General features: G+C 72.1%; 40 protein-coding genes and 1 pseudogene. 21 read left to right on the top strand and 20 right to left on the bottom strand.

Translation table 11 applies throughout. From position 1 onward, the window contains the following. The 6 genes from EAO73_RS09415 to mce form a co-directional block, all read right to left on the bottom strand. On the bottom strand, nucleotides 1-1,097 hold a 1,097-nt coding region (locus EAO73_RS09415; RefSeq protein WP_147971481.1), incomplete at its 3' end, for an ABC transporter ATP-binding protein. Between the two features lie 147 nt (nucleotides 1,098-1,244). Continuing rightward, nucleotides 1,245-2,024 carry an ABC transporter permease subunit gene (locus EAO73_RS09420; RefSeq protein WP_147970929.1) on the bottom strand — a complete coding sequence of 260 codons (780 nt, stop codon included), beginning with the start codon at nucleotides 2,022-2,024 and terminating at the stop codon, nucleotides 1,245-1,247. A 2-nt stretch (nucleotides 2,025-2,026) separates the two neighbouring features. After that, nucleotides 2,027-3,016, bottom strand: a complete 990-nt coding sequence (locus EAO73_RS09425) for an ATP-binding cassette domain-containing protein (RefSeq protein WP_147970930.1) — start codon at nucleotides 3,014-3,016, stop codon at nucleotides 2,027-2,029. A 76-nt stretch (nucleotides 3,017-3,092) separates the two neighbouring features. Next, the gene (locus EAO73_RS09430; protein ID WP_147970931.1) at nucleotides 3,093-4,031 is read right to left on the bottom strand and encodes a cellulose-binding protein; all 939 of its coding nucleotides are present in this window, start codon (nucleotides 4,029-4,031) and stop codon (nucleotides 3,093-3,095) included. A gap of 185 nt (nucleotides 4,032-4,216) precedes the next feature. Beyond that, nucleotides 4,217-8,014, bottom strand: a complete 3,798-nt coding sequence (gene scy / locus EAO73_RS09435) for a polarized growth protein Scy (RefSeq protein ID WP_147970932.1) — start codon at nucleotides 8,012-8,014, stop codon at nucleotides 4,217-4,219. 132 nt (nucleotides 8,015-8,146) lie between these two features. After that, the gene (mce, locus tag EAO73_RS09440; protein ID WP_018550068.1) at nucleotides 8,147-8,575 is read right to left on the bottom strand and encodes a methylmalonyl-CoA epimerase; all 429 of its coding nucleotides are present in this window, start codon (nucleotides 8,573-8,575) and stop codon (nucleotides 8,147-8,149) included. 134 nt (nucleotides 8,576-8,709) lie between these two features. Between mce and EAO73_RS09445 the strand changes: the two genes are divergently transcribed. From EAO73_RS09445 to EAO73_RS09455, 3 genes and pseudogenes are all read left to right on the top strand, one after another. Then, entirely contained in the window at nucleotides 8,710-9,912 is a 1,203-nt protein-coding gene (locus EAO73_RS09445) for an acetyl-CoA C-acetyltransferase (protein ID WP_147970933.1), read from the top strand. Nucleotides 9,913-9,951: 39 nt separating this feature from the next. Beyond that, a complete protein-coding gene (gene meaB, locus EAO73_RS09450) occupies nucleotides 9,952-10,911 on the top strand; it encodes a methylmalonyl Co-A mutase-associated GTPase MeaB (RefSeq protein WP_147970934.1) in 960 nt (319 codons plus the stop codon). 266 nt (nucleotides 10,912-11,177) lie between these two features. Beyond that, nucleotides 11,178-11,837, top strand: a pseudogene (locus EAO73_RS09455) (serine/threonine-protein kinase); the annotation flags it as partial. 367 nt (nucleotides 11,838-12,204) lie between these two features. Here the strand turns inward: EAO73_RS09455 and EAO73_RS09460 are convergent. Then, entirely contained in the window at nucleotides 12,205-12,732 is a 528-nt protein-coding gene (locus EAO73_RS09460; RefSeq protein WP_147970935.1) for a PepSY domain-containing protein, read from the bottom strand. A 120-nt stretch (nucleotides 12,733-12,852) separates the two neighbouring features. Here EAO73_RS09460 and EAO73_RS09465 point away from each other — a divergent pair, with 120 nt between their 5' ends. Both EAO73_RS09465 and EAO73_RS09470 read left to right on the top strand, forming a co-directional pair. Continuing rightward, a complete protein-coding gene (locus tag EAO73_RS09465) occupies nucleotides 12,853-13,512 on the top strand; it encodes a response regulator transcription factor (RefSeq protein ID WP_147970936.1) in 660 nt (219 codons plus the stop codon). Further along, nucleotides 13,509-14,939: a sensor histidine kinase gene (locus tag EAO73_RS09470; RefSeq protein WP_147970937.1), complete on the top strand. Its 1,431-nt coding sequence runs from the start codon at nucleotides 13,509-13,511 to the stop codon at nucleotides 14,937-14,939. The genes EAO73_RS09465 and EAO73_RS09470 overlap by 4 nt, the downstream gene beginning before the upstream one ends. 187 nt (nucleotides 14,940-15,126) lie before the next feature. Here the strand turns inward: EAO73_RS09470 and EAO73_RS09475 are convergent, their stop codons facing one another. The 4 genes from EAO73_RS09475 to EAO73_RS09490 all read right to left on the bottom strand — a co-directional run bounded on the left by EAO73_RS09475 (nucleotide 15,127) and on the right by EAO73_RS09490 (nucleotide 17,749). Next, on the bottom strand, nucleotides 15,127-15,597 hold the full coding sequence (locus tag EAO73_RS09475; RefSeq protein WP_147970938.1) for a MarR family winged helix-turn-helix transcriptional regulator: 471 nt from the start codon (nucleotides 15,595-15,597) through the stop codon (nucleotides 15,127-15,129). A 111-nt stretch (nucleotides 15,598-15,708) separates the two neighbouring features. After that, entirely contained in the window at nucleotides 15,709-16,443 is a 735-nt protein-coding gene (locus tag EAO73_RS09480; RefSeq protein ID WP_376555522.1) for an AIM24 family protein, read from the bottom strand. Nucleotides 16,444-16,466: 23 nt separating this feature from the next. Beyond that, complete coding sequence (locus EAO73_RS09485; protein WP_147970940.1) at nucleotides 16,467-17,117, bottom strand: AIM24 family protein; 651 nt, start codon at nucleotides 17,115-17,117, stop codon at nucleotides 16,467-16,469. Next, nucleotides 17,117-17,749, bottom strand: a complete 633-nt coding sequence (locus EAO73_RS09490) for an AIM24 family protein (RefSeq protein WP_147971482.1) — start codon at nucleotides 17,747-17,749, stop codon at nucleotides 17,117-17,119. The genes EAO73_RS09485 and EAO73_RS09490 overlap by 1 nt, the downstream gene beginning before the upstream one ends. Nucleotides 17,750-18,005: 256 nt before the next feature. On the opposite strand from EAO73_RS09490, the gene EAO73_RS09495 reads away from it, so the two are divergent. Further along, nucleotides 18,006-18,356 (top strand): DUF3817 domain-containing protein, encoded by a 351-nt coding sequence (locus EAO73_RS09495; protein WP_018102592.1) that lies wholly within the window; start codon nucleotides 18,006-18,008, stop codon nucleotides 18,354-18,356. Then, nucleotides 18,353-18,646, top strand: a complete 294-nt coding sequence (locus EAO73_RS09500) for an MTH1187 family thiamine-binding protein (protein ID WP_030971479.1) — start codon at nucleotides 18,353-18,355, stop codon at nucleotides 18,644-18,646. Before EAO73_RS09495 ends, EAO73_RS09500 begins: the two co-directional genes overlap by 4 nt. 49 nt (nucleotides 18,647-18,695) lie before the next feature. Here the strand turns inward: EAO73_RS09500 and EAO73_RS09505 are convergent, their stop codons facing one another. Further along, nucleotides 18,696-19,679 carry an ArsR/SmtB family transcription factor gene (locus tag EAO73_RS09505; protein WP_147970941.1) on the bottom strand — a complete coding sequence of 328 codons (984 nt, stop codon included), beginning with the start codon at nucleotides 19,677-19,679 and terminating at the stop codon, nucleotides 18,696-18,698. 73 nt (nucleotides 19,680-19,752) lie between these two features. On the opposite strand from EAO73_RS09505, the gene EAO73_RS09510 reads away from it, so the two are divergent. The 4 genes from EAO73_RS09510 (at nucleotide 19,753) to EAO73_RS09525 (ending at nucleotide 23,769) form a co-directional block, all read left to right on the top strand. Further along, entirely contained in the window at nucleotides 19,753-21,069 is a 1,317-nt protein-coding gene (locus EAO73_RS09510) for an MFS transporter (protein ID WP_147970942.1), read from the top strand. 10 nt (nucleotides 21,070-21,079) lie between these two features. Then, nucleotides 21,080-21,589, top strand: coding sequence for a MarR family winged helix-turn-helix transcriptional regulator (locus tag EAO73_RS09515; protein ID WP_147971483.1), 510 nt, complete (start codon nucleotides 21,080-21,082; stop codon nucleotides 21,587-21,589). Between the two features lie 65 nt (nucleotides 21,590-21,654). After that, complete coding sequence (locus EAO73_RS09520) at nucleotides 21,655-21,990, top strand: DUF3817 domain-containing protein (RefSeq protein ID WP_147970943.1); 336 nt, start codon at nucleotides 21,655-21,657, stop codon at nucleotides 21,988-21,990. Nucleotides 21,991-22,068: 78 nt separating this feature from the next. After that, nucleotides 22,069-23,769: a methylmalonyl-CoA mutase gene (locus EAO73_RS09525; protein ID WP_147970944.1), complete on the top strand. Its 1,701-nt coding sequence runs from the start codon at nucleotides 22,069-22,071 to the stop codon at nucleotides 23,767-23,769. Nucleotides 23,770-23,786: 17 nt separating this feature from the next. Here EAO73_RS09525 and EAO73_RS09530 read toward each other — a convergent pair whose 3' ends face one another. Next, nucleotides 23,787-24,416, bottom strand: a complete 630-nt coding sequence (locus tag EAO73_RS09530; RefSeq protein ID WP_147970945.1) for a TetR/AcrR family transcriptional regulator — start codon at nucleotides 24,414-24,416, stop codon at nucleotides 23,787-23,789. Between the two features lie 318 nt (nucleotides 24,417-24,734). On the opposite strand from EAO73_RS09530, the gene EAO73_RS09535 reads away from it, so the two are divergent. The 6 genes from EAO73_RS09535 to EAO73_RS09565 all read left to right on the top strand — a co-directional run bounded on the left by EAO73_RS09535 (nucleotide 24,735) and on the right by EAO73_RS09565 (nucleotide 30,834). After that, nucleotides 24,735-25,706, top strand: a complete 972-nt coding sequence (locus tag EAO73_RS09535) for a tetratricopeptide repeat protein (protein ID WP_147970946.1) — start codon at nucleotides 24,735-24,737, stop codon at nucleotides 25,704-25,706. Between the two features lie 679 nt (nucleotides 25,707-26,385). Then, nucleotides 26,386-27,003, top strand: coding sequence for a DUF6230 family protein (locus EAO73_RS09545; protein ID WP_224756220.1), 618 nt, complete (start codon nucleotides 26,386-26,388; stop codon nucleotides 27,001-27,003). A gap of 93 nt (nucleotides 27,004-27,096) precedes the next feature. Beyond that, the gene (locus tag EAO73_RS09550) at nucleotides 27,097-27,669 is read left to right on the top strand and encodes a DUF6114 domain-containing protein (RefSeq protein ID WP_147970948.1); all 573 of its coding nucleotides are present in this window, start codon (nucleotides 27,097-27,099) and stop codon (nucleotides 27,667-27,669) included. Then, a complete protein-coding gene (locus EAO73_RS09555) occupies nucleotides 27,659-28,984 on the top strand; it encodes a hypothetical protein (RefSeq protein WP_147970949.1) in 1,326 nt (441 codons plus the stop codon). Before EAO73_RS09550 ends, EAO73_RS09555 begins: the two co-directional genes overlap by 11 nt. 160 nt (nucleotides 28,985-29,144) lie before the next feature. After that, on the top strand, nucleotides 29,145-30,086 hold the full coding sequence (locus EAO73_RS09560) for a hypothetical protein (protein ID WP_147971484.1): 942 nt from the start codon (nucleotides 29,145-29,147) through the stop codon (nucleotides 30,084-30,086). Beyond that, complete coding sequence (locus EAO73_RS09565) at nucleotides 30,070-30,834, top strand: hypothetical protein (protein ID WP_147970950.1); 765 nt, start codon at nucleotides 30,070-30,072, stop codon at nucleotides 30,832-30,834. Before EAO73_RS09560 ends, EAO73_RS09565 begins: the two co-directional genes overlap by 17 nt. 54 nt (nucleotides 30,835-30,888) lie before the next feature. On the opposite strand, the gene pyk is transcribed toward EAO73_RS09565, so the two are convergent. From pyk to pta, 3 genes are all read right to left on the bottom strand, one after another. Further along, nucleotides 30,889-32,319 (bottom strand): pyruvate kinase, encoded by a 1,431-nt coding sequence (pyk, locus tag EAO73_RS09570; RefSeq protein ID WP_147970951.1) that lies wholly within the window; start codon nucleotides 32,317-32,319, stop codon nucleotides 30,889-30,891. Between the two features lie 74 nt (nucleotides 32,320-32,393). Further along, a complete protein-coding gene (locus EAO73_RS09575; protein ID WP_147970952.1) occupies nucleotides 32,394-33,635 on the bottom strand; it encodes an acetate kinase in 1,242 nt (413 codons plus the stop codon). Between the two features lie 5 nt (nucleotides 33,636-33,640). Next, nucleotides 33,641-35,713, bottom strand: a complete 2,073-nt coding sequence (pta, locus tag EAO73_RS09580; protein ID WP_147970953.1) for a phosphate acetyltransferase — start codon at nucleotides 35,711-35,713, stop codon at nucleotides 33,641-33,643. 263 nt (nucleotides 35,714-35,976) lie between these two features. On the opposite strand from pta, the gene EAO73_RS09585 reads away from it, so the two are divergent. Next, nucleotides 35,977-37,002 (top strand): ATP-dependent 6-phosphofructokinase, encoded by a 1,026-nt coding sequence (locus EAO73_RS09585; protein WP_018521207.1) that lies wholly within the window; start codon nucleotides 35,977-35,979, stop codon nucleotides 37,000-37,002. Nucleotides 37,003-37,073: 71 nt separating this feature from the next. Here the strand turns inward: EAO73_RS09585 and EAO73_RS09590 are convergent, their stop codons facing one another. From EAO73_RS09590 to EAO73_RS09600, 3 genes are all read right to left on the bottom strand, one after another. Then, complete coding sequence (locus EAO73_RS09590) at nucleotides 37,074-37,703, bottom strand: helix-turn-helix domain-containing protein (protein ID WP_147971485.1); 630 nt, start codon at nucleotides 37,701-37,703, stop codon at nucleotides 37,074-37,076. Nucleotides 37,704-37,878: 175 nt separating this feature from the next. Continuing rightward, a complete protein-coding gene (locus EAO73_RS09595) occupies nucleotides 37,879-38,553 on the bottom strand; it encodes a response regulator (RefSeq protein WP_147970954.1) in 675 nt (224 codons plus the stop codon). Next, entirely contained in the window at nucleotides 38,550-40,211 is a 1,662-nt protein-coding gene (locus EAO73_RS09600; protein WP_147970955.1) for an ATP-binding protein, read from the bottom strand. Before EAO73_RS09600 ends, EAO73_RS09595 begins: the two co-directional genes overlap by 4 nt. Nucleotides 40,212-40,346: 135 nt before the next feature. On the opposite strand from EAO73_RS09600, the gene EAO73_RS09605 reads away from it, so the two are divergent. The 3 genes from EAO73_RS09605 to trxA are packed head-to-tail and all read left to right on the top strand — an operon-like array spanning nucleotide 40,347 to nucleotide 42,504. Beyond that, complete coding sequence (locus EAO73_RS09605; RefSeq protein WP_147971486.1) at nucleotides 40,347-41,720, top strand: cation:dicarboxylate symporter family transporter; 1,374 nt, start codon at nucleotides 40,347-40,349, stop codon at nucleotides 41,718-41,720. Between the two features lie 43 nt (nucleotides 41,721-41,763). After that, entirely contained in the window at nucleotides 41,764-42,168 is a 405-nt protein-coding gene (locus EAO73_RS09610) for a MerR family transcriptional regulator (protein ID WP_147970956.1), read from the top strand. Between the two features lie 3 nt (nucleotides 42,169-42,171). Beyond that, nucleotides 42,172-42,504, top strand: a complete 333-nt coding sequence (gene trxA, locus EAO73_RS09615) for a thioredoxin (RefSeq protein ID WP_147970957.1) — start codon at nucleotides 42,172-42,174, stop codon at nucleotides 42,502-42,504. A 46-nt stretch (nucleotides 42,505-42,550) separates the two neighbouring features. Here trxA and glgB read toward each other — a convergent pair whose 3' ends face one another. Continuing rightward, nucleotides 42,551-44,950, bottom strand: a complete 2,400-nt coding sequence (gene glgB, locus EAO73_RS09620) for a 1,4-alpha-glucan branching enzyme (protein WP_147971487.1) — start codon at nucleotides 44,948-44,950, stop codon at nucleotides 42,551-42,553. Nucleotides 44,951-44,961 lie beyond the last annotated feature (11 nt).

Below are 44,961 nucleotides of genomic sequence, written 5' to 3' on the forward strand. Positions count from 1 at the left end.
GCCTGCGCCGGGGCGGTGGGCGCCGGGGCGGCCGCGTACGGGTTCTGTCCGGGCGGCGGCGGGGCGTACCAGCCCTGCTGCGGCACATCGGGGGCGGGCTGCTGCGGCGGCGGGGTGTATCCGGGCGGCTGCCCGTAGCCCGCGTACGGCGGCTGCTGCTGGAGGTGGGCCTTCTGGTCGACCGTCGAGCGGTAGTCCACGGCGCCCTGCGTCATCCGCATGTACGCCTCCTCCAGCGACGCCTGGTGCGGCGACAGCTCCCACAGCCGGACGTCCGACTCGTGGGCGAGGTCGCTGATCCGGGGGAGGGCGAGGCCGGTGACCCGCAGGGCGCCGTCCGGCTCGGACATGACCTGTCCGCCCGCCTCGGTCAGCGTGGTGGTGAGCTTCTCCCGCTGCTCGGGCGTCTCGTCCGGGACACGGACCCGGGCGAAGTCGGCGGAGTTGGCCGAGATGAAGTCGGTGACGCTCATGTCGGCCATCAGCTGGCCGCGGCCGATCACGATCAGGTGGTCGGCGGTGAGGGCCATCTCGCTCATGAGGTGGCTGGAGACGAAGACCGTGCGGCCCTCGGACGCCAGCATCTTCATCAGATTGCGGACCCAGAGGATGCCCTCGGGGTCGAGGCCGTTGACCGGTTCGTCGAAGAGCAGCACCTGCGGGTCGCCCAGGAGCGCGGCCGCGATGCCCAGGCGCTGCCCCATGCCCAGCGAGAAGCCCTTGGAGCGCTTGCGGGCCACCTCCTGGAGCCCCACGACACCCAGCACCTCGTCGACCCGGGCCTCCGGGATGCCGGCCAGCTGGGCGAGCGAGAGGAGGTGGTTGCGGGCGCTGCGGCCGCCGTGCACCGCCTTCGCGTCGAGCAGGGCGCCCACCTGGCGGGGCGCGTTCGGCAGGGTGCGGAACTCGTGGCCGCCGATGGTCACCCGGCCGGCCGTCGGACGGTCCAGGCCGAGGATCATCCGCATCGTCGTCGACTTGCCGGACCCGTTGGGACCGAGGAATCCGGTGACGGCACCCGGCCGCACCTGGAAGGAAAGGTTGTACACGGCCGTCTTCGCGCCATAGCGCTTGGTCAGGCCGACTGCCTCGATCATGCTCCAGCCCCATCGACTTATCTGTCGTCGGGGCACACGCCGTCCGGCCGTACGCCCCCGTAAGAGTTAGGAGGATATCCGCGCCTTGACGGTTCCGGCCAAGTCGTTACCGGGGCGAGTCCCGCCCGGTCCGGGACCGTGTCCGGGTCAGGCGTCCCGCTTCTTCAGGACGAGGAAGCCGCCGATCACCGCGGCCGCCACCCAGCCCACCATGATCAGCAGACCGGCCCACGGCCCGTACGGCGCCGGATCGCTGTTCATCGCGTCCGGCACCACCTGCATGATCTTGGAGCCCGCCTGGTCCGGGAAGTACTGGGCGACCTTCTTGGCGCCCGGCACCGCCGACAGGATCTGCGAGACCAGGAAGAAGAACGGCATCAGGATGCCCAGCGACAGCATGGAGCTGCGCAGCATCGCCGCCACCCCCATGGAGAAGAGCGCGATCAGCCCCATGTAGAGACCGCCGCCCACCACGGCCCGCAGCACGTTGTCCGCGCCGATGTCCGTACCGTGGTCGCCCAGCAGCGCCTGGCCCAGGAAGAACGTGACGAAGCTCGTCAGCAGCCCGACCACCAGGGCCAGCACCCCGGCCACCAGCATCTTGCTGAAGAGGAAGGTCGCCCGCTGCGGCACGGCCGCCAGTGAGGTGCGGATCATGCCGGAGCTGTACTCCGTACCGACGACGAGCACCCCGAACACGACCATCGCCAGCTGGCCGAGAATCATCCCGGAGAAGCTGATGAACGTCGGGTCGAAGGTCAGCCGCTCCGCCTCCTTGAGGTCGTCGAACTGGGCGTTCATCACCGCGCACAGGGCCGCGCCCATCGCGACGGTGACCAGGAACGCCGAGATCAGCGTCCAGGTGGTGGAGGAGACCGTCCGGATCTTGGTCCATTCGGAGGTCAGGACCGCGGGGACCGAAGCCATCGTCACGCCTCCTTGCCGTTGCCGGGCTGCTGGTTCCAGGCCCCGCCCCACTGCGGGCCCTCGGGCGCAGGTGCGCCGCCGCCGGGCTCCGAGTGGGCGTGGTACTCGACCGAGCCCGCCGTCATCTGCATGAACGCCTCCTCCAGCGACGCCCGCTGGGCGCTCAGCTCGTGCAGCACGATCGAGTGCCGGGCAGCCAGCTCGCCCAGGTCCTCGGTGCTCGCCCCGTCCACCTCCAGCGTGCCGCCCGCCGTCTCGACCGCCACGACGCCCTCCTGGTGGAGCACGTCGCGCAGCCGCTCCTGCTGCGGGGAGCGCAGCCGGACGTAACTGCGGGAGTTCTCGTGGATGAAGTCGGCCATCGAGGTGTCGGCGAGCAGCCGGCCCTGACCGATCACGATCAGATGGTCGGCGGTCAGCGCCATCTCGCTCATCAGATGCGAGGAGACGAAGATCGTCCGGCCCTGCGAGGCGAGCGTCTTCATCAGGTTCCGGATCCAGTGGATGCCCTCCGGGTCCAGACCGTTGACCGGCTCGTCGAACATCAGGATCTCGGGATCACCGAGCAGCGCCGACGCGATGCCGAGGCGCTGGCCCATACCGAGCGAGAAGCCCTTGGACTTCTTCCGCGCGACCGCCGTCAGACCGACGGTGTCCAGCACCTCCGCCACCCGGCGCTCGGGGATGCGGTTGCTCTGGGCCAGACAGAGCAGGTTGTTGTACGCGCTGCGCCCGCCGTGCATCGCCTTGGCGTCCAGCAGCGCCCCGATGTACTTCAGGGGCTCCGCGAGTTCGCGGTAGTGCTTGCCGTCGATGCGCACGGAACCACTGGTGGGGTTGTCGAGATCGAGCATCATCCGCATCGTGGTGGACTTGCCCGCCCCGTTGGGTCCCAGAAAACCCGTCACCATTCCCGGTCTGATCACGCACGACAACTGGTCGACGGCGACCTTGTTCCCGAAGCGCTTCGTGAGGCCATCGAGCTCGATCATGCGTTCACGCTAGAACGACCGCGTGCCCGGCGCCACCACAAGGGCGGAACCGGGCACGCGGGTACGACAACCGGAATCAGCGGGTCTGCTGGGCCGGGACGCCTCGGGAGGCGGGCTCCTCGTCGGCGGGGGTGCCGGCGGCGGCCACCGCGGCACCGGTCAGCGTCGCCAGCATCTCGCGGACGTTGGTCAGCTGGGCGTTGATCGAGTCGCGGCGGTTCGTGAGCGCCGCCAGCTCGCGCTCCGACTCGCTGCGGATGCGGTCGGCCTTCGCGTTGGCGTCGGCCACGATGTCCTCGGACTGGCGCTGCGCGGTCTCCACCGTCTGACGGGCCCGGCGCTCGGCGTCCGTGCGGAGCTTCTCGGCCTCCAGGCGGAGCTGCTCGGCGCGGTGCTCGATCTCGGCGAGACGCTTCTCGGCCTTGGCCTGACGGGACGCGAGGTCGCGCTCCGACTGGTCGCGGCGCTTGGCGAGGTTGGTCTCGAAGTCCGCGGCGGCCTGGGCGGCCTTGGCGCGGGTCTCCTCGAAGAGGGCGTCGGCCTCCTCGCGCTTCTGCGCCGCGTCCTTCTGCGCGTCGGAGCGCAGCGCGGTGGCCTCACCCTTGGCCTTGTCGACGATGCGGACGCCGTCGTCCTCGGCCTTGGCCTTGCGCTCGGCGGCGAACGTCTCGGCGTCGTTGCGCACCTGCTGGGCGGCGGACTCGGCGAGCTCACGGTGCTGCTCGGCGGCGCGACGGGCCTCCTCACGGAGGTCCTTCGCCTCCTCCTCGGCCAGGCGCAGGATCTTCTCCACACGCGCGCCGAGACCCGCGTACGACGGCTCCGCGTCGTTCACCTGGGCCTGGGCGTTCTGCGTTTCGAGGTGCAGCTCCTCGATGCGCTTCTCCAGCGAGGTGATGCGGGACAGAGCACTATCACGGTCGGCGACGAGCTTGGTAATGCGGTCATCCACCTGACCGCGGTCGTAACCACGCCGCACGAGTTCGAAGCCGAAGGGGGAGGAAGGGTCACTCATGGGGTTCCTGTCGAAGTGAGACCGGTGAGGTGATAGAGGGAATCCTAGGGGCCTGAGCGGCGTGTCATCGAGCAGATGCCGGTTTGATCTGGAGAATGACACCCCTTTTGAGTGGCTGACCCCCGTAACCCTTGCCACTCGGACGAATGACGGTCCATGCGGAACCATGGACGAAGGCCCGGCGGCTACCCATCTGACGGCTTGCCACTCGATCGAGTGCCCGACGAGGCTCCGGCCTTGACGCCGGCGGCCGGTGCGGCGCCCCCGCCCTTACCGCCCGCCCCCGGGGTCTCGAAAGACTCCAACGCCTCCAGCACGTCCTGGACACGGGAGATCTCCGTGTTGATGTCCGCGCGCCGGCGCACCAGGACCTCCAGCTCGTGCCGGCCCTCGTCCACCACCCGCTTCGCCTCGGTCTCGGCGTCCGCCCGCAGCTTCTCGGCCTCGCGCACCAGGCTGGCCTTCTTCTGCTCGGCCTCCTTCAGCAGCGACTCGGCCCGCTTCACGGCGGCGATCCGGACCTTGCTCGCCTCGGCGTTCGCGTCGGACAGCAGCTCCTTGGCCTTGGCCGCGGCCTCCTCGCGCTGCTCGGTGGCCGCCTTCATCAGCTTGTCCACGCGCTCGCCGACCGTCTTGACCTGCTCGGCCGTCTCCCGCCGCGCCCGGTCGTGCAGCTCCTGGACCTCGGTGTCCGCCCGGACCCGCAGCTCCTCGGCCCGCTCCCGGATCTGGGTGGCGTCCCGGCGCGCGCCGACCAGCAGCTCGTCCGCGTCCGTCCGGGCCCGCTCCACCAGCGAGTTGCCCTCGACCGTCGCCTCCGAGGTGATCCGCACGGCCTCCTTGCGTGCCGCGCCGACCATCGTGTCGGCCTGCTCCTCGGCCTCCGTGGCGACGCGCAGCGCCTCCTCCCGGGCCTTGTCGATGAGCTGGTCCGCCTGCCCGGCCGCGTCCGCCCGGCGCTTCGCCGCCGCCTCGCGCGCCTCGTCGAGCAGCCGGTCCGCCTCCTGGCGCGCCTCCGCCCGCATCTGCTCGGCCGCCGCCTCGGCGTCGGCCCGCAGCCGCTCCGACTCCTCCCGCGTACGCGCCGCGTGCTCCTGCGCGGAACCCACGGTGGCCGCGGCCTCCGCACGCATCCGCTCCGCTTCGCCCGCCGCCTCGTCGCCGACCCGGGCCGCCTGCCGCTCCGCGTCCGTGCGCAGCCGCTCCGCCTCGGAGGTCGCCTCGGTCACCAGCAGGTCCGCCTGCGCCGCCGCCTCGGTGCGCATCCGGTTGGCGTCCTCGCGGGCCTCCGCCCGGCTGCGCGCGGCGTCCTGCTCGGCCGACGCGAGCGCGTCCGACGCCTCGGTACGCATCCGCTGGCTGTACTCGGCCGTTTCGGCGCGCAGCCGCTCGGACTCCGCGATCGCGTCGGAGACCGTACGCTCCGCCATCGCCTTCGCGGCGTCCGTCTCCTCCTTGGCCACCTGGCGGATCCGGGAGGCGTCCTCGCCCGCCCGCTCGCGCTCCGCGTGCGCGTCGGCCCGCAGCCGGTCGGCCTCCTCCTGGGCCTCGGACTTGGTCCGCTCCGCGACGTGCTCCGCCGTGGAGCGCAGCCCGGCGATCTCCGCCTCGGCCTGCTCCTGGAGCCCGCCGACCGAGTCCCGGACCTGCTGGGCGGTCTGCTCGGCCGCCGCGACCAGCTCGGCCGCCCGGGTCTCCGCCTCGCCGGTCAGCCGCTGCGCCTCGGCCTGCGCCTCCTCGACCCGCTTGCGCGCGGAGGCCAGCAGCTCCTCGCTCTGCTCGCGGGCCCGCTCGCGCTCCTGGTTCGCCTCGGTGCGGGCCGCGTCCAGCGTCTCCTCGGCCTCGCGCCGGCGCCGGTTCGCCTCCTCCTGGGCGGCGGCCAGCGCCTCGGCGGCCTCCGTGCCCACCCGCTCGGCGGCCGCGGCGGCCTCCGAGCGCACCCGGTCGGCGCTCTCCTGCGCCTCGGTCCGCAGCCGCTCCGCCTCGGTGGCGGCCTCGGTCCGCAGCCGTACGGCGAGGGCCTCGCCCTCGGCACGGGACTGCGAGGCGTCCGCCGCGGCCTCGTCGCGCAGCCGCAGGGCCTCGGCCTCCGCCTGCTCCTGGAGCGTCCGCAGCCGCTCGGCCGCCTCCGCGCGCAGTCGCTCGGACTCCTCGTTCGTCTCGCGCCGGAGGCGCTCCGCCTCCGTACGCGCCTCGCCGAGCGCCTGCTCGGCGGCGGAGACCCGGGTCTGCGCATCCTCCTTCAGACGGGTCAGCTCACCGGCCGCCTCCGCCTGCCGGGCCGCGACCGCGCGCTCCGTCTCCTCGCGCAGGGCGGACGCCGCCTCCTCGGCCGCGGTCCTCGACGCCTCGGCCTGCTCCTCGGCCTCCGTGCGCAGCTGCCCGGCCTCGGCGCGGGCCCGGTCGAGCGCCTCCTCGGCCTGCTTGCGCAGGGCGGCCGACCGGTCGGCCGCCTCGCTCCTGACCCGCTCGCTCTCGGTGGTCGCGGCGCCGCGCAGCTCCTCCGCGTCGGCCTTGGCCTTCGCGAGCAGCTCCTCGGCGGTCTTCGCGCCCTCCTCGATCTGCTGGAGGGCCTCGCGGCGTGCCTCGCCCCGGATGCGCTCGCCCTCGGCGACCGCCTCGGCCCGCAACTGCTCGGCCTCGCCGCGCAGCCTGCGCGCCTCCTCCTGCAGCTCGACCGTCTTGGCCCGGTACTCCTTGGTGTCGTCCTTGGCCGCGCCCTTGAGCTGGTCGGCCTGCTCGGCGGCCTCGCCGCGCAGCCGGTCCGCCTCGGCCTCCGCCTCGCGGCGGATGCGCTCGGCCTCCTCGCCGGCCGCCCGGGTGGCCGTCTTCGCGTCCTCCGAGGCCTTGGTCAGGATCTCCTCGGCGGACCGGGCCGCCTTCGCGAGCTGGGCCGCGGCGTCCTCGGCGGCGGCGGTGCGCGCGGCCTCGGCCGCCTCGGCACGCAGCCGCTCGGCCTCGCCGCGGGCGTCGGCGAGCGCCTGCTCGGCCTCCGCCTTGAGGGTCTCGGACTCCTTGGTGGCCTCGCCGACGAGCCGGGCGATCTCCGCCTTCGCCGTACGGGTGCGCTGCTCGTTCTGCGACTCCGCGCCGGCCAGCCGCTTGACCGCGGCCTCCTTGGCCTCGGCGAGGACCTTCTCGGCCTCCAGCCGGGCCTCGCGCAGCCGGGTCTCGGCCTCCTGCATGCGCTGCTCGGCGGCCCGGTTCAGCTCGGTGGTCTGCTGCCGGGTCTGCTCGGTCTCGGCGGTCGTCGACAGCCGCAGCTGCTCGGCGTGGCTGGTGGCCTCCTGGGCCTGGCCCGCGGCGGCGCCGAGCATCCGCTCGGCGTCCTTGCGGGCCCGCGTCAGGATGGACTCCGCCTCGGCGCGGGCGGACTCCGCCTCCGAACCGATCCGCTGACGCGTCTCCTCGGACAGCCGGGTGGCCTCGGCCCGTGCGGCGGCGAGCGCCTGCTCGGCCTCGGCCCGGGACTCCTCCATCAGGCGGCGGGCCTGCGACTCGGTCCTCGCCCGCAGCTGCTCGGCCCAGGCGACGTTCTCGTTGACGTGGGACTCGACGGTCTGGCGGCGCTCCGCCAGTTCCTGGTCGAGGCGCTGGCGGCGCTGCACGGCCTCGTTGTGCAGTTCGGCCTGGAGCCGGGCCTGGTGCTCCGCGTGCTCCTGGAGGATCCGCTGGGTCTGGGCGCGGGCGTCGCGCAGCTCGCGCTCGGCGTCGCTGCGCAGCTGTTCCGCCTGGACCTGGGCGTTACGGAGCAACTGCTCCGCCTGGTAGCCGATGTCCGCGCTGTCGTAGGCAGGACGCATCGCCAGACTGCGCCGGGCCTCGTGCAGCTTGGCACGCAAGACCTCGACCTGGTAGCCGAGGTCCTCGGCGTGCTGGACAGCCTTCTCCCGGTCGGTCCTGAGCCGGTCCATCTCGGCCTCGAACCGCGAGAGATGGTCGTCTTCAGCTCGGTGGCTCTCCTGGCGTTCGTAGCCCCGCACTGCGCGGTCCCATCCTTCCCCGAGCTCTCAACGTTCGGGGAATGGTGACAGATCAACGGCTGGGGACGCGGCGCGCCCCCGACCCGGCCCCGGCCCGGAACCGCCCACTCTACCGGGCCGGGTATGGCTGGGTCAGTGCTCCGTCTTCGCCGTGACCAGTTCGGTGAGGACCCCGTGGCAGTCCTTGGGGTGGAGGAAGGTGATCCTGGACCCCATCGAACCCGTCCTGGGCTCGTCGTACAGCACCCTGACGCCCTTCTCGCGGATGTCCGCGGCGTCGGCGTCCACGTCGGCCGTACCGAAGGCGATGTGGTGCACGCCCTCCCCGTTCTTGGCCAGCCATTTGCCCACGGCGGAGTCCTCGCGGGTGGGCTCCAGGAGCTGGAGGTACGAGGCGCCGCCGTCGGACGTATCGTTGATCTTGAGCATGGCCTCCCGCACGCCCTGCTCCTCGTTGACCTCGGAGTGGAAGACCTCGAACCCGTAGGTCGAGCGGTAGAACTCGACGGTCTTGTCGAGGTCGAAACAGGCGATCCCGATGTGGTCGATTCGCGTCAGCATGGGACCAGTGCAGCGCGCTGCGGATGGTTACGCAACGTGCGCGCGATCACACTCGCGGGCGGATGACGGGGCGGGTACCGCTCAGTACATTCAAGTAAACCCTCGTTCACATCTATCCCAAGGGGCTGTGCCTCATGTCAGGAACGACCGGTACCACCTCCGTGATCGTCGCGGGCGCGCGGACGCCCATGGGCCGGCTCCTCGGCTCCCTGAAGACCTTCTCCGGCGCGGACCTCGGCTCCATCGCCATCAAGGCGGCACTGGACCGGGCCGGCATCGGCGGCGACCAGGTCCAGTACGTGATCATGGGCCAGGTGCTCCAGGCCGGCGCGGGCCAGATCCCGGCCCGCCAGGCGGCGGTCAAGGCCGGCATCCCCATGAACGTCCCCGCGCTCACCGTCAACAAGGTGTGTCTCTCCGGGCTCGACGCCATCGCCCTGGCCGACCAGCTCATCCGCGCCGGTGAGTTCGACGTCGTCGTGGCCGGCGGCCAGGAGTCCATGACGAACGCCCCGCACCTGCTCCCGAAGTCCCGCGAGGGCCACAAGTACGGCGCGATCGAGATGCTCGACTCCATGGCGTACGACGGTCTGACCGACGCCTACGAGAACATCCCGATGGGCGAGTCCACCGAGAAGCACAACACCCGCCTCGGCCTCGGCCGCGCCGCGCAGGACGAGATCGGCGCCCTGTCCCACCAGCGCGCCGCCGCCGCGCAGAAGAACGGCCTGTTCGAGGCCGAGATCACCCCGGTCGAGATCCCGCAGCGCAAGGGCGACCCGGTCCTCTTCTCCAAGGACGAGGGCATCCGCCCCGAGACCACCGCGGAGTCCCTGGGCAAGCTGCGCCCGGCCTTCGCCAAGGACGGCACGATCACCGCGGGCACCTCCTCGCAGATCTCCGACGGCGCCGCCGCGGTCGTCGTCATGAGCAAGGCCAAGGCCGAGGAACTGGGCCTGGAGTGGATCGCCGAGATCGGCGCCCACGGCAACGTGGCGGGCCCGGACAACTCGCTCCAGTCGCAGCCCTCCAACGCCATCCGGCACGCCGTGAAGAAGGAGGGCATCGCCGTCGAGGACCTCGACCTCATCGAGATCAACGAGGCGTTCGCGGCCGTCGCCGTCCAGTCCATGAAGGACCTCGGCGTCACCACGGACAAGGTCAACGTCAACGGCGGCGCCATCGCGCTCGGCCACCCCATCGGCATGTCCGGCGCCCGTGTGGTGCTGCACCTCGCGCTGGAGCTCAAGCGGCGCGGCGGCGGCGTCGGCGCGGCGGCCCTGTGCGGCGGCGGCGGCCAGGGCGACGCGCTGATCCTGCGCGTTCCGGGCAAGTAACGCGGTACGAGAACACGCAGCGAGCGGAACGGAGCGGTGATGGTGGACGTCCCCACCCTGGTGGAGCAGGCCCGCGCGGGCGGACCGCGGGCGGTGGCCCGGCTCATCTCCCTGGTGGAGGGGGCATCGCCGCACCTGCGCGAGGTGATGGCGGCCCTGGCGCCGCTGGCGGGCAACGCCTACGTCGTCGGACTGACCGGTTCGCCGGGCGTCGGCAAGTCCACGTCGACGTCGGCGCTCGTCTCCGCGTACCGGAAGCAGGGCAAGCGGGTCGCGGTGCTCGCCGTGGACCCGTCCTCGCCGTTCTCCGGCGGCGCGCTGCTCGGTGACCGGGTGCGGATGTCGGACCACGCGTCGGACCCGGGCGTCTACATCCGCTCCATGGCGACCCGCGGCCACCTCGGCGGCCTCGCCTGGGCGGCCCCGCAGGCGATCCGGGTGCTGGACGCGTCGGGCTTCGACGTGGTCCTGGTGGAGACCGTGGGCGTCGGCCAGTCCGAGGTGGAGATCGCCTCCCAGGCCGACACCTCGATCGTCCTCCTCGCCCCCGGCATGGGCGACGGCATCCAGGCGGCCAAGGCCGGGATCCTGGAGATCGGCGATGTGTACGTCGTGAACAAGGCCGACCGCGACGGCGCCGACGCCACCGCCCGCGAGCTCAACCACATGCTGGGCCTCGGGGAGTCCCGGGGCCCCGGCGACTGGCGGCCGCCGATCGTGAAGACGGTCGCCGCCCGGGGCGAGGGCGTCGACGAGGTGGTCGAGGCCCTGGAGAAGCACCGGGCGTGGATGGAGGAGCGCGGGGTCCTGGGCGAACGCCGCGCGGCCCGCGCCGCCCGCGAGGTCGAGACGATCGCGGTCACCCGCCTCCGCGAGCGCATCGGCAGCCTGCACGGCGACCGCCGCCTCGACGCCCTGGCCGAACGCATCGTGGCGGGCCGCCTGGACCCGTACGCGGCGGCGGACGAACTGGTGGCGGGGCTCACGGGCGAGGGCTGAGAGCCCGGTCGGCCTCGGGGCCCTTCCCGGGCGCGGCGTGCGGGCCGCGGCCGAGAAGGGCCCCCTCTTGGTGACGCAGCGTCAGCACCGCACGGGTGCGGAGGCGTTCACGCACCTGCCCCCCTCCACCGCATCCGCTCCATGACAGGATTGCCGCCTGTCATGCGCACCCAGGGGGGAAGTGCCACATGCTCGGTCCGCTCAGGGACGACTCACCCCGGACGATCGGCCCGTACACGATCCGGGCCCGGCTGGGCGCGGGCGGCATGGGCGAGGTCTTCCTCGGCGACCGGGGCGACGGAACCGCGCCCGCCGCCGTGAAGACCGTCCGACGGGACGTGGCGCAGGACCCCGGCTTCCGCGGCCGCTTCCGCCGCGAGATCACCCTCGCCCGGTCCGTCACCGGCACCCACCTCGCCCCGCTGCTCGACGGGGACGCCGACGCCGAGGTCCCCTGGCTCTCCACCGCGTACGTGGCCGGGCCGACGCTCTCCGCGGCCGTGCGCGGGGCGGGCGCCATGGACGAGGCCGAGGTACGGATGCTGGGCGCCGGGATCGCCCGCGCCCTGGCAGCCGTGCACGCGGCGGGGATCGTCCACCGCGACGTGAAGCCGGGCAACGTCATGCTCGCGGCGGACGGCCCGCGCCTCATCGACTTCGGGATCGCCCGGGACGCGGGCGCCACCCCGCTCACCACCACCGGCCGGATGGTCGGCAGCCCCGCCTTCATGTCCCCGGAGCACGTCGCGGGCAGCGGACGCGTCGTCCCGGCCTCCGACGTGTTCTGCCTCGCCTCGGTGCTCTGCTTCGCCGCCACCGGGCGCGACCCGTTCGGCGACGGGCCCGTCGCCGCCGTCCTCTACCGCGTCAAGTACGTCGAGGCCGATCTCGCGGACGTGCCGGACGGCCTGCGCGCGGTCCTGGAGGACTGCCTCGCCGCCGAGCCGGACGCCCGCCCCACCGCCGCCGGCCTCGCCGAACGGCTGGCGCCCGGCGCGGCCTCCCGATGGCCGGCCCCGGTCGGCGGGCAGATCGCGGAGTACGAACGGGAGCTGGCCCGGGTCTGCGCGCTGAACGGGCCGCTGCTGCCGGGCTACACGCCCACGCAGGGGGCCACCGGCAGCCTCTCCGCGCCCGCCCGACCGGGGCCGGCCATCGGGAGGCCGCGCCGGGCGCCAGCCGTTCGGCGAGGCCGGCGGCGGTGGGGCGGGCGTCCGGCTCGGCGGCGAGGCAGTCCTCCAGGACGCCCCTCCGGCGATCGAGGAGCGGGGGTACGGGGCCAACGGCCCCCACTCATGGGGCGTACGCCGACACCACCACCCCGTTCCCGAAGCTCGCGAGCACCGTGTCGCCCTGGGCCAGGAACGACACCGATCCCGGGTCCGACTTCAGCGCGGCCCTCACCGCCTCCTCCAGCGAGACGGAGGCCGACCGGGGCGCGCCCCGGTCCTCGTCGCGGTCCACCCGCTTGTCCAGCACCTTGCCGCTGCCCGCGTCCACCGTCACGTCGTGCCAGGACCGGTCGGAGCCGTACACATCCAGCTCCCAGACGAGCCCGCCGTCCTCCTCGTCGAGCTCCGCCTCGGTCACCGTGCCGGGAACGGCCGCCAGGCCGGCCGCGACCGCGTCACCGACGGTGACCCGGGCAGCGGCGGGAGCGGCTGCAGGGGCGGCGGCCGGGGCGTCGGAGTCACCGGCGGCGCCCGCCGCGGTGCTCCGGCCGCCGCCGCCCTCCTCGCCGCCCGTGAGGGCGACCGCGCCGGCCCCGCCTCCGACGAGCACGGCCGCGGTGACGACGGCGATGACGATCTTGCGCTTCATGAGGATTCCTCCCGTATCGGATGCCTTCGGTACGACACAACCCACCCTGCCGGGCCGATGCTGAACGCAGCCTGAAGCCACCTGAAGCCGTCTTCAGCTTCGGTTTGGGACGCTGGGCGCATGCGCCTGTTGATCGTGGAGGACGAGAAGCGGCTGGCGATCTCCCTGGCCAGGGGGCTCACCGCCGAGGGATTCGCCGTGGACGTCGTGCACGACGGGACCGAGGGCCTGCACCGGGCGCGGGACGGCGCGTACGACCTGGTGATCCTCGACATCATGCTGCCCGGGACGAACGGCTACCGCGTCTGCGCCGCCCTGCGCGCCGAGGGCCACGAGGTGCCGGTGCTGATGCTGACCGCGAAGGACGGCGAGTACGACGAGGCGGAGGGCCTGGACACGGGTGCCGACGACTACCTGACCAAGCCGTTCAGCTACGTGGTGCTGGTCGCCCGGGTCCGCGCCCTGCTGCGCCGCCGGGGCGGCTCCGGGTCGCCGGTGGTCACCGTGGGGGCCCTGCGCATGGACACCGCCGCCCGCCGTCTGCACCTCGACGGCGACGAGATCGCCCTGACCGCCAAGGAGTTCGCCGTCCTCGAACAGCTCGCCCTGCGCGCCGGGCAGGTGGTCAGCAAGGCGGAGATCCTGGAGCACGTCTGGGACTTCGCCTACGACGGCGACCCCAACATCGTCGAGGTGTATGTCAGCACCCTGCGCCGCAAGCTCGGTGCCGACGCCATCCGCACGGTGCGCGGCGCCGGTTACCGGCTGGAGGCGCGATGAGGTCCGTACGGGCCAGGGCCGCGCTCGGCGCCACCGTGGTCGTCGCCCTCGCCCTGGGCGCCGCCGGGCTCGCCGTGCTCCTCGTGCTGCGCGCGAACCTCACCGACCAGGCGGGCCTCCAGGCCGAGGTGGCCGCCCGGGAGGTCGCCGGGCAGCTGGCCCTCGGTGTGCCGTACGCCGACCTGGACACGGGTGACGAGGAGGAGCACCCGGTCCAGGTCACCGACGAGGACGGGCGCGTGGTGGCCGTCTCCAAGGACCTGGAGGCGATCTCCGGCACCGGCACGGACCGGGTCGCCGCGCCGGGGACGGCCGGGGCGGGCGACGACGACCACGACGACGACGATCCGGGCCGCGGCGAGGTCTCCACGGACGAACCGGACTTCGCCAACGGCACCGCCACCGTGGACGGCGACCGCGCCGACTACCGGTTCGCCGCGGTCGAGGCTACGGATCCGGCGGGACGCACCCTGACCGTCCACGCGGGCGCCCCGCTCGCCGCCGAGCGGCGGGCCGTGGACAGCGTGCGCTCGGCGATGCTGGCCGGGCTGCCCGTGGTGCTCCTGGTCGTCGCCGGGGTGACCTGGCTGGTGACCCGGCGGGCCCTGCGCCCGGTGGAGGGCATCCGGCGCGAGATGGCGGCGATCACCGCGTCCGAGGACCTGGCCCGGCGGGTGCCGGAACCGGGCTCCCGTGACGAGGTCGCGAGGCTGGCCCGTACGACCAACGAGACCCTCGCCGCGCTGGAGGAGTCCGTCGGCCGGCAGCGGCGCTTCGTGGCCGACGCCTCGCACGAGCTGCGCAGCCCGATCGCCTCGCTGCGCACCCAGCTGGAGGTGGGCGCCGCGCACCCGGAGCTGCTGGACGTGCCGGGCGCGGTCGCCGACACCGTACGCCTCCAGGCACTCGCCGCGGACCTGCTGCTCCTGGCCCGGCTGGACGCGGGGGAGCGGGCGGGGCGGACGCGGGTCGACCTGGGGGCGCTGGTCCGCGAGGAGGTCTCGCAGCGGGTGGGCGACCGCATCCCGGTCACGGTGTCCGTACGGGACGGCGGCCTCGAAGTGGCGGGTTCGCGCGGCCAGTTGGCCCGGGTCCTGGGCAACCTGCTGGACAACGCCGAGCGGCACGCGGTGCGTTCGGTGTCCGTGACGGTGGGGCGGTCCGCCGACGGGGTGCTCGTCACGGTCACGGACGACGGGGCCGGGGTGCCGGAGGCGGAACGCGAGCGCGTCTTCGAACGCTTCGTCCGCCTGGACGAGGCGCGTGCCCGCGACGACGGCGGGGCGGGCCTGGGCCTGGCGATCGCCCGCGATGTGGCTGCGCGCCACGGGGGCCGCCTGACGGTGGGGTCCGCCCCGGAAGGCGGCGCCCGCTTCGACCTGAGCCTCCCCTCGCCCCCTCGCTCCTCAATCGCCGGAGAGGCTTGAGCGGCCGAACGTACACCCGGGGCTCCGCCCCGAACCCCGCTGCTCAAACGCCGCAGGGGCTCACAGGTAGCCCCTCCGGCGTTCGATGCGCGGGGTCCGGGGCGGAGCCCCGGGTTCGGGAAGGGGCGGGTAGGGGAACAGGCCCGCCGCAGGCGCACCCGCCGCAACGCGCAACGCGCGCCGCCTCTTACCCCCGCTGCCCCCGCAAATGCTCCGCCACCGGTGTCAACGCCGCATGCAGCTCCGCCAGCGCCTCCGGCGACAACAGGTCCATGAAGTGCTTGCGGACCGACGCCACATGGTGCGGCGCCACCTTCCGCATCGTCTCCGCGCCCTCCTCGGTCAGCACCGCGTACAGCCCCCGGCGGTCCGACTCGCAGTTCTCCCGCCGCACCAGCCCCGCGCTCTCCATGCGCGTGATCTGGTGGGAGAGGCGGCTCTTGGACTGGAGGGTGGCGCCCGCGAGGTCGCTCATCCGCATCCGGCGGTCCTCCGACTCCGAGAGGTTGACCAGGATCTCGTAGTCGTTGTTGGTCAGCCCGAACGGCTGGAGGTCCTTCTCCAGCTGGTGCATCAGCAGCCTGCTGACGTCCAGGTGGGTGCGCCAGGCGCACTGCTCGGCGTCGCTCAGCCAGCGGGTGGCCGTCTCGGTCTCCATGTATGGATTCTACCTAAGAAGTTGAAAGCCGGACGAATGAGGAGCGTGTGACGCCCCGCACGCGCCAGGGCGGGGCGCAGGCGTTCGACGTCACACTCCGCAGACTACCGTTCACAAACCGAAGCGACGCTGGAGGTCCCCCAGCTGACCGGGCGCCCGGGGCGCGGCGCCCGGACGGCCGCCGCCCGGCACCCCCGCCTGCTGCGGCACCGCCCCCGTCGGCTGCTCGGGCATCAGCGCCTCGGACGACTGGATCAGCACCGTACCGGCCCCCACGAACTCGAACTGGTGCTCCTCGCCCGACGCCCCGCCGATCCCGGTGAGCGCGCGCAGGCCGCCCATCACCCCGGTCATGTAGCCGTGGTCGTAGTGGTGGCAGGGGGAGGGGCAGTCCGCCCAGCCCACCAGGGCCTGCGGGTCGACCCGCAGCGGCGGCTCCATGAAGACCACCGGCCCGTTGGACGCGGCGACGAACTTGCCCGTGCCGATCAGCGTCAGGAACCCGGGCACGATCGACTGCTTCAGCGCCAGCGAGGGCTGGTAGGCGAGCAGGTTGCCGGAGCGGATCGTCAGGTTGCCGTCGTCCAGGTCGTAGGAGTTCACGTCGAACGCCCGGTCGGCGAGCAGCATCTTGCCGCTGCCCTCGGCCACCACCCAGTCGCTCGCGTGCAGCGGCGAGTGGAAGCTCGCCCGGACCAGCCGGTCGAACCGGCCGTGCCCGATGCCGTCGAAGCCGATCTGCCCGTAGTAGGCGATCATCTTGCCCTTCTGCAGGAACCACTGGCTCCCCTTGAGCTCCACGCAGAAGGTGTACGGGTTGACGTTGTCGTCCGACGGCAGCGTCATCGGGTCGAAGATCACGGGGGCGTTCACAGCTTCTCCTCGGACGCCTGGACGTACACCGCACCACTGCCGCTCAGCTCCAGCTGGAAGCCCTCGCCCGAGCCGCGGCCCACCATCTCGCGCCAGCCGAGCGCGGTGGAGAGCTTGTTGCGTACGTCGCCGTGGTGGGCGACATACGCCTGGGGGTCGACGTGCACGTCGCGGCCCGGGGCGATCGGCAGCTCGATGACCCCGCCGTGCGCCATCACCGCCACCGCGCCGTGGCCGGTGAGCGTCGTCGTGAACAGGCCCTGACCGGTCACCTGGCCGCGCACCATGCCCATCACGCCGCCCTGCGAGCCCATGAACATCGTGCCCTGCTGGAGCGACCCGTCGAAGGCGAGGAGGCGGTCCGCCTCCACGTAGAGGGTGTCCCCGGTGAGGTTGATCACCTGGATGTGGTGGCCGCCGTGGCCGAACATCACCGTGCCGTTGCCCTCGACCGTCATCAGCGGCGTCGCCTCGTTCGCCAGCCGGCGGCCGAGCATCGACATCACGCCGCCCTGGCCGCCCTGGATGTTCGGCGTGAACGCGACCTCGCCCCGGTAGGCGAGCATCGCCCCGCGCTGGCTGAACATCTTCTGGCCGGGGACCACCGTCGCCTCGACCATCTTCGAGTTGATCTCGCGGAAGGGCATCAGAGGTTCCCCCCGATCGTGTTCCGCTCGCTGGGCTGCACGTAGACCAGTCCCTCGCCCTCGAAACGGATCTGGAAGGACTCGCCCGAGCCCTCGCCGATCAGCGTCCGGAAGTTCACCCCGGACTGGAAGTTCTGCTGCAGGTTGCCCTGGTGGGCGATGTACGCGCCCGGGTCGACGAACAGCGGGTACTGCGCGGAGACCCGCAGCACCACGGCCGTGCCGTCCGACATGATCGCCGCCTGGCCGGTCCCCTCCACGGTGGTGGTGAACAGGCCGTTGCCCGTCGCACCGCCGCGCAGCCCGGTGAACGTGGTGCCCGTGCGCAGCCCCGCGTCGGTGCAGAGCAGGTTGCTCGCCTCCACGTACAGCTTGTCGCCGTGCAGCGAGACGAGGTTGATCTCGCTCGCGCGGTCGGCGAAGTAGCAGGTGCCCTGCCCGGTGACCTGCATCACCGCCATCGACTCACCGGTCAGCCTGCGGGTCACCATCCCGCGCAGTCCCTCACCGCCACCCGTCATCTTCTTGAACGTCATCTGGCCCTCGTACGCGACCATGGAGCCGTTCTTCGCCTTGACGGCATCGCCGGCCAGATCGACGGCGAGCGTCTTGCTTCCCTCAAGTCGGAACATTGCCACCCGGCGAAAATAGCGGCAGCCACCGCCGCGGGAACAGGGGCAGCCGCGCGATCGGGCGCCCCGGAGCGCCCCTGATACGCATCCGGTACGGGACCCGGACGCAATCGGGACGTACTTCTTGCGGAACGGGCGGGCGCGGCCCGCTCCCCCCGGGACCCGCCGCCGGGCGGGCCGGGCGGCGATGTCACAATGGGTGCCGCTTGTGCGTGCGTTCACAAGCTGTCACGACCCTCCCACCGAAGGTGCCCCCGTGGACATCAAGACCGCCACCGCCCTGCACCGGCTGCGCCTCATCTCGATTCCCGAGGCGCTGTCCTTCCCCGCGCTGATCCTCTTCGGCTCGGTCCTGAGCCGGGTCTCCGACATCGACTTCCTGATGATGCCGCTCGGCATGCTGCACGGCGTGCTCTTCGTGATCTACGTCGTCCTGCTGCTGGACGTGTGGGCGAAGACCAAGTGGCCGCTGAAGCGCGTCGCGTTCTTCTTCCTGCTGTGCGTGCTGCCGTTCGGCGGTCTGTACGGGGACAAGGTGCTCAAGCGCTACGAGGCGGACAGCGTCATCGCCGCGCGGGCCCGCCGCGAAGGCACGGTCAGCGCATGATCGTCGCCTTCTCCGTCAGCCCGCTCGGGGTCGGCGAGGACGTCGGGGAGTACGTCGCCGACGCCGTCCGGGTCGTCCGCGAGTCCGGGCTGCCCAACCGCACGGACGCGATGTTCACCTCCATCGAAGGGGAGTGGGACGAGGTCATGGACGTCGTCAAGCGCGCCGTGGCCGCCGTCGAGGCGCGCGCCGGGCGGGTCTCCCTCGTGCTCAAGGCCGACATCCGGCCCGGGGTCACCGACGGACTGACCTCCAAGGTCGAGACGGTCGAGCGGTACCTCGCGGACTGACGCCCGGTCCGCCCACAGTGAGCCCCCGCCCCTCCGGCGGGGGCTCCCGTCATTCCGGGACCGCCAGCGCGATCCCCAGCGGCGTCCGCTCGTACAGCACCTGGTGGCCGTAGCGGCGCGAGGTCAGCAGCCCGGCCGCCCGCAGCACCGACAGATGCGCCGACACCGACGACGGGGCGAGCCGCAGCCGGTGCGCGAGCGCGCTGGTGCCGGCCGGCTCGTCCAGCGCGCACAGGACATCGGCCCGTGCCCGGCCGAGCAGCCGTGCCAGGGCCTCGGGGGTACTCGCGCCCGGCTCCGTCCACAGGCCCCCGATCCCGCGCGCCGGGTAGATCACGGCGGGCGGCCAGGGCGGCTCGTATCCGCTGACCACGTCCGGCCACGCGAAGACGCTCGGGATCAGCACGAGGCCCTGCCCGCCGAGCACCCGGGAGTGCCGGCCCCGCATCCCCACCAGGGTCAGGGTGGAGTCCGTCCACGTCAGCTGCGGGCTCAACTCCCCGAGAAGGCGTGCGAATCCCACCTCGGCCAGCCGTCGCGAGTGGTACGCGATATCGGCCTCCAGCAGGGCGCGCAGCCTCGCCCAGTCCGGCTCGATCAGCGTCCGCCACGCCTCTTCGAGCAGATCGGCCAGCTCCCGCAGGGCCCGCGCCGGGTCGGCGAGCAGCGCCCGGCCGGCGGGGGAGTCCAGGGCGCCCGGCCGGTCGGCCAGCGTCAGCGCCAGATCCTGGGCGACCAGCTCCGGGGCGGTGGCGCGTACGGCCGCGATCTCGTCCTCGAACGCGACGTACGGCCCCGTGGGAGGCGGGCAGAGGAAGTCCGGATTGTGCCCGCCGTCGGTCATCAGCGACCAGAGCGGCCGCAGATCGAGCCCCGAGGCCGCGTCCTTGATGCGCCGCAGCCACGGCTGGTGGTACCCGTGCCGCCGGGGGCGCAGCAGCGTCCGCACGGCGGCCTGGGTCTCCCAGAGCGGGGAGAGCGCGAACCGGCAGCGCAACAGGTCGTTCTCGTCGAGATGCAGATGGAACGGCATGGGCGGCCTCGCGAAGATTCGGTGTCAGCCGAAAGTCTACGGAGCGGGGCGCCCGCTCCTCCAAGCTGCCGCCATGCCGAGCAACAGCACCCACCCACAGGGCACCGCCCACGACACGGCGGACGCTCCGTCCGTCCCCCGGGGATACCGCGCCGTCTTCGCCGTACGCGAGTTCCGGGCGGTGTTCGCCGCGCATCTGCTCTCGCTGCTCGGCGTCGTCGTCAGCGAACTCGCGCTCACCGTCCTGGTCTACGACCTCACCTCCTCGCCCCTGCTCAGCGCGCTCACCTTCGCGCTCGGCATGCTCCCGTACCTCGTCGGCGGCACCCTCTTCGCCGGGATCGCGGACCGCTACCCCGCCCGCCGGGTGCTGGTCACCTGCGACCTCGTCTGCGCGGCCTGCGTCGCCGTGATGATCCTTCCGGGCACGCCGGTCGCGGGGCTCCTGGGGCTGCGCTGCCTGGTCGCCGCCGTCTCTCCGGTCTTCACCGGGACGAGGATGGCCGCGCTCACCGACATCCTGGGCGAGGGCGAACTGTTCGTCCTGGGCCGCTCGCTGCTGCGGATCGTCTCGCAGAGCGCGCTGCTCGCCGGGTTCGGCGTCGGCGGGCTGCTCCTCGCCGTGATCTCCCCGCGCGGCGCGATCGCGATCACGGTGGTCACCTTCCTCTGCTCGGCGACGCTGCTGCGCTTCGGCACCCGCGACCGGCCCGCCCGCGCGGCGCAGGGCGGCGGCGGCTCCACCCTGCTGCGGGAGTCGCTGTCCGGCGCCCGGCTGGTCCTCGGCCACCGCCGCGTCCGCGCCCTGATGCTGCTGTTCTGGCTGCCTCCGCTGTTCGTCGTGGCGCCGGAGGCGGTCGCGGCGCCGTACGCCGACGAGATCGGGGCCGGCCCGACGGCGCTCGGGCTGCTGATGTGCGCCATGCCCGTCGGCCACATCGCCTCCGAGCTGTACGCGGGCTCCGTGCTGCGCCCCCGTACCCGCGAGCGGATCGTGCTGCCGCTGGCCGCCGCCGGGCTGCTGCCCCTCGCGGTGTACGGGCTGACCCCGGGGGTCGCGACGGCCGCCGTCGCGCTGGTGGTGGCCGGTGCCTCGGCCGCGTACGGCATCGGCCTCGACCAGTGGTTCGTCGCCGCCGTCCCCGAGGAGCTGCGCGGCCGGGCCATGACCCTGCTCACCGCGGGACTCATGACGCTCCAGGGCGTCGGCATGGCGCTCACGGGGCTCGCGGCCGAGTTCTTCCCCGTCCACCAGGTGGTCGCCGGGGCGGGTGTCCTCGGCACGCTGTGCCTGCTCCCGCTGGTCGCCGAGGTCCGCAGAACCGCACCCACGGCCCAGGGCCGGACCGAAGTTCGAGACGGGGAGGACCGACAAGTTCCCCATGGGTAAGGTCGTGGCCGTGCCGAAGCCGCTCAGCCTTCCCTTCGATCCCATCGCCCGCGCCGACGAGCTCTGGCAGCAGCGCTGGGGCCCGGTCCCGTCCATGGGGGCGATCACCTCGATCATGCGGGCGCAGCAGATCCTGCTCGCCGAGGTCGACGCCGTCGTCAAGCCGTACGGACTGACCTTCGCGCGGTACGAGGCGCTGGTGCTGCTCACCTTCTCCAAGGCGGGCGAGCTGCCGATGTCCAAGATCGGCGAGCGGCTGATGGTCCACCCGACGTCCGTGACGAACACGGTGGACCGGCTGGTGCGCTCCGGCCTGGTGGACAAGCGCCCGAACCCCAACGACGGGCGGGGCACGCTGGCCTCCATCACGGACAAGGGCCGCGAGGTCGTGGAATCGGCGACCCGGGACCTGGTCGCGATGGAGTTCGGACTCGGGGTGTACGACGCCGAGGAGTGCGCCGAGATCTTCGCGCTGCTGCGGCCCCTGCGGATCGCCGCGCAGGACTTCGAGGAGGTCTGAGAGACGCCGTTCCGGGGCCCGGCCCGCTGCAAGATCGCCCCGGACGTCCGGTTACGCTCGATGCCATGAAACGCAGTGTGCTGACCCGATACCGGGTGATGGCTTACGTCACCGCCGTCATGTTGCTGATCCTCTGCGTGTGCATGATCTTCAAATACGGCTTCGACAAGGGTGAGGGCCTGACGCTCGTCGTCTCCCAGATCCACGGCGTGCTGTACATCATCTACCTGATCTTCGCCTTCGACCTGGGCTCCAAGGCGAAGTGGCCGATGGGCAAGCTGCTCTGGGTGCTGATCTCGGGCACGATCCCGACGGCCGCGTTCTTCGTGGAGCGCAAGGTCGTCCGCGAGGTCGAGCCGCTGGTCGCCGACACGACGCCGACGGCCCCCGCGAACGTCTGACCTCACCGAACCGCCCCGCGCGAAGCGCCGGGCGGTTTGTCATCGACATTTACTAGGACGTCCTAGTAAATTGGAGGCATGGACGCTGACGCGATCGAGGAAGGCCGCCGCCGCTGGCAGGCCCGTTACGACAAGGCCCGCAAGCGTGACGCGGACTTCACCACGCTCTCCGGCGACCCGGTCGAGCCCGTCTACGGCCCCCGCCCCGGGGACGCGTACGAGGGCTTCGAGCGGATCGGCTGGCCCGGCGAGTACCCCTTCACCCGGGGGCTCCACCCGACCGGCTACCGGGGCCGCACCTGGACCATCCGCCAGTTCGCCGGCTTCGGCAACGCCGAGCAGACCAACGAGCGCTACAAGATGATCCTGGCCGCCGGCGGCGGCGGGCTGAGCGTGGCCTTCGACATGCCGACGCTGATGGGCCGCGACTCCGACGACCCGCGCGCGCTCGGCGAGGTCGGGCACTGCGGCGTCGCCATCGACTCCGCCGCCGACATGGAGGTCCTGTTCAAGGACATCCCGCTCGGTGACGTCACGACGTCGATGACGATCAGCGGCCCGGCCGTCCCGGTCTTCTGCATGTACCTGGTCGCCGCCGAGCGCCAGGGCGTCGACCCCGCCGTCCTCAACGGCACGCTCCAGACGGACATCTTCAAGGAGTACATCGCGCAGAAGGAGTGGCTCTTCCAGCCCGAGCCCCATCTGCGCCTCATCGGGGACCTGATGGAGCACTGCGCGAGCTCCATCCCCGCGTACAAGCCGCTCTCCGTCTCCGGCTACCACATCCGCGAGGCCGGGGCGACGGCCGCGCAGGAGCTGGCGTACACCCTCGCCGACGGCTTCGGCTACGTGGAGCTCGGCCTCTCGCGCGGGCTCGACGTCGACACCTTCGCGCCCGGCCTGTCCTTCTTCTTCGACGCGCACCTCGACTTCTTCGAGGAGATCGCCAAGTTCCGCGCCGCCCGCCGGATCTGGGCCCGCTGGATGAAGGAGACGTACGGCGCGAAGACCGACAAGGCCCAGTGGCTGCGCTTCCACACCCAGACCGCCGGCGTCTCGCTCACCGCGCAGCAGCCGTACAACAACGTCGTACGCACCGCGGTCGAGGCCCTGTCCGCCGTCCTCGGCGGCACCAACTCGCTGCACACCAACGCCCTCGACGAGACCCTCGCGCTCCCCTCCGAGCAGGCCGCCGAGATCGCGCTGCGCACCCAGCAGGTGCTGATGGAGGAGACCGGCGTCGCCAACGTGGCCGACCCGCTGGGCGGTTCCTGGTACGTGGAGCAGCTCACCGACCGCATCGAGGCCGACGCCGAGAAGATCTTCGAGCAGATCAAGGAGCGCGGCACCCGCGCCCACCCCGACGGGCAGCACCCGGTCGGCCCGATCACCTCCGGCATCCTGCGCGGCATCGAGGACGGCTGGTTCACCGGCGAGATCGCCGAATCCGCCTTCCGGTACCAGCAGTCGCTGGAGAAGGGCGACAAGCGCGTCGTCGGCGTCAACGTCGCGCACGGCTCGGTCACCGGCGACCTGGAGATCCTGCGGGTCAGCCACGAGGTCGAGCGCGAGCAGGTCCGCGTGCTCGCCGGCCGCAAGGAGGGCCGCGACGACGCCCGGGTCAAGTCCGCCCTGGACGCGATGCTGGCCGCCGCCCGCGACGGCTCCAACATGATCGCCCCGATGCTCGACGCGGTCCGCGCGGAGGCGACCCTCGGCGAGATCTGCGGCGTCCTTCGCGACGAGTGGGGCGTCTACACGGAGCCGGCCGGCTTCTGACGTACGTACGGCCGCCGCTAACCGGCGGCGGCCGCACCCAGCCCCGCCAGCAGCAGCAGCGTGAAGCGCCGGGCCCAGTCGGCATCGACGGGCTCGGCGCTCACCAGTGTCCGGTGCACCACCGCGCCGGCGATCACATCGAAGATCAGGTCCGCCGTCAGCGCCGCCGTCGCCTCGTCCGGCTCGACGGGCAGCTCGCCGCGCTCCTGCGCCCGCCGCCGCCCCTGGAGCACGAGGCGCTTCTGCCGGTTGACGATCGAGTCGCGGATACGGGCCCGCAGCGCCTCGTCCCGCGTCGACTCCGCGACCACCGCCATCAGCGCGGTCCGGGTCTCCGGCCGGTCCAGCAGCGCGGCGAACTGCAGCACCACCGCCTCCACGTCGGCGGCCAGGCTGCCCAGGTCCGGCAGCTCCAGTTCGTCGAAGAGCACCGCGACCGCGTCCACGACCAGTTCGTTCTTGCCCGCCCAGCGCCGGTAGAGGGTCGTCTTGGCGACCCCGGCCCGCGTCGCCACGTCACCCATCGTCAGCTTCGACCAGCCGAGGTCCACGAGGGAGGCTCTGGTCGCCTCCAGGATCGCCTCGTCGGCCTCGGCGCTGCGCGGGCGTCCCGATCGTGCGGGTTTGGGGTGGCTGCGGCTGAGCATGCGGCGACCATACCCGTCAGTAGGTAAATCCGACCGGTCCCGATACCCGTGAGACAGATCACCGAACACTCTTGTGCACGAGGGGTCGTGGCCAGTTACGCTACGGGTCGTAGCGTAAGGCGTCGGCCCCGGCCGGCGTGAGCGCCACGAACGATCGACAGCCACAGGCGCCGGGTGGGGACCGGGCGCCGAACCGGGTCTTTCAGGGGCCCCGCGGCCGTGTCTGTCCGTCCACCTCGCACACCGGCGAGAGGTGCGGACGGGCGCGGTTCACGTATCGCTTTCCGGAACAGCGCACCGAGGGGGGAGGATGTACGCATGCAGCCCAGAAACATGTCCATGAGCGGCGTCGTCGACCTCGCCGCGGTGAAGGCGGCCGGAGAGGCCAAGGCGAAGGCGGAGCAGACCCGCGCCGAGTCCGCCCGGCAGGGCGGCCCCGCGGCCGTCCCCGCGTCCTCCCTCGTGATCGACGTCAACGAGGCGGGCTTCGAGAACGACGTCCTCCAGCGCTCCGCCGAAGTGCCCGTCGTCATCGACTTCTGGGCCGAGTGGTGCGAGCCGTGCAAGCAGCTGGGTCCGCTCCTGGAGCGCCTGGCCCACGAGTACAACGGCCGCTTCCTGCTGGCCAAGGTCGACGTCGACGCCAACCAGATGCTGATGCAGCAGTTCGGCATCCAGGGCATCCCGGCCGTCTTCGCCGTCGTCGCCGGACAGGCGCTGCCCCTCTTCCAGGGCGCGGCCCCCGAGGCCCAGATCCGCCAGACCCTGGACCAGCTGATCCAGGTCGGCGAGGAGCGCTTCGGCCTCACCGGTATCGCGGTCGACCCGGCGGGCGCCCCGGAGGCCCAGGCGGCGGCTCCGGCTCCCCCCGGCCCCTACGACGCCCTCCTGGAGGCGGCGGCGCAGGCGCTGGACGCCAATGACTTCCCGGGTGCCGTCCAGGCGTACAAGAACGTCCTGTCCGACGACCCGGCCAACACGGAGGCCAGGCTCGGTCTCGCCCAGGCGGAACTGCTGGCCCGCGTGCAGCGGACGGATCCGCAGAAGGTGCGTCAGGAGGCCGCCGAGAAGCAGGCCGACGTGGACGCGCAGCTGGCGGCGGCCGACCTCGACCTCGTCGGAGGCCACGTGGAGGACGCCTTCGGGCGGCTCGTGGAGACGGTGCGCCGCACGTTCGGCGACGACCGCGACCGGGTCCGGCTGCGGCTGCTCGACCTCTTCGAGGTGATCGGCCCGGAGGACCCGCGGGTCGCTGCCGCGCGTACCGCGCTGGCGCGCGTCCTGTTCTGATCCGATTGGTCCGGCGCGATTGTGCCGAACTGACAACACGGCCGCGGCAGCCTCCGGGCGCCGCGGCCGTTTTCGCGATCAGGCGATAAGAGTAGGCCCTGCTTTACCAAATCTTGATAAAAGCACGGCCTGTTACTCGCAGTAAATCGATCTTTGGGATCTGTCCCGTTTCGCTCGCCCTTCCTCCTTTTCGTCCGCCACTCCGGGGCAACCCTGTGTGGCCGCTCGGTGCCAGCAGGTCGTGGCCTGGTTATGAGGGCGTTACCAGCGAGTAACGAACCCCCTTGTGTCACGGCCGGGAATGGACCACGATCGGCCACGCTCGGTCCAATAACGCCAGTCCGGCTGCCAGTCGGGAGCGGCGGCTCCGTTGGGTCCCCACCGAGCGGGTCGGCGGCAGTGGCGCCGGCTCCGGACAGGGGGGTTCCTGCCGGTCGGCAGGGCCTGTCCGATCAGGTCACGCACACGCGTGACCCGTGGTTGTCGCTCGGGGGTGATCGCCGGTGATGCGGACGCGGTACATGCCTCCGTACGCGGGCGCTCTCCTTTCCGAGGACGTAGCACTTCTCCCATCCCAGGTCGGGCAGGATGCCGGACCGGAGATGTACGTCCGAGAAGGAGGAAAAATATGAGTTCCCAGGTTCGCGGTGGCACGAGATGGAAGCGTTTCGCTGTCGTCATGGTGCCGAGCGTCATAGCCACCGCCGCCGTCGGCGTCGGTCTGGCCCAGGGCGCGCTCGCCGCGTCCTTCAGCGTTTCGGGCCAGGAGTTCAAGGTCAAGGCCGGTGAACTCGAGGGCTACGACTTCGTGCAGTACGGCAGCGTGGCCACCGAGCAGGGTGCCGACCCCAAGGTGGCTGACGGCAAGGGCCACGCCGTGGCCGTGTCGGGCTTCAGCAAGGCCTACATCACGAACATGTGCCAGTCGGTCGTGACGCCCAACCTGCCGTTCGGTCTCGGCGACATCACCCTGCGGCTGGAGGCCGGTGGCGACGGGCACGACCGTGTCTACGCCAAGGACCTCTACCTCGATGTGTCGGAACTCGACGGCGACGCCAAGTTCAGCAACATCGACATCGGCGTGGCCGCCGGTTCGCTGAAGAAGGACAAGCCGGGCAGCATCGGCATCCAGCCCGGTACGCAGGCCAACCCCAACGGGTTCGCCCAGCGTGCCGAGAAGGCCGTGCTGACCGACGTCCACCAGAAGGCGTGGGCCACGACGGCCGGCACCTTCAACCTCAGTGGACTGAAGCTGCGCCTGCACAAGGGCTCCGGCGCCGGCAAGGAGTGCTACTAAGCACTCGCCGGGCGGCCGGGGGCGCTTCGCGTGTCCCCGGCCGCCCACCCTTCTCCTTCTCACAGCAGTACCGGTTCCAGGGAGCTGTTTTCCATGAGCCCCGAATCCCAAGGGCAGAACGAGCACTACCTCTCCATCGCCTGGCGAGGCTTCCGCACCTGGCGGGGTGACCGGCCGTTCTGGGCCGGACTGTTCACCATGCTGGGCGGCTTGCCCATCATGTACTTCCCGTACGCGAACATGCACCTCGGCAACATGACGCTGGCGATGTCCACCACCGCCGGCGCCGGTTCGCTGATCATCGGTGTCCTGCTCGTCACGCTGGGCCTGACGATGTGGTTCCACAGCATCGTCCGCGTGTTCGCCGGTGTCGCGGCGATTCTGCTGGCTCTGATCTCCATACCCGTCGCCAACATCGGCGGCTTCGTGATCGGCTTCGTCTTCGCCCTGATCGGCGGCGCGCTCTCCGTGTCGTGGGTCCCGGGCGAGGCACCGGCTGAGGGCGAGCCCGCGCCGGCCGCTCCCTCCGAGGAGGCCCCGGAGACCGTCTCGTTCGCGAAGGACGAGCCGCTTCCCGAGGGCGTGCTCCACGGGGCGGGCATCCCCGAGCAGCAGACGTACGACACGACCGTCGAGACCGAGGGCGGGAGGCATCGTGCGGGGTGACGACAAGCAGGTGAACCGCGCGGACGAGAGCGGGTTCCAGGAACGCAGAGGACCCCGCCACGCCGCCCCCAGGAAGTCGCTGCTGACGAAGCTCCACATGCCCTCGGGCAAGAAGGCGTTCGCGCTCGCCGCGATGCCGACGGCGGTCTTCGTCGGGATGGGGCTCACGCCGAAGCTGGCGATGGCCGACGACTCGACGGACATCCCCTATGCGCCCGGCCCCTGTGTGACCCGCTCCGACGAGCCGAGCGAGTCGGCCGACCCGACGCCCTCCGCGTCGAAGACGCCGTCCCCGTCGGCGAGCACGAGCAGCAAGCCGGCCCCGGAGACGAGCGACAAGGCGACTCCGAAGCCCACGGCCACCGGCTCGGCGGCCGACAAGGGCAGCGAGGCCGGCGACACCGCCGACACCGCGAAGCAGAAGAGCACCGACGCCGCACCGGCCGAGACCCCGGCCGCCACGCCGTCGCCCACCAAGTCGAAGAACCCTCTCGACCCGCTGGGCCTCGGCGACGCGCTCAAGGACCTCTTCGACGGACCGGACAAGGAGACGGCGAGCCCGTCCCCGACACCCACCACCGCGAGCCCGAAGCCCTCGGACTCCGCCACCGCGGACACCAAGGACAAGGCCGAGGACAAGCCGGCCGAGAAGACCGTCGAGAAGGCCACCGGCGCGGCGAAGGACACGGTCGACAAGACCACCGACGCCATCCGCGAGGCGGCCGGCAAGGCGGGCAAGACGGTCGAGGAGCTCGACGAGGACGTCAAGGGCACCGACGCCAAGAAGGACGAGGACATCCCGGACGGCGCCAAGGAGCCGTTCCCGTGTCCGACCGCCGACCCGGAGGCCCTGGCCAACGCGAAGGCGGAGCCCGGCATCCCCATGCTGCCCAGCGACCCGTGGATCCTGGAGAGCTCGCTGCTCACCCTGAACGGGCTCGACTACAAGGGCATCGTCGAGGTGCAGAAGGCCGACGGCACCACCAAGAAGGTGCTGAAGTTCACCGCGTCCTCGATCGACATCAAGGACCTGCACCAGCTGACGACCGGTCCGCAGTCGGGCGTCACCGGCCATGTGCAGGCGAGCAAGGGCTCGACCTCCACCATCAGGAACGGCACGGTGACGATGTACACGGAGGAGCTGAAGGGCAACCTCTTCGGCCTCATCCCGATCACCTTCAGCCCGGAGACCCCGCCCCCGTTGAACGTCCCGTTCGCCTTCTTCACCAAGGTGAAGGTCACCCAGGCCGGCCAGTTCGGCGGCACGCTGACCGTCCCGGGACTGCACAACTATTTCACCAAGGACGGCGCCTGACGCCTCTCGGTAGCATGGCAAAGGCCCGCCGCCTCTCGGGGTGCGGGCCTTTGCCATGCTCATCAACGTCTGCGGGGGACAAGTGAGTTCGACGTACGTCACAGAACCGGGCGAAGCCCGCATCGAGCCGGTGCGGGGCACGGCCGACACCACCCGGCCCGTGGCCGATCCCGGCCGGGTGCCCGTCCGGGTCCATGACGCCGGGGTCTACTACCGCCGGTTCTTCGCGCCCGACGAGGACCACTTCGGGCGCATCCGTGCCGAGCACGCGTTCCAGTCGCTGACCGAGTCCACCAAGGCCGGCACCGCCCACCGCACCGGGATCTACCTCACGCCTGTCACCCGGGACGGGGACGAGCTGCACTTCCGGCTGCTGCGGTGCTCCACGAACCTCTCGGGTCCGACCGAGAACTTCGGCCCGGCCGACACGGAGATCGTCGACGCGCTGAACCGTGAGGCCGCCACGGTCTTCCGGGACCACGCGCCGCTGAACCATGTCCTCGCGCAGACGTACCACAACACCCCTGCCACGACCGGGCGCAAGCAGTCCAAGGCCAGGATCTCGTCCCACGCCGACAAGACGAAGGACATGCCCCGCAACGGCGTCATGGCCTTCTGCACCTTCTACGACCGGCTCGACGGGCTGAGCCCCATGGCCGACGACCCCTACGACTACGGTGTCGGGCGCGCGAGCGCACTCACCCGGCTCCGCTTCCGCCTCAAGGACCCGGCGGACGAACGCGAGGGCCGGCCCGAGCAGTTCACGCTGACGCTCCACCCCGGCTCGGTCTTCCTCATGCCGCTGTCCACCAACCGCCTGTACACGCACGAGGTCCGGCCCTCCACGCTGAACGCCGAGTACCTGCCGACCCGTCTGGGATACGTGGTGCGCTGTTCGAGCGCCGAGGCCGTGCACCGGGACGGCCGTACGTTTCTCAAGGGCGCGGCGGGCCCGGTGGAGCTGGAGGAGCCCACGGAGGCGGGCATGGAGGAGCTGCGCGCGCTGTACGCCGAGGAGAACCGGACCACGGCGTTCATCGACTACGGCGACCGGTTCCGCTTCAGCATGAACGCGGGGGACTACCGTGCTCCCCGGCTCTGAGGACATCGTCCGGTGCTCGCTGCCCGCCGGGCCGGACCTCTTCGCGGAGCTGTGCGCGGCGACGCCCATGGAGGACGTCGGGAAGGGCCGCAAGGGCGCGGTGCTGACCCGGGCCGACGCGGACGGCGGGGTGCCGCTCGTACGGACGACGACGCGGTACGCGCGCCCCGCGCTGCGTTTCCGGGACGTACACGAGCGGCTGGCGGGGGAGATACGCGAGCGCGCGGGGCTCCCGGCCGTCCTCGACAACGCGCTCGCCGAGCGCTACACGAGCGCGTACACGACGATGGGCCGGCACTCCGACCAGGCGCTCGACCTGGCCGACGACGGGTACATCGCCGTCCTCTCCTGCTACCGGGAGCCGGAGGCGGACCCGCGGCGGCTGCTGATCTTCGAGTCGAAGGAGGAGCCCGGCGCCGGGACGCTGGAGATCCCGCTCGTCCACCACGGTGTCGTCGTCTTCTCCGTGGCGGCCAACCGGCGGCTCAGGCACCGGATCGTCGTGGATCCCGCCGGAGGGCCGGGGGACAACGAGTGGCTGGGCCTCACGTTCCGGACGTCGAAGACCGTACTGCGCTTCCGCGACGGGCAGCCGTACCTCCCGCAGGGCGTACCGCTCACGCTGGCGGACGAGGAGCGGAGCCGTACGTTCTACGGGCTGCGGCGCCGCGAGAACAACGAGACGGACTTCGTTTACCCGGAGCTGGACTGCACCGTCAGCACGAGCGACTTGGTGCCGCCGGTCTGAACAGGCCGGTGCCCCCGGTTGCGGGAACCGGGGGCACCGTTGTCGTGCGGGGCGTCAGCCCTGGTCCTGGCCGCCCACGTGGTGGACGCGGACCATGTTGGTGGTGCCGGGGACACCGGGGGGCGAGCCGGCCGTGATGACCATCGTGTCGCCCGTGTTGTAGCGGCCGAGCTTCAGCAGCTCCGAGTCGACCAGGTCCACCATCGCGTCCGTGTTGTCCACGTGCGGGACGACGTGGGCCTCGACACCCCAGCTGAGGGCCAGCTGGTTGCGGGTGGCCTCGTCCGTGGTGAAGGCCAGGATCGGCTGGGCCGCGCGGTAGCGGGACAGCCGGCGGGCGGTGTCACCGGACTTGGTGAAGGCGACCAGGGCCTCACCGCCCAGGAAGTCCGCGATCTCGCAGGCCGCGCGGGCGACCGAACCGCCCTGGGTACGGGGCTTCTTGCCCGGCACCAGCGGCTGGAGGCCCTTGGAGAGCAGCTCCTGCTCGGCGGCGACCACGATCTTCGACATGGTCTTGACGGTCTCGATCGGGTACGCGCCGACCGAGGACTCCGCGGAGAGCATGACCGCGTCCGCGCCGTCCAGGATGGCGTTGGCGACGTCGGACGCCTCGGCGCGGGTCGGACGGGAGTTGGTGATCATCGACTCCATCATCTGGGTCGCCACGATCACCGGCTTGGCGTTGCGCCGGCACAGCTCCACCAGGCGCTTCTGCACCATCGGGACCTTCTCCAGCGGGTATTCGACGGCGAGGTCGCCGCGGGCGACCATCACACCGTCGAACGCCATGACGACGCCCTCCATGTGCTCGACGGCCTGCGGCTTCTCCACCTTGGCGATGACGGGGACCCGGCGGCCCTCCTCGTCCATCACCTTGTGGACGTCCTTGACGTCGTTGGCGTCGCGGACGAAGGAGAGCGCGACCAGGTCGCAGCCCATCCGCAGCGCGAACCGCAGGTCCTCGACGTCCTTCTCGGACAGGGCCGGGACGTTGACCGCGGCACCCGGCAGGTTGATCCCCTTGTGGTCGGAGATCACCCCGCCCTCGATGACGATGGTGTGGACGCGGGGGCCCTCGACGGAGACGACCTTCAGCTCGACGTTGCCGTCGTTGATCAGGATGGGGTCGCCCTTGGCGACGTCACCGGGCAGGCCCTTGTAGGTCGTACCGCAGATCGACTTGTCCCCGGGGACGTCCTCGGCGGTGATGACGAACTCGTCCCCGCGGACCAGCTCGACCGGACCCTCGGCGAACTTCGCCAGGCGGATCTTCGGGCCCTGGAGGTCGGCGAGCACGCCGACCGCCCGCCCGGTCTCGGCGGCGGCCTTGCGGACCCGGTCGTACCGACCCTGGTGTTCCGCGTGGGAGCCGTGACTGAAGTTGAAACGGGCCACGCTCATGCCGGCCTCGATCAGAGCGACGAGCTGCTCATGGGAGTCGACGGCGGGGCCGAGGGTGCAGACGATTTTGGAACGGCGCATGAGGCGGATCCTATCGGTTTGTTTCGCTGCGGAATATTCCGGCTGGTGGAAGATACAAAAGGGCGCGGGGCCGCTCAGTTGTCGACCAGTGCGAAGGTCTGATTCGCGATTTCCAGCTCCTCGTCCGTCGGCACCACGGCGACCGCGACCCGTGCGTAATCCGGCGAGATCAGCCGCGGCACCCCGGACCGTGCGGCGTTGAGATCCGCGTCCACCACCAGGCCGAGCTCCTCCAGCCCTGCGATGGCAGCCTCCCGCACCGGGCTCGAGTTCTCCCCGACCCCCGCCGTGAAGACCACGGCGTCCACCCGGCCGAGGACCGCCGTATAGGCGCCGATGTACTTCTTCAGCCGGTGGATGTAGATGTCGAAGGCGAGGGCGGCGCGCTCGTCGCCCTCGTCGACCCGGCGCCGGATCTCCCGCATGTCGTTGTCGCCGCACAGCCCCACCAGGCCGCTCCGTTTGTTGAGCAGGACGTCGATCTCGTCCGCGGACATCCCCGCCACCCGCTTCAGGTGGAAGGTGACAGCCGGATCGATGTCCCCGGAGCGGGTACCCATGACCAGCCCCTCCAAGGGGGTCAGGCCCATCGACGTCTCCACGCACCGCCCGCCCGCGACCGCCGAAGCGGACGCCCCGTTGCCCAGGTGCAGCACGATGACGTTGACGTCCTCGGGCTCCTTGCCGAGCAGCCGGGCCGCCTTGCGGGAGACGTACGCGTGCGAGGTGCCGTGGAAGCCGTAGCGGCGGATGCGGTGCGCGTCGGCCGTCTCCACGTCGATCGCGTAGCGCGCCGCGTACTCCGGCATCGTCGTGTGGAACGCCGTGTCGAACACCGCCACCTGCGGCAGGTCCGGGCGCAGGGCCATGGCGGTGCGGATGCCGGTGATGTTGGCCGGGTTGTGCAGCGGGGCGACCGGGACCAGCCGCTCGATCTCCTTCAGCACGTCGTCGGTGATCACGGTCGGCTCGGTGAACCGCAGCCCGCCGTGCACCACCCGGTGCCCGATCGCCGCCAGCTCGGGGGAGTCCAGGCCGAGCCCGTCCGCCGCCAGCTCCTCGGCCGCAGCCTTCAGCGCCTCGTCGTGGTCGGCGATCCGGCCCTCGCGCTCCCGGGGCTCGCCGTCGCCGCTCAGCGGGGTGTGGACGAGCCGGGAGGTCTCCTCGCCGATCCGCTCGACGAGACCGGACGCCAGCCGGGAGCGGTCACGCATGTCGAGCAGCTGGTACTTCACGGACGAGGAGCCGGAGTTGAGCACGAGCACCCGGCTCGGCTTGCCCTGGGCCGCGGTCTCTTCGGTGTTCGGGGTGGTCATGCGGGTCACTCCTCGCCCTGTGCCTGGATCGCCGTGATGGCCACGGTATTCACGATGTCCTGCACGAGGGCTCCCCGGGACAGGTCGTTGACGGGCTTGCGCAGCCCCTGGAGGACCGGGCCGACGGCCACGGCGCCCGCCGAGCGCTGCACGGCCTTGTAGGTGTTGTTGCCGGTGTTCAGGTCCGGGAAGATCAGGACCGTCGCCTGGCCCGCCACTTCGGAGCCGGGCAGCTTGGTCGCGGCGACGCTCGGCTCGACCGCCGCGTCGTACTGGATGGGGCCCTCGATCCGGAGATCCGGGCGGCTCGCGCGCACCCGGTCCGTCGCCTCGCGGACCTTGTCGACGTCGGCGCCGGTGCCCGAGGTCCCCGTCGAGTACGACAGCATCGCGATGCGCGGGTCCACCCCGAAGCGGGCTGCGGTGGCGGCCGACTGGACGGCGATGTCCGAGAGCTGCTCGGCGTCCGGGTCCGGGTTGACCGCGCAGTCGCCGTACACCAGCACCTTGTCGGCGAGGCACATGAAGAAGACCGAGGACACGATCGAGGCGTCCGGCTTGGTCTTGATGATCTCGAACGCCGGGCGGATCGTCGCCGCCGTGGAGTGCACCGCCCCGGAGACCATGCCGTCGGCCAGGCCCTCCTGGACCATCAGGGTGCCGAAGTAGTTCACGTCCGAGACGACGTCGTGCGCCAGCTCGACCGTCACCCCGCGGTGCGCCCGCAGCTGTGCGTACCGCTCGGCGAACGACTGGCGCAGCTCCGAGGTCTGCGGGTCGATGAGCTGGGTGCCGGCCAGGTCGATGCCCAGGTCCGCGGCCTTCTTGCGGATGACGTCGACGTCGCCGAGGAGGGTGAGGTCGCAGACGTCGCGCCGCATCAGGACGTCGGCCGCGCGCAGCACCCGCTCCTCGGTGCCCTCCGGCAGGACCACCCGGCGCCGGTCCGCGCGCGCCTGCTCCAGCAGCTCGTGCTCGAACATCATCGGCGTGACCCGGCCGCTGCGGGCGACCGAGATCCGGTCGAGCAGCGCGGCGGTGTCGACATGGCGCTCGAAGAGGCCGAGGGCGGTCTCCGCCTTGCGCGGGGTGGCCGCGTTGAGCCTGCCCTCCAGGGCGAAGAGCTCCCCGGCCGTGGGGAAGGAGCCACCGGCCACCGAGACGACCGGGGTGCCCGGTGCGAGTCGTGCGGCCAGCGTGAGTATCTCCTCGCCGGGCCGCTCGTTCAGCGTCAGCAGCACCCCGGCGATGGGCGGCGTCCCGGCGCTGTGCGCGGCGAGCGAGCCGACCACCAGGTCGGCGCGGTCCCCGGGCGTCACCACCATGCACCCCGGGGTCAGCGCCTTCAGCAGGTTCGGCAGCATCGCGCCGCCGAAGACGAAGTCCAGCGCGTCCCTGGCGAGCCCCGCGTCGTCGCCCAGCAGCACCGTGCCGTCCAGGGCCGCGGTGATCTGGGCGACCGTCGGCGCCGAGAGGGCCGGTTCGTCCGGCAGCACCGAGCAGGGGACCGGCAGGGTGGCGGCGAGACGTTCCGCGACGACATCGCGGTCGGAGGGGGCCACCCGGTTCACGATCATCGCCAGGACGTCGCAGCCCAGGCCCGAGTAGGCCCGGTACGCGTTGCGCGTCTCGGCGCGCACCGACTCGGCGTTCTGGTCCCGGCCGCCGACCACCGCGATCACCGAGGCGCCGAACTCGTTGGCGAGGCGGGCGTTGAGCGCCAGCTCGTCGGGGAGCTGGGTCGCGGAGTAGTCGGTGCCGAGGACGAGCACCACCTCGTAGTCCGCGGCCACCCGGTGGAAGCGCTCGACGAGCAGGGAGACCAGTTCGTCGGTCCCCTGCTCCGCCTGGATCGCGGACGCCTCGTGGTAGTCCATCCCGTAGACCGTGGCCGGGTCCTGGGAGAGCCGGTAGCGGGCCCGCAGCAGCTCGAAGAGCCGGTCGGGGTCGTCGTGGACCAGGGGGCGGAAGACCCCGACGCGGTCCACCTGGCGGGTCAGCAGCTCCATGACGCCCAGATCGACGACCTGGCGGCCGTCTCCCCGGTCGATCCCGGTCACGTACACGCTGCGCGTCACGCGTGCTCTCCCGTCGTCTCTGGTCCGGTATGGTGCCCGGTTCGAGTGGTAATCGCCCGTTTGACGATACCCGTGGGGGCGCAGGGGCCGCCCGCCGGACGACTGCCCCGCGAAGCCGCTCCCGTGCGGCCCGGGAGCATCCGGGAGCGCGGGCCGGGCGCCCGGCGTGGGACACTCGTCGGGACTCACGGTACGGGGGAGGCGGAAGAAGCCCCCGCCCCGGATGCCGGTGGACGGGCCCAGCGAGCAGGAGATACAGCAGGATGCGCATCGGAGTTCTCACCGCAGGCGGCGACTGCCCCGGCCTGAACGCAGTGATCCGTTCCGTCGTCCACCGGGCCGTCGTCGGCCACGGCGACGAGGTCATCGGCTTCGAGGACGGCTTCAAGGGCCTCCTCGACGGCCACTTCCGGCCCCTCGACCTGAACGCGGTCAGCGGCATCCTGGCCCGCGGCGGCACCATCCTCGGCTCGGCCCGCCTGGAGCGCGACCGGCTGCGCGAGGCCGCCGAGAACTGCGCCGAGCTGAGCCGGCGTTACGGGATGGACGCGCTGATCCCGATCGGCGGCGAGGGCACCCTCACCGCAGCCCGGATGCTGTCGGACGCCGGGATGCCCGTCGTCGGTGTGCCCAAGACCATCGACAACGACATCTCCTCCACCGACCGCACGTTCGGGTTCGACACCGCCGTGGGCGTCGCGACCGAGGCCATAGACCGTCTGAAGACCACCGCCGAGTCCCACCAGCGTGTGATGGTCGTCGAGGTGATGGGCCGCCACGCGGGCTGGATCGCGCTGGAGTCCGGCATGGCCGGCGGCGCGCACGGCATCTGCCTGCCGGAGCGCAGGTTCGAGGTCGACGACCTGGTCAAGATGGTCGAGGAGCGCTTCGCGCGCGGCAAGAAGTTCGCCGTCATCTGCGTCGCCGAGGGCGCGCACCCGGCCGAGGGCTCCATGCCGTACGCCAAGGGCGAGATCGACCAGTACGGGCACGAGCGCTTCCAGGGCATCGGCAACCGGCTGGCCGTCGAGCTGGAGAAGCGGCTCGGCAAGGAGGCCCGGCCGGTCATCCTCGGCCACGTCCAGCGCGGTGGCACGCCGACCGCGTACGACCGGGTGCTCGCCACCCGCTTCGGCTGGCACGCGGTGGAGGCGGCGCACCGCGGCGACTTCGGCCGTATGACCGCCCTGCGCGGCAACGACGTCGAGATGGTCCCGCTCGCCGAGGCCGTCACCCAGCTCAAGACGGTCCCGCTGGACCGGATGCACGAGGCCGAGTCGGTCTTCTGACCGGACCGCGCCGCCGAAGGCGGCAGGCGGCAGGCAGGAGGGGGGTTCGCGGACGCGGGCCCCCTTTCCCGTTACGCCGAAGGGTCCGCGGTCTCCCAGAACCGGGGCACGATCCGGGCGAGGAAGGCCCGGCCCTCCTCGCCGGTGTTGCCCGGCCGGTCCGTGCCCGTGCTGCTCCAGCTCAGTGTGGAGACCATCAGCGCCTGGTAGTCGGCGTGCAGCCGCTCCAGGATCTCCTGGATGCGGCGCCGGTCCAGCGGCACCAGCTTGGCCACCGGCCGGCTGTACGCCTGCCAGCGCGTCGTGACCGCGCTGCGCAGCAGCTCCGCCAGCTCCTCCTCCCGCCCGGTCGCCGTCACGAAGTCCGCGGGCGTCAGGCCCAGCGCCTCGCTCAGCGCGGCGGACTGGCGCTCGTTGCCGCGCCATCGCCCGGACTCCTCCATCCGCAGATACGCGGCGGTGGCCATCCCGAGCCGGGCGGCCAGCTCGTCCGGCGACAGCTCCCGGGAGACCCGGTGCTCGCGCAGGCTGCGCGCGGCGGTCAGCAGCTCGCCCGGGGCGCACCACAGCACCCCCGCGAGCGCGGTGAGTTCGTATTCCGAGGGGAGCGCGAGCCCGCGCTCCCAGGCGGCCACCGTCTCGGCGGTGATCCGTAGTCCGTACTGGGCGCCGAGGCCGTAGGCGACATGGCCGGGGGCCATACCCAGGGCCTCGCGAAGTCTTCGCGCGGCGGGAGCGTTGAAAGGCGGGGTGGGGTGCACGCGCCCACCGTAGGAGGCCGGAGCCTGTCTGACTACGGTGTGTTCGCCCGAGAATACGGCTCATAGGAAGGTCCTAGGCACAAAAGCCGCATGGTGGGACCGGTCGCCCTCCGGTTCAGCGCTTTTCGGCCCGCCACCGGTAGTGCAGCTCGGGCCGCCCCACCTGCCCGTACTGCGGACTGCGCACCGCCCGCCCCACGCTCACCAGGTGTTCCAGATAGCGGCGCGCGGTGATGCGGGACATCCCCAGCTCCTGGCCGGCCGCCGCGGCCGTCACCCCGTCCGGGGCCGCCCGCAGCGCCCCGGTCACCGCCTCCAGCGTCGGAGCGCTCAGCCCCTTGGGCAGCCGGGCGGGCTCCGGGGCGCGCAGCGCGGCCAGCGCCCGGTCCACCTCGTCCTGCCCGCTCGCCTCACCGGCCGCCGCCCGGAACTCCGCGTACCGCACGAGCCGGTCCCGCAGGGTCGCGAAGGTGAACGGCTTCAGCACGTACTGGACGACGCCCAGCGACACCCCTTCGCGGACCACGGCCAGATCGCGGGCCGAGGTCACCGCGATCACGTCCGCCGCGTGCCCGGCCGCCCGCAGCGAGCGCAGCAGCTGGAGCCCGTGGCCGTCGGGCAGGTAGAGATCGAGGAGCAGCAGGTCGACGGGGACGCGCTCCAGCGCCCGGACCGCCTCGGAGCGCGAGTGCGCCACGGCGGCCACGGTGAAGCCGGGCACCCGGCCCACGTACAGCTGGTGGGCGTCGGCCGCCACGGGGTCGTCCTCGACGACCAGCACCTGGATCACGAGACCCCCTTCTTCCGCGCACGGCCGGCCCCAACCGGCGCGGGCGCACCGCCGTCCCCGCCCAGCGGCAGCCGTACGGTGAACTCGGCGCCCCCGTCGGGCCCCTGCTCCAGGGTCACCGTGCCGCCGCCCCGGTGCGCAGCCTGCCGGACCAGGGCGAGGCCGAGCCCGCGCCCCGCGCCGTTGGTCGTCCAGCCGCTGCGGAACACCTCGGCGGCATCCACCGGGTCGACCCCGGCCCCGTTGTCGGCGACCCGCAGCAGCAGCTCGCCGTCCCCGGCGAGCGCGGTGACCGTGACCCGTCCGCGCCGCGCCGGGACGGCCGCCTCCTGGGCACCGGTCACCGCGTCCACCGCGTTGTCGATGAGATTGCCGAGGATGGTCACCAGATCGCGGGCGGGCAGCGTCGCGGGCAGCGCGCCGTCGTCGATCAGGCTGTCCTCCGCGAGCACCAGCTCCACGCCCCGCTCGTTCGCCTGGGCCGCCTTGCCCAGCAGCAGGGCGGCGAGGACCGGTTCGGCGACCGCGCCCACCACCCGGTCGGTGAGCGCCTGGGCCAGCTCCAGTTCCGCCGTGGCGAAGCCCACCGCCTCGTCCGCCCGGCCCAGCTCGATCAGCGAGACGACCGTGTGCAGCCGGTTCGCCGCCTCGTGCGCCTGGGAGCGCAGGGCCCGGGTGAACCCGCGCTCGGAGTCCAGCTCCCCGGACAGCGCCTGGAGCTCGGTGTGGTCCCGCAGGGTCACCACGGTCCCGCGCCGCTCGCCCCCGACCACCGGACGCGTGTTGACGACGATCACCCGGTCCGCCGTCAGGTGCACCTCGTCCACCCGCTCCTCGGAGGCGAGCAGCGCCCCGGTCAGCGGGGCCGGCAGATCGAGATCGGCGACCCGGCGGCCGACCGAGCCCGGGGCCAGGCCGAGCAGTTCCCGGCCCGCGTCGTTGACCAGGGCGATCCGGCGCCGGCCGTCCAGCATCAGCAGCCCCTCGCGCACCGCGTGCAGGGTCGCCTCGTGGTAGTCGTGCAGCCGGCTCAGCTCGGCCGCGTTCATCCCGTGCGTGTGGCGCCGCAGCCGGGCGTTGATCACGTACGTGCCGAGGCCGCCGAGCGCGAGCGCCGCGCCCGCCGCGAGCCCCAGCGCGCCCAGCTGCGCCCGCACCTGCGAGGAGACCCGGTCCACGGTGATGCCCGCGCTGACCAGCCCGGTGATCCGGCCGCCGTCGCGGACGGGGGTGACCACGCGTATCGAGGGCCCGAGCGTGCCGGTGTACGTCTCCGAGAACGTCTCGCCGCGCAGCGCCCGCGCGGTGTGCCCGAGGAAGGTCTCACCGATCCGGCCGGCGTCCGGGTGCGTCCAGCGGACCCGGTCCGGGCTCATGATCGTGATGAAGGCGATCCCGGTGTCCTTCCGCACCCGCTCCGCGTACGGCTGGAGCGCGGCCGAGGGGTCCTCCGAGCGGATCGCCTCGCGGACGGACGGCGATCCGGCCACCGAGAGGGCCACCGCCCGCACCTGCCGCTCCGCCGTCTCCTCGGCCTGTCCCCGCCCGGAGACGTACGCGAAGAACGCGCACCCCGCGACGACGGCCGCCACCAGCACCACCTGCCACGCGAACAGCTGGCCGGCCAGGCTGCGCGGACGGGCACGGGGAAAACGCATCCCATCAGTGTGCCTGGCCGAAAACGTGTGAACGAAATGCACGCAACGGTGACCGGGGTCACAGCGGGCGGGATAGTCGCCGGGACCCCCGGCACGGGGGTGGGACGAGGACGACCCGAGGAGACCCCCGTGGCTGTGACCGCCGCCGAGCCGGACCGCACCAAGCCGGACCGCACGAAGTATCTGTATCTCGCCGTGATCGCGGCCGTGGGCCTCGGCATCCTCGTGGGCTTCGTCGCCCCCGACGCCGCCGTGGAGCTCAAGCCCATCGGCACCGGGTTCGTGAACCTGATCAAGATGATGATCTCGCCGATCATCTTCTGCACGATCGTGCTGGGCGTCGGCTCGGTCCGCAAGGCCGCCAAGGTCGGTGCCGTCGGCGGGCTCGCCCTCGGCTACTTCCTGGTGATGTCGACGGTCGCCCTGGCCATCGGCCTGGTCGTCGGCAACCTCCTGGAGCCCGGCTCCGGCCTCCACCTCACCGAGGCCGTCCGCGCCGCCGGCGAGAAGCAGGCGTCCGGGGCCGGCGAGTCCACCACGGACTTCCTGCTGGGCATCATCCCGACCACCATCGTGTCGGCCTTCACCGAGGGCGAGGTCCTGCAGACCCTGCTCATCGCCCTGCTCGCGGGCTTCGCGCTCCAGGCCCTGGGCTCGGCCGGCGAGCCGGTGCTGCGCGGCATCGGGCACATCCAGCGCCTCGTCTTCCGCATCCTCGCCATGATCATGTGGGCGGCCCCCGTCGGCGCGTTCGGCGCGATGGCCGCGGTGGTCGGTGAGACCGGCGTGGACGCGCTGAAGTCCCTCGCCGTCATCATGATCGGCTTCTACGTCACCTGCGCGCTCTTCGTCTTCGTGGTGCTCGGCGCGATCCTGCGCCTGGTGGCGGGGCTGAACATCTTCGCGCTGCTGAAGTACCTGGGCCGCGAGTTCCTGCTGATCCTGTCCACCTCCTCCTCCGAGTCGGCGCTGCCCCGGCTCATCGCGAAGATGGAGCACATGGGTGTCAGCAAGCCCGTCGTCGGCATCACCGTGCCGACCGGCTACTCCTTCAACCTGGACGGCACCGCGATCTACCTCACGATGGCCTCGCTGTTCATCGCCAACGCCACCGGCGACCCGCTGAGCATCGGTGAGCAGATCTCTCTGCTGGTCTTCATGGTCATCGCGTCCAAGGGCGCGGCGGGCGTCACCGGCGCCGGCCTCGCCACCCTCGCCGGCGGCCTCCAGTCGCACCGTCCCGAACTGGTCGACGGCGTCGGCCTGATCGTCGGCATCGACCGCTTCATGAGCGAGGCCCGCGCCCTGACGAACTTCGCGGGCAACGCGGTCGCCACGGTCCTCGTCGGTACCTGGACCAAGGAGATCGACCGCGCACGGGTGGACCAGGTGCTCTCCGGCGCGCTCCCGTTCGACGAGAAGATGCTCACCGACGAGGGCCCGGCCGAGCCGTACGTCCCCGAGGCCCGCGAGGGCGGCGAGGACCGGCCCTCGCTCACCAAGGTCTGACGCTCCTTGCCTTGACGCCGACGTCAAGGATTACGGTCGCGGTATGCGAATCGGGGAGCTGGCCGAACGGGCCGGGACGACGACGCGGACGCTGCGCTACTACGAGTCGCGCGGGCTGCTGCCCGCGCGGCGGGCGGTGAACGGCTACCGCACGTACGACGAGAGCGATCTGCGGCTCATCCAGCAGATCCGGACCCTCCAGGACTTCGGATTCGACCTGGAGGAGACCCGGCCCTTCGTGGAGTGCCTGCGCGCGGGGCACCCCGCCGGGGACGCCTGCCCCGGCTCGCTCGCCGTCTACCGGCGCAAGCTCGGCGAGCTCGACCAGCTCATCGAGCAGCTGCGGGCGGTCCGCTCGGAGGTGGGCGCCCAGCTGGCCCGCGCCGAGCTGGAGGCGTCCGCCGAGCTGCCGGGCGGCCCCGAACCACGCTGCGAACTGGGAGGATGACAGATGATCCACGTAGTGGGCGCCGACGAGGTCACCGACGAGACCTTCGACGCCGAGGTACTGGGGGAGGACCGGCCGGTCCTGGTGGAGTTCACCGCCGACTGGTGCGGCCCCTGCCGCCAGCTCGCCCCCGTCCTGGGCGCCATCGCCGAGGAGGAGCGCGAACGGCTCCGCGTCGTCCAGATCGACGTCGACCACAATCCGGCGATCAGCGCCCGGTACGGGGTCCTGTCGATGCCGACCCTGATGGTGTTCCGGGACGGTGAGCCGGTGAAGTCCATGGTCGGCGCCCGCCCGAAGCGCCGGCTCCTCCAGGAGCTGGAGGACGTGATCTGAACCGCCCGAGGGGGCGGGGCCGCCCAGGCCCCGCCCCCTCGTCGCGTCACGCCGGCTTGAACCACACGGTGGCCAGCGGCGGCAGCGTCAGCGACACGCTCGACGGCCTGCCGTGGGACCCCACCGCCTCCGCCTTCAGCGGCTCCTCGTTGCGCACGTCGCCGCCGCCGTACCGGGCCGCGTCCGTGTTCAGGACCTCCGCCCACAGCCGGGGCCCCTCCGGCACCCCGAGCCGGTAGTCGTGCCGCACCACCGGCGAGAAATTGGAGACCGCCAGCAGCGGCGCGCCCTGCGCGTCGTGGCGCAGGAACGCGAACACGTTGTCCTCCGCCGCGCCCCCGTCCACCCAGGCGAAGCCCTCCGGACGGGTGTCGCGCTGCCAGAGCGCGGGCGTCGCCCCGTACACCCTGTTCAGGTCGCCCACCAGCTCCCGCACCCCGCGGTGGTCGCCGGACGCCTCGTACGCGGGGTCCAGCAGCCACCAGTCCGGGCCGTGGCCCTCCGACCACTCCGCGCCCTGCGCGAACTCCTGCCCCATGAACAGCAGTTGCTTGCCCGGATGGGCCCACATGAAGCCCAGGTAGGCGCGGTGGTTGGCGCGCTGCTGCCACCAGTCGCCGGGCATCTTGGAGACCAGCGCCTGCTTGCCGTGCACCACCTCGTCGTGCGAGATCGGCAGCACGTAGTTCTCGCTGTACGCGTACACCATCGAGAACGTCATCTCGTTGTGGTGGTACTTGCGGTGCACCGGCTCCTTGGAGACGTAGACCAGCGAGTCGTGCATCCAGCCCATGTTCCACTTCAGCCCGAAGCCGAGGCCGCCGTGGTCGGTCGCCCGGGTCACGCCCTCCCAGGCGGTGGACTCCTCCGCGATGGTGACCACGCCCGGATTGCGCCGGTAGACCGTGGCGTTCATCTCCTGGAGGAAGGCGACCGCGTCCAGGTTCTCCCGCCCGCCGAACTCGTTGGGCGACCACTCGCCGTACTCGCGCGAGTAGTCCAGGTAGAGCATCGAGGCGACCGCGTCCACCCGCAGCCCGTCGATGTGGAACTCCTCGCACCAGTACGTGGCGTTGGCGACCAGGAAGTTGCGCACCTCGGTCCGGCCGTAGTCGAACTCCAGCGTCCCCCAGTCCGGGTGCGCGGCCCGCCTCGGGTCGGAGTGCTCGTACAGCGCCCGCCCGTCGAACTCCGCGAGCGCCCAGTCGTCGCGCGGGAAGTGCGCCGGCACCCAGTCCATGATCACGCCGATCCCGGCCCGGTGCAGCGCGTCGACCAGGAAGCGGAAGTCGTCCGGCGAACCCATCCGGGAGGTCGGGGCGTAGAAGCCGGTGACCTGGTAGCCCCAGGAGCCGCCGAAGGGGTGCTCGGCCACGGGCATCAGCTCCACATGCGTGAAGCCCAGCTCCTTGACGTACGCGGGCAGCTGCTCCGCGAGCTGACGATAGGTCAGCCCCGGCCTCCAGGAACCGAGATGCACCTCGTACACCGAGAACGGCGCCTCGTGCACGGGTACGTTCCCTCGCTTCGCCATCCACTCCTGGTCCTGCCAGACGTGGTGCGGGGCGGTCACGACCGAGGCGGTGGCGGGCGGCACCTCGGTGTGCCGGGCCATCGGGTCGGAGCGCGTCGTGTGCGAACCGTCGGGGCGGCAGATGTCGAACTTGTACAGCGCGCCCTCGCCGGTCCCGGGCAGGAACAGCTCCCACACCCCGGACGAGCCCAGCGACCGCATCGGGAAGCCGGTGCCGTCCCAGTAGTTGAAGTCGCCGCACACCCGCACGCCCCGGGCGTTGGGCGCCCACACCGTGAACCGGGTCCCGGCGACGCCCTGGTGCTCCATCGGCCGGGCCCCGAGCGCGGTCCACAGCTCCTCGTGCCGGCCCTCGCCGATCAGGTGCAGGTCCAGCTCCCCGAGCGCGGGCAGGAAGCGGTACGGGTCGTCGGTCTCGATCTCGTTGTCGTCGTACGCCACCAGCAGCCGGTACTCCGGGACCTCCGGCAGCGGCAGCACCCCGGAGAACAGCCCGTCCCCGTCGCTGTGCAGCGGCGCCCGCAGCCCCTTCGCGAGCACCGTGACCGTCCGGGCGAACGGGCGCAGCACCCGGATCGCCACTCCGTCGGCCACCTGGTGCGCGCCCAGCAGATCGTGCGGGGCGTGGTGCTCGCCGGCCAGCAGACGGCCCCGGCCGGCGGCGTCCAGCGGGGCGGCCGGGCGCAGTTCCTGGCTGCCGGCGCTGCGGGGCCCGGGCGGGGCGGCGGCCTTCTTCGCGCGCTTCGCCGGGGCGGCGGCGCCCGTCGCCGCGGTCTTCTTCGGGGACCGGGCCGCGCGCTTCTTCGCGGGCGGCGCGGCCGGCTCCGTCGCCACGGACCCGGTGGCCGGCCCGGCGACGGCCTCCGCGCGCTCGGCGGGGGCGGCCGGTGGCGCGGAGAGGGTGGCGGCGATCGGTTCCTCGG

Source organism: Streptomyces sp. col6 (genome assembly GCF_008042035.1).
Lineage (GTDB): Bacteria > Actinomycetota > Actinomycetes > Streptomycetales > Streptomycetaceae > Streptomyces.

Coding starts and splice junctions, on each gene's coding strand:
- EAO73_RS09530 (WP_147970945.1), bottom strand. CDS start 24,416: ATGCTCAGCCGCAGCCACCCCAAACCCGCACGATCGGGACGCCCGCGC.
- EAO73_RS09505 (WP_147970941.1), bottom strand. CDS start 19,679: ATGCCGTTCCATCTGCATCTCGACGAGAACGACCTGTTGCGCTGCCGG.
- trxA (WP_147970957.1), top strand. CDS start 42,172: ATGATCCACGTAGTGGGCGCCGACGAGGTCACCGACGAGACCTTCGAC.
- EAO73_RS09575 (WP_147970952.1), bottom strand. CDS start 33,635: ATGACCACCCCGAACACCGAAGAGACCGCGGCCCAGGGCAAGCCGAGC.
- EAO73_RS09480 (WP_376555522.1), bottom strand. CDS start 16,443: ATGACGCTGCCGTCGGACGACAACGTCAACCCGTACACCTTCTGCGTG.
- EAO73_RS09430 (WP_147970931.1), bottom strand. CDS start 4,031: ATGAGTGACCCTTCCTCCCCCTTCGGCTTCGAACTCGTGCGGCGTGGT.
- EAO73_RS09500 (WP_030971479.1), top strand. CDS start 18,353: ATGATCGTCGCCTTCTCCGTCAGCCCGCTCGGGGTCGGCGAGGACGTC.
- EAO73_RS09490 (WP_147971482.1), bottom strand. CDS start 17,749: ATGTTCCGACTTGAGGGAAGCAAGACGCTCGCCGTCGATCTGGCCGGC.
- EAO73_RS09590 (WP_147971485.1), bottom strand. CDS start 37,703: ATGGCCCCCGGCCATGTCGCCTACGGCCTCGGCGCCCAGTACGGACTA.
- EAO73_RS09545 (WP_224756220.1), top strand. CDS start 26,386: ATGGTGCCGAGCGTCATAGCCACCGCCGCCGTCGGCGTCGGTCTGGCC.
- EAO73_RS09465 (WP_147970936.1), top strand. CDS start 12,853: ATGCGCCTGTTGATCGTGGAGGACGAGAAGCGGCTGGCGATCTCCCTG.
- pyk (WP_147970951.1), bottom strand. CDS start 32,319: ATGCGCCGTTCCAAAATCGTCTGCACCCTCGGCCCCGCCGTCGACTCC.
- EAO73_RS09610 (WP_147970956.1), top strand. CDS start 41,764: ATGCGAATCGGGGAGCTGGCCGAACGGGCCGGGACGACGACGCGGACG.
- EAO73_RS09585 (WP_018521207.1), top strand. CDS start 35,977: ATGCGCATCGGAGTTCTCACCGCAGGCGGCGACTGCCCCGGCCTGAAC.
- EAO73_RS09475 (WP_147970938.1), bottom strand. CDS start 15,597: ATGGAGACCGAGACGGCCACCCGCTGGCTGAGCGACGCCGAGCAGTGC.
- EAO73_RS09535 (WP_147970946.1), top strand. CDS start 24,735: ATGCAGCCCAGAAACATGTCCATGAGCGGCGTCGTCGACCTCGCCGCG.
- EAO73_RS09510 (WP_147970942.1), top strand. CDS start 19,753: ATGCCGAGCAACAGCACCCACCCACAGGGCACCGCCCACGACACGGCG.
- EAO73_RS09520 (WP_147970943.1), top strand. CDS start 21,655: ATGAAACGCAGTGTGCTGACCCGATACCGGGTGATGGCTTACGTCACC.
- EAO73_RS09550 (WP_147970948.1), top strand. CDS start 27,097: ATGAGCCCCGAATCCCAAGGGCAGAACGAGCACTACCTCTCCATCGCC.
- EAO73_RS09460 (WP_147970935.1), bottom strand. CDS start 12,732: ATGAAGCGCAAGATCGTCATCGCCGTCGTCACCGCGGCCGTGCTCGTC.
- EAO73_RS09470 (WP_147970937.1), top strand. CDS start 13,509: ATGAGGTCCGTACGGGCCAGGGCCGCGCTCGGCGCCACCGTGGTCGTC.
- meaB (WP_147970934.1), top strand. CDS start 9,952: ATGGTGGACGTCCCCACCCTGGTGGAGCAGGCCCGCGCGGGCGGACCG.
- EAO73_RS09445 (WP_147970933.1), top strand. CDS start 8,710: ATGTCAGGAACGACCGGTACCACCTCCGTGATCGTCGCGGGCGCGCGG.
- mce (WP_018550068.1), bottom strand. CDS start 8,575: ATGCTGACGCGAATCGACCACATCGGGATCGCCTGTTTCGACCTCGAC.
- EAO73_RS09485 (WP_147970940.1), bottom strand. CDS start 17,117: ATGCCCTTCCGCGAGATCAACTCGAAGATGGTCGAGGCGACGGTGGTC.
- EAO73_RS09425 (WP_147970930.1), bottom strand. CDS start 3,016: ATGATCGAGCTCGATGGCCTCACGAAGCGCTTCGGGAACAAGGTCGCC.
- EAO73_RS09420 (WP_147970929.1), bottom strand. CDS start 2,024: ATGGCTTCGGTCCCCGCGGTCCTGACCTCCGAATGGACCAAGATCCGG.
- EAO73_RS09525 (WP_147970944.1), top strand. CDS start 22,069: ATGGACGCTGACGCGATCGAGGAAGGCCGCCGCCGCTGGCAGGCCCGT.
- EAO73_RS09600 (WP_147970955.1), bottom strand. CDS start 40,211: ATGCGTTTTCCCCGTGCCCGTCCGCGCAGCCTGGCCGGCCAGCTGTTC.